This is a genomic window from Luteimonas saliphila, from assembly GCF_016774335.1.
Taxonomy (GTDB): Bacteria; Pseudomonadota; Gammaproteobacteria; order Xanthomonadales; family Xanthomonadaceae; genus Luteimonas; species Luteimonas saliphila.
The window spans coordinates 1-57,671 of sequence record NZ_JAETWA010000010.1 but is presented as its reverse complement, the minus strand read 5'-3'; the positions used below and the strand labels follow the sequence as shown (position 1 = coordinate 57,671).

Genomic DNA, 57,671 nt, shown 5'->3' with positions numbered 1-57,671 from the left:
CGTTCCCAGGCACCCGACGCCGAGACGCCGCAGCCCGCCAGGGCCGCCGCCAGCGGCAGCACCAGCCAGCGCGCATGATTGAAGGGAGGGTTCATGGCGTCAGTTCTCCTGTTGCGTTGCATCGGAAGTGGTGCGGTAGGTCGCCAACGTCACGCGCAGCAGCTGCACGGCATCGGAAAAATTGACTCCGTAATCGGTCTGGTCGCCATTCCAGTTGCGGTGGAATTCCCACTCCCCATCGACGTAGCGGCCTTCCTCGACACGGTCGTAGATCAGCGCCTGGCCATCGGTGGCCGGATGGATCGTCACCCGCGCGTGCATGCCGGTAACCAGGAACTCGTCCGGTCCGATCTCGGCGATCAGCGCGCCACCGATCGGCTCGGGATTGCCCGGCACCGCGCCCTGGAACCAGAAGTGCGGCAGGCCGTAGGCGATGGTGGCGTTCCAGCGGTCATTGAGCCTGACCTGCTGCTCAGGGACGCCGGGTTGCTCCGCGACGCCACGCAGCTTGCCCTCGGACGCGGCCTTCGCGAACTCGCGCATGCCCTGGTTGACCAGCGCGTAGCCGACCGCGAACGGAGCGATGGACTCAGGCGTGGTGCGCTTCGCGCCCAGCGGCCAATTGCCGTACGGCGTGTAGTCCATGCCGAACGGCACCCAGCCGATGCCGTTGTGGCCGAGCGCGGCGAACAGGTAGCGCGCGTAGGTCGGGGTGTTGCCGGTCTCGGCGACGAACAGCGCGTTGTCCGGCCGTGCGTAGCGCTCGAGCACCGTGGTGTAGTGCAAGTACTCCGGCATGTAGATGTCGGGCGCCAGCAGGTCGATGTTCGGTGCCGCGGCCTTGTACACGTCGAGCATGTTGTCGGTCGGTCCACCGCTGGCGTACTGTCCCGGCTGGCCCGGGTTGAATGGTCCACGCAGCGCGGCGTTGACGTACATCGGCAGCGGGTACTCGGCCTTGCCAGCCTGCGCGACCTGGTCGATGTAGCGGGCGATGTGCCAGGCGTGGAAGGTCTCGTCGGCATCGTCGCCGAACACCTCGCGCCAGGTGCCGGGCGACCTGTCCAGGTACTCGACCAGCGCCTCCGGCACCGGTGCTTCGAATACTTCCTGTGCCATCGGCGAGAAGTCGCGCACCCCGCCGTAGGTGCCCGGCTCGTTCTGCGGCTGCACCATGATCACCGTGCGCTGCGCATCGTGGTCGCGCAGGTACGCCATCAGTTTCGCGAAGGCCTTGCGGTCGGCCTCGAGCGTGGCCTTCGCGTGCGGCGACAGCGAGTTCAGCACCGTACCGTCCTGCAGCACCACGCGCGGGAAGCGGTCGTTGTCCAGCTTCACCCAGCGCGGCGCATAGGCGGGACCGTTGTTCTTCCAGGTCGCGAACCACAGCAGGATCAGCCGCTTGTCGTGTTCGCGCGCCTGCGCCAGCAGATGGTCGACGAAGGAAAAGTCGAACCTGCCCTCCTCCGGCTCGACCTGTTCCCAGGCCACCGAGATCGACAGCGTGTTCGCGCCCAGGTCGTCGAGCGCCGGCCACACCTGCTTGAGCGGCTCGGGATAGTTGCTCGAGTTGTGCGCCTGTCCGCCGAGGACCAGGAACGGGGCGCCGTCGACGATCAGGGCGTGCTTGCCGTCCTTGCTTTCGAAGCGCGGGATCGGGCGTTCACCGGTCGTGTTGTTGTTTCTCGCACCCGCGCTTGCAACGCCGTCCGCCGCATCGGCTGCGGCGGCCGCCTCGGGCACGGACGCATCGGCAGGGGCGGCGGGTTGACGCTGGCAACCGGCCAGCACGAGAGTGGCCGTGGCGAACAGCGCGAGCAGCGTGCTCCGCGCCTGACTGACGATCGAGGCGGGTCGCACTGCGGCCATCGGCAATACCTGCGTCATGGCGTTCTCCTGGGGCATGACCTGTGCGCTGTTGCTGTTGCTGTTGCTGTTGCTGTTGCTGTTGCTGTTGCGTTGGCTTTCCGAGCCGTAAAGCGAGCCGAGCATCGCAGGGCGGCGGGGCCGGAGAGCGGCCCATGTTTGAGCGCAGCGAGTTTGGGCCGCGTGCCCCGCCGACCGAGAAGCGCAGGGAACCGGACTGGCGCAGCCAGTCCGGCTCGCGTCCGGCGAAAACGGTTTTGGTGACTTTTGCCAAGACAAAAGTCACCCGCGCGACAGCGCGGAAGCTGTTGCAGTTGCTTTTCTTGCGAAACGAGCAAGCACTTCGAAGGCAAGAGCAAGAGCTTTCGCCCGCTGCGCGGGCGAGTTCCTTTTGACGGGCCAAAAGGAACCAAAAGCCCTTTCACCGGACGCGAGCCGGCACGGCTTCGCCGCGCCGGTCCCCTGCGCTCCTCGCCGGCGGCGGCACGGCGCCCAAACTCGCTGCGCTCAGACATGGGCGCCTCTTCGGCCGCCACCGGCTGCGGTGCTCGGCTCGCTTTACGGCTCGAAAGAGCAAACACACCGGCAAAAGCAGAGGCAGAAGCAGAGGCAGAAGCACCAGCTTCTGCCGCATCACGCAGCGGCGATTGCACCGACGATCTCTCCTCCATCAGCACCCTCACCAGTCATCACTCCGGAACGGCGACGCCGGCAGTCCACTGCCGTCGACCAGGTTGGCTTCCACCGGCGCATCGCTCCATGCGTAGCGCACTGCGGCCGGCGCAGCCACGGCATCGCTGCGCACGATCACCCGATCGCCGTCGATCGATGCGGTGGCCGGGTGGAACCTGTGGTCAGCGCCGGCGAGTCGGAAGCCCTGCAGCGCGCCACCGCCGCGTACGGCCAGTCCGTCGGCGTCGAAGGACAGGATCGCCACGCCATCGGCGAAGCGCGCGCCTTGCAACACAGGTCCCTGGTGAACCAGCGCCTCGCCGTAGGCCACGCGACGTGCCGCCAGCGCAAGGCGCTTGCCGACGTCCTGCTTGTTGCGGGGATGGATGTCGCCGACATCGCCAATGTCGATTGCCACCACCTGCGCGGTGGCCGGCAGCGACAGCGCCGCAGTCTGGGATTCGCGCAGCACCGCCCAGGGGCTGGTGTCGCCGTCGTCGCCGCCCGAATGCCAGCTGGCCAGCTGCACCCACAGGAACGGCAGCGCCGGAGCATCGAACTGCGCGCGCCACTGCCGGATCATCGCCCGGAACTGCTCGCGGTACGCCGACGCCTGTACCACGCTGCCGGCATTCGCCTCACCCTGGTACCAGATCACGCCGCGCACCGGCAGCGGTTGCAGCGGGTGGATCATCGCGTTGTACAGCAGGGTCGCGCGCTGGTTCTTGTCGTCGTCGAGCGCGAGGGCGGTGACCTGTGCGGGTCTGAACGCCCACGTTCCTGCCAGCGAACGGCGCGCGCCGCCCTCGGGCTGCACGAACAGTTCCTTCGCAGGACCGTGGATCCCGCCACCGCCACCCAGGTCGGTCACCCGCACCGTGATGGTGTTGGTGCCGGCGCGCAGCGCCGAGGCCGGCACCTCGTACACGCGCGCCAGGTTGTACTGCGATTCGGTAACGCCGACCTCGACGCCGTTGACCCAGGTGGTGTCGGTGTCGTCGATGCGTCCGACGCCCAGGGTGAGCCCCCGTCCGGCCTCGGCTGCACCCAGCTCGAACGTGGTGCGGTACCACGCCACGCCGTCCATGCCGTTGAAGCCACCGCCCTCCCACAGCCCGGGCACGGCGATCCCGGCCCAGTCCGCGGCGTCGAGGTCTGCCGCCTGCCAGCCGCGGTCGTCGGCCGGCAGCTGCCAGCGCGCGAGATTCGCGTGCGTCTGCGCCAGCGCGCGTTCGTCGTCGGCCTTCAGCGTCGCGGCCAGCGCGGCCTGCGCCTCGCCGTCGATGCCCTGCGTCGCCGCGTCCATCCACGCCTCGATGCTGCTGCCGCCCCAGGTGCTGTCGACGATGCCGATCGGCACGCCCTGCGACCGGCGCAGCTCACGCGCGAAGAAGTGCGCCACGGCCGAGAAGTTGCCGGCCACCGCCGGTGACGACGCGACCCAGTCGCCACCGGCCAGTTGCCATTGCGGTTCGCCCGCCCATGACTTGGGCACCTTGAAGTGGCGGATCAGCGGATCGATGGCGCGCGCGATCTCCGCTTCCGCATCGGCCGACTGCGCGATCGGCCACTCCATGTTCGACTGGCCGGAGGCCAGCCACACGTCTCCGACCAGCACGTCGCGCAGTTCGCGTGGCGCGACGCCATCGGCGATCCGCATCGTGAACGGGCCGCCTGCCACGCGCGCGGGCAGCGCGACGCGCCACGCGCCATCGGCATCGGCCGTGGCACGGGCCCGATCCCCCTCGAGCGCGACCTCAATGCGCGCACCCGCGTCGGCGCGGCCCCAGACGATGATCGGCCGATCGCGCTGCAGCACCATGCCGTCCGAGAACACACGAGGCAGCTCGACCGCATGGGCAGAAGCCGTCGTCAACCACAGGCCGAGCAGCAACAGCGCTGCACGCACGGAACGGATGGAATGCAATCTAGTCATTGGCGGATGCTTCCCTGTTGACTTGCGGAGACGCGGCCGCGGAGCCATAGAAGTCCGCCACCACCTGCCATGCGAGTTTGCGCTCGCCGTTCTCCGACAGCAGCCCCTTGCGGTTGTAGCCAGCCTGATAGGGGTGCATGCGTACCGGCGAGCGGAAATCGGCCAGCAGCCACGGCACCGTGCCCTGCACGAACGGGAGACGCTGGATCATCCGGAACTGCTTGCGATAGAACTCTGCCTGGTATTCCTCGTCCCAGTCGCCGGCCCGTTCGCCGGCACCGCGGTTCCCGTACTTGGCCTCGGCACCGAACTCCGAGATCAGCAGCGGCTTGCCCGGCCGGATCCATTCAACCTGTTCCGGCTCGACCGCCCACGGCGTGTACCAGCCGTAGTAGATGTTGGCACCGATCACGTCGATCGCCGGGAACAGCGGGTCTTGCATCTCCAGTCGTGCGCCACGGAAGCCCGGGCCATAGAAGGCCGCGGCAATCAACCGGGTCGGATCCTGCGCGCGCGCCTGCGCCGCCAGCGCGGTCAGCATCGCGTCGCGCGACGGGCCCGGCGCGGTTTCATTGGCGATGCCCCACATCGCCACCGCCGCGCGATTGCGGTCGCGACCGATCATCTCGGCCAGCATCCGCCGCATCCTGTCCCGCGTTCCGGGATCGTCGAAATCGATGCCCTGGTAGACCGGGATCTCGCTCCACAGCAGGATGCCCATGCGGTCGGCCTGGCGCACGAACGCCTCGCCGAACGGGTAGTGCCCGGTGCGCGCGAAGTTGGCGCCCAGCGCGCGCACCTGCTCCAGCAGGCGCCGATAGTCGTCGTCCGATGCCGCGCGCCGGCTGTCGATCTCCTCGTGCAGGTTGATACCGCGCAGATGGATCGGTTCGCCGTTGAGCAGGATCTTCTCGCCCCGCACCGCGATGCTGCGGAAACCGATGTCGTCTTCCACCGTATCGCCGGCGGCGGACACCCGGACCCGGTACAGCTTCGGCTGCTGCGGCGACCACAGCTGCAGCGGCGCGCGGAACACGATCGCGGCACGGCCATCGGCATCGGTGCGCGCGTCGACCGAGATGCCGATCTCGGGCAGTTCCACCTGCACCGGCAGTTCGGCCTGCGCGGGCGCGACCTGCACCCAGCCGCGCACTTCCTGCCGGTCGTCGGGCGACAGTTGCAGGTGGTAGTCGCGGACGTGGCGTGCCGGCAGTTCGATCAGATGGACGCTGCGGGTCAGGCCGCCGTAGTTGAACCAGTCGAACCCCATCGAGGGCACGGCGTCGCGGCGACGACGATTGTCGACATGGACCAGCAACCGGTTCCCGCCCTGCCTCAGCTTGTCGGTCAGTTCGAACTGGAACGGCGTGAACCCGCCCTCATGGCTGCCGACCGGCTCGCCATTGAGGAACACATCGGCACGATAGTTGGCGGCGCCGAAATGCACGAACAGCCGGCGCCCCTGCGCCTTCAGCCGTTCGACATCGAAGTCGAAGCGCTTGCGGTACCAGACCGATCCCTCCAGCCAATGCAACTGCGGATGCTGGGTGTTGAAGTCGCCCGGCACCTGCAGCGTGAAGGCATCGTCGAACCCGTACTCGTGGAACTCGTCGGGGCGTTCGGGCGTGCGGTCGCGCCAGGCCGCCTTCCAGTCGCCCATGCCGGCGCCATAGGCATCGATCATCGCCTGCCAGGTTCCGTCCAGCGAACGCGTCGAGCGCGCCGCGACGTTGGCGATCAACGACGGCATGTCGTCCTGCGCGATCGACAGCGACGGGGTTTCCGCGGAGGACGGTGCGTCCCCGGCCGGCAACGGGCGATACCCGTCCTGCGCCATCTCGCCATCACCGGACTGCTGCGTTCGTTCGGTCGCCTGCGACTGGGCGAGCGGCAACACGATGGCTGCCCACACCAGGACGGCGGCGACCATCGACTTCATCGCGGATCCCCGTACCAGATGCCGCGTCCCTCGGTGCCGAAGTAGACGCGGCCATGCAGGCGCGGATCACCGGTCACGTGGCGGATGACGCCACCGAATCGCTGGCCATCGTGGTCGATGCGTCGCCAGCGACGGCCACTATCGTCCGACCGGTACAGCCCGCGCTTGCCGCCGACCTCGCCGAACACGAACAGCACCGGCGGATCGCCTTCGTTCGCGGGCTTGCCGAGGCCGACCGACATCACGTTGTCGACGCCCGGCACCCGCTCCAGCTTGCCGAGCGACCAGTGCAGCAGGCCGCGCCACGACGCTGCGATCCAGGCTTCCGCGGTGCGTTGGGGATGCGGCCGGATCTCGGCGCGATACCAGTCGCCCACCTCACCGACGCTGGCCTCGACTTCCCTGAAGCCGACGCCGCCATTGCCACTGACATAGAGCTTGCCGGTGGTGGCATCGAACCCGTAATAGATGCCCTCGTCGATCCTGTCGGCCTCGACCACCGCATGCTTCGGCAGGCCCTGCACCGCCTGCCAGCGTCCGCCCATGTCCGCAGTCAGCCAATGGCGTTCACCGTTGCGCGGTTTCCAGATCGCACGCTTGCCATCGGCGGCCAGGGTGATGTGGCCTGCGCCGTCGCCGTCGGGCGGCTCGCTCGCGAACGCCGTCCAGTTGCGGCCGCCGTCGCTCGACCAAGCGCCCCGCACCGCCCCCTCGGGCCGGTTGTGGAAGTAGCCGGTGCGCACCATGACATGCTGCGCCCGCCCGGCGAAGGCGAGACTTTCGGTATTGGAGAAACGCTCGCCGGCAAAGCGTTGCTGCGCGACATCGAGATCGTCGTGCACGAAGCCGTCGACATCGCCCAGCCCGCTGACCAGGTGCGCGCCCTGCGGCGGGCTGACCAGGGCCAGCGGCACGGTTTCCTCGAACCCTTCCTGCTCGAAGCGCCATTGCAGGGTCTGCCCGCGGTCGAACCCGCGCGCGTTCTGCGAAGCCCAGACGCCGTAACCGGTGACGAACCAGACGCGGTCGGGATCGTACGGATCGATCTCGAGGTCGGCCATCCAGTGCGGCTTGGCATCCTGCGTCCAGGGTGCGTTGGAATGGTCGAACGACGAGCGCGGCAGCATCGCCGTCCAGGTGCGACCGCCATCGATGCTGCGGTAGATATCGTCGTGCGGCTGGTAGCGGCGGAAGGTGGACGCGACGATGACGTCCGCATCGTTCGCATCCACCGCGACCGCGCCCCAGCCGAATCCCGCGCCCGCATTGCCGCTCGACTGCGGCGCGGGCGTGATGTCGGTCCAGCTGCCGTCGGCGGGATCGAAACGCCACACCGCCCCGTCGGCCATGTGGTTCGGCCCCGGCTCGTCGCCGTAGCTCAGCAGCCAGCGCCCGCGCGCGTCGCGCACCATGTGGCTCGGACGCAGGCCGACGGGCTGTCCCGGCAGGGCGTGCCAGCTGTCGCCGGCGTCGTCGGACCGGTACACGCTCGGCTCTTTCGTCGATACGCCCGCGTAGAGCGTGCGCGATGGCGATCCCGGTTCGCCGCTGGCCGGATCGAACACAACGAAGGCGATGCCAATCGGCACCTCGTCGCGCCAGCCTTTCGCCCACGCCGACTTCGATGTCGCGATCGCCGGGAAGTCCGGCACTTCGGCCCAGCTGGCGCCGGCGTCTTCACTGCGCCACAGCCCGTCGGCGCGGGTTCCGAAGAACAGCACGCGGCCGTCGTGCGGATCCACCGCCAGGCGTTCGCCGTTGCCGCGACCCTGTTCGTTGCCGCCAAGCTTGAACGGCAGCGACGTGCGCTCGAAGGTCGCGCCGCGATCGCGCGAGCGCAGGATCGCGCCGGTGCTGCCGCGTTCGTGCAGGTAGGCGCCCACCGCAAGATAGAGGCGCTCGGGATCGGACGGATCCAGGGCGAGGCTTTCCACCCCGAAGCGTCCCGTGTCGTCCTCGCCCATCCAGTCGAGCAGCGGCGTCCAGCGTCCGCTGCCCGGCTCCCGGCGATACGCGCCGCCAATGTCGGTGCGGGCGTAGAGCAGTCCCGGTTGCACCGGATGGAACACCAGGCCGGTGACGAAACCGCCGCCACCGATGGCGACGTTGCGCCACTGGTAGGACGCAAGGGCGGACGAGGCGGCACCGATCCACAGGCACGCGAGGACCAGCAGCGCGACCACCCGCCCGCACCCGTCCACGCTTCGCCTGGATCTCCCGCTCCGCAGCCTCATCCCCCGCCATCCCCTCGCCCCACGTATCGGACAGGCAGGATAGGCGGCACAGGCATGCCCTACCAATGAAGAAAACGCCCACGCGTATAGCAGCAGGGAATGATGCGTTGCATCATCGACGCTCGTGCGCGTCCAGGGCACATGTTCACGCGACAGGAGGGTCGCGCTGCACGCCGCGCGACCCTCTGGTCCTGCCTTTCACCGCGGTCGGCTACCAGCTGGCGCGCAGCACCGCCGCGTATCGGCGATCGTTCTCGAACCACGCGCGGCTGTACAACGTGTCATCAATGAATCCGTCGCGGTTGTAGGCGCGCGGCCCCATCAGCAGCTTGGTGACGCTGTTGGTGATGTTGTTGACCTGCAGACCGATCTGGATGTTCTTGTTGAGGTTGTAGAAGAACGAACCGTCGAGCTGGCCATAGTCGTCGTTCCACACCGGCTGACGCATCGCGGGCATCACGTCGCTGCTGGTCAGCAGGTAACGCGAACGCCAGTTGTAGGCCAGGCGCATGGAGACGGGACCGGGCTCGTACACGAGCTGTACGTTGTAGCTGCGACGCGACAGCCCTTCGAGCGGGAGCTCGAGCGGGGCAGCCTGCGTATCCACGTCGAATGGATTCACGACCGCGTTGGTGCCACCCGAGCTGTCGACGAAGGTGTAGTTGGATTGCACGCCGAAGCCGGGCAGGAAGTCGAAGAACTGCGAATAACCGAGTTCGAAGCCGCGGATCTTGCCCTTGTCCAGGTTGCGGGTACGCGTCACGGTGTACTCGATGCCGTCCCAGGACTCGGTTCCCGTCAGCGACGCGAAGTAGTTCTTGACGTCCTTGTGGAAGAAGGTGACGTACGCGCTGTTGGCGGGCCCGAAGTACCACTCGAGTGCCGCGTCGAACTGCGTCGCCCGCATCGGCTTCAGGTCCGGACTGCCCGCGCTGCCGCTGTAGCTCAAGTCGTCGATGCCGCACAGCTCGGTCCGCAGGCCGTCGCGCAGGGCCCAGCGGCAGGAGTCCGCCGAGGCGGACAGCGTCAGCCAGGGCTGCATGACCCGGAACTCCGGGCGGGCGATGGCCTTCGAAGCCGCGAACCGCGCCTGCAGGCCGTGGTCGAAGCGCCAGCGCAGATTCAGGCTGGGCAGCACGTCGGTGTAGGTGGTGCGATTCGGATCGGTCCTGAAGGTCTGCCCCCGGAACGTATCGAGCACTTCCTGGGTCACGATGTCAGGCCCCCAATTCGACATGTTGGGCAGCTGGTAGCCGCCGTCGCTGCGGACGCTGGTCTTGACCACGCGCACGCCGACATTGCCGTCCAGCGGTTTGGCCATTTCGTCGTTGCCGAAGTACAGGATGCCGTAGGCGGCCTGCGTACGCTCGTCCTGCGAGTTCACGAACTCCGGCCCGTACTGCACCGGGCTCCAGGTATCGCCTGTGGACGGAATGGTCGACAGCGTGGCCAGTACGTTATCGCGCGTGACCAGACCGTCGCGCGCGGTCCAGAACTGGACCGGGACGTTGACGCGGCCGCCGAAGAAGTCCGACATCGAATAGAGCATCGAGTCGCCTGGATAGAACTGGTCCAGCCAGGCCACCGGCGGTCGGTTGGGATCCGGCGGGTTGGCGATCCGACGCCAGTCGTCGCTGATCGGGCCCCAGTTCCAGTTGGTGGACAGGCTCGAGTAGCTGCGGTCGGCCAGGCGCACGCCTGCGCGCCACATCCGCAGCCACGGGCTGTCGTCGAAGCTGTATTCCAGATCGATCCGGCCCGCGCGCTCCGTGCCCTCGTTGTCCGCCACGTGGTCCATCGCCGAGCGCCAGAAGTAGTTCTCCTGGGCCAGGGCGCTGGAAGGATCGCCGATGGTCAGCGACGGATACTTGCCGGTCAGGTCGAGCGTGACCTGTTCGAGCAGGGTGGAGGTGTGGACGGAAAAGTCGACATTGTCGCTGGTGGACTTCACGTACTGGAAGTCGCCGCGCACGACCAGCGCATCGCTCAGGAAGTGCCGGAATCCCACCGACCAGTCGGTGGTCTTGGAATGCTGCACGTTGTAGCGGTTGCCCGCAGCGAACTGGATGCCCGGTCCCTGGTACATGTTGGCCGGCCCATCATCCGGCGTCCCCCGCCAACCGCCCTGACGCAGGGTGCCGCGCAGGAACCGGCCGTGCTCGTCGTACTCGAACACCGTGCCCGGCATCGGCACCACGTTGTTGGTCCGGTCGGCCAGTCCATCCTCGTACCAGGGCGCGAACCTCGTCGGATCGCCCTGCCAGTTGATGTCGTTCTTCTCCATGCTGCCGCAGCACTCCATGAAGTGCTCGCGCCATTCCAGGTCGTACCGGGAGGTGATGAACTGTGTATAGAGCTCGGTATCCTCGTTCGGCCGCCACTGGAAGGCGAACGCGCCGCCCTGGCGCTTGCGGTCGAAGTCGGTGCGGCGCCAGTTCAGACCGCCGGGCACGAATACCTGGTCGAAGTCCGTGCCGGCGAGCAGGTCGTCGCGCTGGCTTTCGGCGGGCTGCCAGCTGCCACGCTCCCAGTCGTAGTACCAGTCGTCGGGCCCACCTTCGGGCTGCTCGGCAGGCATGCGCCCACGGCGCACGAACGGCTGGATCTGCACGCCGTCGGACCGCGTCGCGAGCTCGGAGTAGGACACATTGGCCAGGAACCCGATCTCGCCGATGCCCGTTTCCCAGCGATCGCTGAACAGGAAGGAGCCCGATGGCCTGCCGTCTTTGGCCTTGTCGCCGCGGTTGTAGTCGATGCTGCCGGCGATCTTGCGGCCAGGCTCGTCGAACGGCATGCGGGTGCGCAGGTTGACGGTGCCGCCCAGGCCGCCCTCGATGATTTCGGCGGACGGGTTCTTGTACACATCCACGCCCGCCATCAGCTCGGCCGGGACTTCCTCGAAGCTGATCCCGCGGCCGCCGTTGGCACTGAACACGTCGCGCCCGTTGAGCTCGCCGCGCACGAAGGTCAGGCCGCGGATCATCACGCCGCTGCCTTCGGCCGAGAAGTGGTCGGTATCGTCGCGCGCGGCGAAGCCGGTCACGGTCACGCCGCTGATGCGCTTCATGGTCTCGGTGACGCTGCGGTCGGGCAATGCGCCGATGTCCTCGGCGGTGACCGAATCGATGATCTGCGGGGCGTCCTGCTTGATGTCCTGAGCACGCATGACCGCACCACGGACGCCCTTCACCACCACGGCGTCGAGGTCGGTGGCGTCGGTTGCGGTGCGGGCCGGCGCATCCGCCCCGGTGGTCTGGGCATGCAGCGGCGTGGACAACAGGGCGGCCACGCCGAGGGCGATGGCGCTGCGGCGGAATGTGCGCAGGGTGTCGAAACCCGCCTGCCGGACGGCCGGCTGGCGGTAGTTGAACGTTCGCATGGTGTTCCCTCCCGAGGAATGCGCGTCGAACGGATCGAGTTGTATGTCGCGTCTTGCTGCACGGCCTTTCACCGGCGCGCAAGTATCCGCGCCTCGTCACCCGCGCTGGTCGCAGACCACCGCCCGCACGACGACGCCACCGTGCTGGCGCCCGCGCGGAAACCCGCATGCCGGATGAACCGGTCGTTTGTTGTCCCCTCGGCGACTACGCGCCCTGTCTCGATGTTAGCGCTCGCATTTCGGACCCGTCAATGCATCGCCGTATCGGCCGATGGCCGTAGGCGCGGATTCGATACATCCGAAAGCGTTTCATCCGAACCGGTCGACGCAGTCGATCCGGCGTCGCGGTGGTGACGCGGCCGGCGCGCCGCCAGTGCACATGCACGGGGCTGGCGGCGCGTCGCCGCGGCAGTCGCGGATGCGGCCCGGGAGGGGAAGCCACTGGTCCGCGAGCGGATGCGCGCGGCGCATCCGCTCGCACCCGGATTCCGGTCGGACGCCCGCATACGGCGTCCGGCCGACCCGTGCCCGTCAGAAGGTGAAGCGCAGCGTCGCGGCGTAACGACGGTCGTTGACGTACCAGGAGGTGATGCGCTTGCCTGCGCCGTTCTGGTCCATGATCGTGCGCTGCTCGGCGTTGTTGAGGTTGTTCATCTCCAGGCCGATCTGCACGTTGTCGGAGAACCTGTAGAAGATCGAACCGTCCAGCTGGCCGAAGCTGTCGCTGTACACCGGCAGCTTCCACGGAATGCCGCCGTCCTCGCCGTTGTAGCCGTTCGGCCCGACCGACAGCAGGTATTCGCTGCGCCAGTTGTAGGCGAAGCGCACCTGCCACGGCCCCTTCTCGTAGAACAGCGCGGCGTTGTACGAATTCTTCGACAGGCCGTCGGCCGGCAGATCGCCGAACAGGCTGCCGTCGGTGTCGATCGGGACTGCGTTCGACTGGGCCGGTATCCTGGTCGAGCTGTCGATGTAGGTGTAGTTGGCCGACATGCCGAAGCCGTCGAACGGTGCAGGCAGGAAATCGAAGAACTGGTTCCAGCCGACCTCCGCACCCTGGATCTTGGCGGTGCCGATGTTGACCATCCGTGAGATCAGGTAGTCGTATTCGTTGCCGTCGACCCCTGGATACGCCACCAGCTCCGTCTGCTGACGGAAATAGTCCTTCACGTCCTTGTAGAAGAAGTTCACCCAGGCCATGCCGCCGTGGTCCGGTGCGAAGTACCACTCCAGCGACAGGTCGAACTGGTTGGCCTTCATCGGCTCCAAGTACGGGTTGTCGTTCGAGCTGCCGGTCAGCTCCAGGTCCTCGATCGGCAGCAGGCTGCCGTCATCGGGAGGATCGATGCCGGGTCTCGTGGCCACGCTCAGCTGCTGGTAGGCCTGCATGTCGCTGAAGTTCGGCCTCGCGATGGCCTTGGACGCGGCGAAGCGTGCGATCAGGTTGGGCGCGAACTCCCAGCGCAGATTCAGGCTGGGCAGCACGTCGGTGTAGGAATTGCGCGCCGTGATCGGCTCCGATTCGCCGGCGCCCAGGTAGGGCGCGTAGAAGACGTCCGGGTAGATCAGGAACCCGTCGGCCTTGTTCTCGGTGCGGATCACGCGCACGCCGACGTTGCCGTCGAACAGGGCGTCGTCGATGCCGAAGTTCAGCATCGCGTACGCGGCCGTGGTCTTCTCGCCCTGCACGTTGCGCCACTGCGAGTCCTCGAGGTTGCGCGGCGTGATCTGTCCGTAGCAGCAGTCGTAGTACGGAATGGCAGCCCCGTGGATGTCGAGGTAGCTCTGCGGGAAACCCAGCGCCGTCGCCAGGACCGGGGCATAGAAGGAGCCGGGTGTGTTGGCATTGCCGCGGTAGAAGTTCTCGAACGTGGCCAGGTTCACCAGGCTGGAGTTGACCGTGCCGTTCAGATCCAGTCCCGGCAGCGGCTGGTCGCCGGGCAGAGCCCACCACTGCATCCAGGTCTGGAACACCGGCTGCCAGTCGTAGCCGGTATCGATGCTGGTGGCATCGCGGTCGGTCAGGCGCACGCCGAACTTGATCGATTCGAAGAACCCGGCGTCGAAGCTGTGCTTGAGGTCGGCGCGCCAGGCCACTTCCTCGGCCTCGTTGTCGTCGCGGTGGTCCATGGTGAAACCCCAGTAGTAGTTGCCGGGGTTCGCCGTGAACTGGTTGTCCACGCCGATGATCGGGCGGCCGGAGCCGAGGTCGACGTCGACGTAGGGCACGTTGAGGCCCAGGGCGACAGTGGAATCGAGCACTCGGGTGGTAGCCTTGATGAACTGCAGTTCGGTGGAGAACTCGGTGCGCTCGCTGAAGTTCCACTTCATGCCGAACGAATAGTCCGAGGTCTTGGATTCGCGATGGGACGCGCGGATGTCGGTGCCCATCGGGATGTCGCCGTCCGAGCGCAGCCGGCCGGAGACGAACACGTTGCCGTCCAGCTGGTAAGGCTGGCTGGCGTCGAGCCGCACCTGCAGCGGATCGTTCTGGACGAAGATGGCGTCCTCGTACCAGAGTTCGTCGTACTTGCTCTGGAACGCGGTGGCGAACAGCTCGAGGTTCTCGTTCGGCCGCCACTGCAACGCGACATACGCACCCTGGCGCTCGCGCTCGTATTCCAGCGTGCGCCAGTCGGCGCCGCGCGGCAGCCACAGCTGTTCGTTGGTGCCGTCGCCGTCGAGGTCGCTGTTGGCGGTATTGAAGAACGGCCGCACGAACATGCCGTCGGTGCGGGTGGCCAGTTCCGAATGCGCCACGTCGACCAGGATGCCGAAGTCGCCGGCACCGGTCTCCCAGCGGTTGCTGTAGAGGATCGAGCCGGACGGCTTGACCTTGTCGGCGAAATCGCCGCGGTTGGCGCTGAAGGACACGCCGAGGCGGCTCTCCTCGAAGTCCAGCGGCATGAAGGTGCGCAGGTCGACGGTGCCGCCCAGGCCACCCTCGATCATCTCGGCGGTCTGGTTCTTGTACACGTCGACGCCGGCCATCAGCTCGGACGGGACGTCCTGGAAGCTCAGCGCGCGGCCGCCGGAGGCGGAAAAGCTGTCGCGGCCGTTGAGTTCGGACCGCACCTGGGTCAGGCCGCGCACCTGCACGCCGCCGCCTTCGGCGGAGAAGTGCTCCGGATCGCCGACCGACAGGAAACGGTCGATGGTCACGCCCGGGATGCGCGAGAGCGTCTCGGTGACGCTGCGGTCGGGCAGCGCGCCGATGTCGAGTGCGGTCACCGAATCGACGAAGGTCGCGGCATCGCGCTTGATGTCCTGGGCCCGGTAGACGGACCCGCGAATGCCGGTGACCACGACCTTGTCGAGGTCGGTCGCCTCGTCCGGCTGCGCCGGGACGGCCGCCTCCTGCGCGTAGGCGGGGGCGGCCAGCATGGCCGCGACGCCGAGAGCGATGGCGGACCGGCGGAACGTACGGGTGGCATCGGATGCCGCGTTCCCGGTGGCCGGGTGGCGGTTGCAGAGCGTTGGCATGGTGTTCCCCTCCCAAGGGCACATGACAAGCGGAAAGGCCGAGTTGTCGTGACGCCGGACTTCGGCGGCGTGCTATGCGCAGCCGTCGATGACAGCGCAAGACACCGCCGTCCTCTGCGAGCATGGGGTGACCAGCCATGCACGACAAATGAATTTTTGGCCAGGAGCTAGTTCACTTCGGAATAGCTCAGGACGGGGCATGCACCCCCGTCCGGCCGGAAGGTCCGCGGTCTCGCGCCCTCAGACAGCACCCACGCGCGGCGTGGGTGGATAAAGCCGACGCGCGGTCGCGCGCAGCGCTTCCAACACCCGTTCCGCCCCGGGCGACAGCAGCTGGTCGCGGCGGCGCACGATGCCGAAGAACTCCATGCGTACGCCGAGGTCGATCGGCAGCACGCGCATCTGCCCGGTCTGCAGGTAGGGCCCCACCGATTCGGGAGGCAGCGCGGTCAGCAGGTCGCTGTGCCGCAGCAGGTGGATGATCACCGGCAGCGAGGCGGTCTCGACGATGTTCTGCGGCAGGGTCAGGCCCAGTTCGAGGAATACCGCGTCCAGGCGCGTCCGCAACACGCTGGCCACCGGGGGCATGATCCAGCCGAATTCGGCGAGGTCTGCATGGTGCACGGTTTCCCGACGCGCCAGCGGATGGCCTTCGCGGACGATCACCGCGTGCGGCTCGTCGGCCAGCGGCTCGAAGTCGAGGTCGGCGGCGCCCTCCGGGCCCATGATGCGGCCGACGACGATGTCGAGCTGGCCGTCGAGCAGGCGCGCCACCAGCGGCCGGCTGTAGTCCATCTCGACCCGGATCAGGATGTCCGGGAAGTCGCGCTTGACCGCCGCGATGGCCTGCGGCACCAGAGTGGTGCCGGGATTGACCACGGTGCCGATCGAGGCCTGGCCCATGCGGCCGCTGCGCAGCGCCGCGATCTCGTCGTGCGCGCGTCCGATCTCCGACAACGCCGACCGCGCCCGGCGGATCAACACCTGGCCGTACCAGGTCGGCTCCACCCCGCGCGCGTGGCGTTCGAACAGCGGCACCCCCAGCAGCGACTCCATCTCCGCCAGCAGCTTGGACGCGGCCGGTTGGGTCATGTTCGCCGCCTCGGCCGCGCGCAGCACCGATCGCTGCTCGTACAGATGCAGCAGCAGCGCCAGGTGGCGGGTCTTGAGGCGCGTCGCGCCGAACCATCCGGTCGCCGGTTGCACCATGCTGTCTCCCCCCCCCACCGTCACATATTCGTTGGGAGAATAGGGTACGACGAAAATTTCATTTGTCGTACATACCAGGGCCACGCGAGGCTATGTCCGCTTTCACGAAAGGCGGCGCCTTCGCGGCGCCTCCAAACAGGTGGCGATCCGCCGCAACGGGCGGACGCTCGCCGCAAGGCTCGGGACAGGGAGGGAAGACATCCATGGTGCGATCGCTGCAGCGCGACGCCGCATGTCGCGCCATCGCGCCAGCCGCAACGAGTGCGGTGGTGCGGGCGGATCGTGCCCGCTCGCGCACCCTGGCCGGCTGATCCGGAGCCCGGCATGGATGAGCCCCGGACCCCGTTCCGCCTGCCCCTGATCGCGATCCTGCGCGGCGTGATGCCGGTGGAAGTCGCCGAGCACTGCGAGGTCCTGGTGGAGGAAGGATTCGACGCGATCGAGATCCCGACCAATTCGCCCGACTGGACGCGCAGCGTTGCGATCGCCTCGGCCAATTTCGGCGACCGCGCCAGGGTCGGCGCGGGCACCGTGCTCGAAGCCGCGCACGTCGATGCGCTGCTGGCCGCCGGCGGCACGCTCGCGGTCACCCCCAACGTGCGCCCGGCGGTGATCCGCCGTGCGGTCGAGCGCGGGCTGCCCGTGGTCGCGGGCTTCGCCACGGCCAGCGAGGCCTTCGACGCACTCGAGGCCGGCGCACCGATGCTCAAGCTGTTTCCCGCCGCGGTCTACGGGCCGGCGATGGTGCGCGCACTGCGCAGCGTGCTGCCGCCGGTGCCGCTGTTCGCGGTGGGCGGCATCACGCCCGAAACCCTGCCCGTCTACCTGTCCGCCGGTTGCCAGGGCGTGGGCATCGGCGGCGAACTCTATCGACCGGGACAATCCGCGGAACACACGCGCACGCAGGCGCGGCGTTTCCGCGAAGCATGGATGGAACACAGCGCATGAAGATCACCCGGCTGACCACCTGGCAGGCGCCGCCGCGCTGGCTGTTCCTGCGGATCGAGACCGACGAGGGCATCTGCGGCTGGGGCGAGCCGGTAATCGAAGGCCGTGCGGCGACGGTCGAGGCGGCGGTGCACGAACTGGGCGACTACTTGGTCGGGCGCGACCCGGCGCGCATCAACGACCTGTGGCAGGTGCTCTACCGCGGCGGCTTCTACCGCGGTGGCGCGATCCTGATGAGCGCGATCGCCGGCATCGACCAGGCGCTGTGGGACATCAAGGGCAAGGCCCTGGGCGTGCCGGTGTACCAGTTGCTCGGCGGCCTGGTGCGCGACCGCATGAAGACCTATCGCTGGGTCGGCGGCGACCGGCCCGCGGACATCGTCGCGCAGATGCAGGGCTACCGCGCGCAGGGCTTCGACACCTTCAAGTTCAACGGCACCGAGGAACTCAAGCTGATCGACAGCCCGCGCGCCGTCGACGCGGCGGTGGCCAAGGTCGCCGCGGTGCGCGAGGCGGTGGGCGATGCGATCGACTTCGGCATCGACTTCCACGGCCGGGTCAGCGCACCGATGGCGCGCGCGCTGCTGCGCGAGCTGGCGCCGTACAAGCCGCTGTTCGTCGAGGAGCCGGTGCTGCCCGAGCAGTGGGAGTACTACCGGCCGTTGTCGGACGCCACCTCGATCCCGCTGGCCGCGGGCGAGCGCATGTACTCGCGCGCCGAGTTCAAGCCGGTGCTTGCCGCCGGTGGACTGGCGCTGCTGCAGCCGGACCTCTCGCACGCCGGCGGGATCACCGAATGCGTGAAGATCGCGGCGATGGCCGAAGCCCATGATGTCGGCCTGGCGCCGCACTGCCCGCTGGGCCCGGTGGCGCTGGCGGCCTGCCTGCAGGTCGACTTCGTCAGCTGGAATGCGATGCTGCAGGAGCAGAGCATCGGCATCCACTACAACCAGGACGCGGACCTGCTCGACTACGTGCTCAACAAGGACGACTTCCGCTGCGACGACACCGGCAGCATCGCCGCGCTGCCGCTGCCCGGCCTGGGGGTGGAGATCGACGTGGAGCGTCTCGAGCGCGCATCGCGCGAGCCGCCGCGCTGGCGCAATCCGCTGTGGCGCCACGACGACGGCAGCGTGGCGGAGTGGTGAGGTGATGGCCGCGGATCTCCCTGCCGAAGCGACCGCGACGCTGGCCGTCGACAGCCGCTGCCAGCTCGGCGAGGGCATCGTCTGGGACGAACGCGCGCAGCGCCTGTACTGGACCGACATCCTGCGCTCGAAGTTGTGGATGCACGCGCCGGCCGATGCCGCGACCCACGCCTGGGACCTGCCCGAACCGCTCGGCTGCCTCGCCCTGTGCGAGGACGGCGGCCTGCTGCTGGCGCTGGCCAAGTCGATCCGCATGGCGGACGCACCGCGCCCGGGCGACGCGCTGTCGCTGCGCATGCTCGCCGCCCTGGAGCCGGAACTCGGAGCCGCCACGCGCAGCAACGACGGCCGCTGCGACCGCGACGGCAACTTCGTCTTCGGCACCAAGGACGAGACCGGTGCGACGCCGCCGCTGGGACGCTACTACCAGTTCTCGCTCGCGCACGGCCTGCGCGCCTTGCCGTTGCCGGCGGCCGCGATCCCGAATTCGATCTGCTTTTCGCCCGATGGCCGCACGCTCTACTACTGCGATTCGATGCACCCGCGCATCCTGTGCTGCGACTACGATCCGGACGCGGCGGGCATCTCCGAGCCACGCGTGTTCGCCGAGGTCGAAGGCGGCAGGACGCCGGACGGCTCGACCATCGACGCCGCGGGCGGCCTGTGGAATGCGCAATGGGATGCGGGCCGCGTGGTGCGCTACGCGCCCGATGGCCGCGTCGACCGCGTCGTCGCCATTCCCGCCGGCCGACCCTCGTGCTGCGCCATCGGCGGCGCGGATTTCGACACGCTGTACGTGACCACCGCGCGCGAGGAACTGGACGAAGACCAGCTCGCGCGCGCGCCGGGCGCGGGCGGCGTGTTCGCCTTCGCGCTCGCGCCCGGCAGCGGTCGCGCCGAACCCCGGCTGCGCGGCGCATGATCGCGGTCGACTGGGGCAGCACCCACCTGCGCCTGTACCGGATGGACGCGGACGGCACGCTGCGCGAGCGGCGCCGCAGCGATCAGGGCACGCTCGCCAGCGGCGGTCGCTTCGGCGCGGTGCTCGCCGCGGAAATGGCCGGCTGGGACGATGCGCACATCCTGCTGTGCGGCATGGTCGGCGCCCGCGGTGGCTGGCACGAGATGCCCTATCTGGAATGCCCCGCCGGCCTGCCGGAGCTGGCGCGACACATGCAGCGCCTGCATCCGCCCGGGTTCGAGGGTCGCGAGCTGTGGTTCGTACCCGGTCTGCGCGATGCCGCGGAAGCCGTCCCGGACGTGATGCGCGGCGAGGAAACCCAGCTCGCGACCCTGCTCGAGGTCCTGCCCGGCGGCGTCCACCAGGTGTGCCTGCCCGGCACCCACAGCAAATGGGTGACGATCCGCGACGGCCGTGTGCAGCGCATCCGCACGGCGATGACCGGCGAGTTGTACGCGCTGCTGCGCAAGCACAGCATCCTCGGCGCGCTGATGCCCGACGACGACAGCCGGTTCGACGCCTATGCCTTCGATGCCGGACTGCGCCGCAGCGTCGACCCCGGCGGGCTGCTGCACCACCTGTTCGGCGTGCGTACGACCGGATTGTCGGGACAGTTCGAGGGCGCCGCACTGGCGTCGTACCTGTCGGGGCTGCTGGTCGGGCACGAGCTGCACGCGTGCGGGCTGACCGACGATGGTCCGCGCCCGGCACAGGTGCACCTGATCGGCAGCGCACGCCTGCTGGGCGTCTACGCCCGCGCGCTGACCACGCTCGACGTCGGCGTGCAGCGGCATCCCGAGGATCTCGCCGCGCGCGGCCTGCACTTGCTGTGGGCGCGGCGGATGCAAGCGGCCGGGCAACGCGCCCCGGCGCCGCCGGCCTGACCGGAACATGGCCATGAGATGTTGTCTCGCATTCCTCGCCGCCTGCCTGCTCGCCACCGGCGCCCACGCCGGCGAAGCGCTGTTCACCGAAGTGGCATACGCGGGCGACGACGGAGGCGCGGCACCGGGCGCGACGCAGTTCCGCAACCCGGTGATCGCCGGCTTCCATCCCGACCCGTCCGCGATCCGTGTCGGCGACGACTATTACCTGGTCACCTCGTCGTTCGGCTACTTCCCCGGCCTGCCGGTGTTCCACAGCACCGACCTGGTCTCGTGGCGGCAGATCGGCAACGCGATCGACCGGCCGCGGCAGATGCCCTACGGCGAGGGCGAGGAACTCACCCGTGGGCTGTTCGCGGCGACCATCAGCCACCACGACGGCAGGTTCTACATTGCCAATACCTGCTTCTACTGCCCGGGCCGCGGCATGGGCAACTTCGTCATCACCGCGCGCGACCCGGCCGGGCCGTGGTCGGATCCGCACTGGCTGGACATCGACGGCATCGACCCGTCGCTGTTCTTCGACCACGACAGTCGCGCCTGGCTGGTCAACAACGGCGTGCCGGAAGGCGAGATGCGCTACGACGGGCATCGCGCGATCTTCATCCAGCAGTTCGATGCGGACACGCTGTCGCTGACCGGTCCGCGGCTGCAACTGGTGGATGCCGGCGTCGATCCGGCCAGCAACCCCGAACACGTGGAAGGCCCGCACGTGTTCAGGCACGACGGCTGGTACTACCTCACCGCGGCCGAAGGCGGCACCGGCGAGCAGCACGCGCAGATGATCTGGCGCAGCCGTGCCGTCACCGGTCCGTACGAAGCCTGGAGCGGCAATCCCACGCTCACCCAGCGCGACCTCGATCCCGCGCGCCCCGATCCGGTCACCTCCACCGGCCACGCGCAGTTCGTGCGCGCGCAGGACGACAGCTGGTGGGCTGTGTTCCTGGCCACCCGTCCCTATCGCGGCAACCAGTACAACCTCGGCCGCGAGACCTTCCTGCTGCCGGTGCAATGGCGCGACGGTTGGCCGGTGATCCTGGCGCGCGGCGAACGCGTGCCGATGGCGCTCGAACGCCCCGCGCTGCCGTCGGGCCAGGCCACCGCGCCCACCACCGGCCCGATGGCGTGGACGGAGCGGTTCGCAGCCGAGGCGTTGCCGCCGCAATGGGTGATGCTCGATCCGCCGAAGAGCGCGTGGTTCGCCACCGGCAACGGCGGCCTGCGCATCACCCCCGCCGCGACTCCGCTCGCCGGACACGGCAGCGGCCGCGGGCAGCCGGCGTATCTCGCCCGTCGCCTGCTGCACCACAATGCGAGCATCGCCACCACGCTCGACGCCGCCGCACTCGATGCCGGTGAACTCGCGGGTCTCGCGCTGCTGCAGAACGAGCGTCACCACTTCGTCGCGGGCCTCGAGCGCGACGAGCGGGGCGCGGCACTGGTGCTGCCGCGTCGCGCCGGCAAGGACGACCCCGAAGCCGGTCGCGAGCTTGCGCGAATTGCGCTGCCCGAAGCGCCCGCGCAGGTCTCGCTGCGCTTCCGCCTCGCCGCGCCGCGGCTCGATGTCGACTACGCGCTCGCGCCGGGCGACTGGCAGCCGCTCGCCGCCGACCTCGATGCCAGCCTGCTGAGGGTCGATACCGCCGGCGGCTTCATCGGCAATACCTTCGGGCCGTATGCGGTCAAGCGGGATGGCGCGCCGTAGCGCAACCTGCCTTCCGCATCGTCGGCCTGCCCGGCCCTTCGGGCCACCCTCTCCCGCGCAGCGGGAGAAGGACCGCGCACGGGCGGCCGCTACATCCCCGCGTAGTTCGGACCGCCGCCACCCTGCGGCGCGACCCAGACGATGTTCTGGGTGGGATCCTTGATGTCGCAGGTCTTGCAGTGCACGCAATTGGCGAAGTTGATCTGCAGCCGCTCGCTGCCGGGTTCGCCGACGAATTCGTACACCGCCGCCGGGCAGTAGCGCGCTTCCGGCCCGGCGTACTCCTTCAGGTTCACTTCGACCGGGATCGACGCATCCTTCAGGGTCAGGTGGCTGGGCTGGTTCTCGTCATGGTGGGTGCTCGACAGGAACACCGAGCTCAGCCGGTCGAAGGTGAGCACACCGTCGGGTTTCGGATACGCGATCTTCGCGTGCCGGGCCGCGGGCTCCAGGCAGGCGTGGTCGGGCTTGTCGCGGTGCAGCGTCCACGGCGGGTTGCGGATGCCGAGTTTCGGCAGCAGCCACTGCTCGATGCCGGTCATCAGGGTCGCCAGGGTGCGGCCCTTCTTGAACCACTGCTTGAAGTTCTTCGACTGCAGCAGCTCCCGGTGCAGCCAGCTGCGCTCGAACGCTTCCGGATACGTCGACAGTTCGTCATGCGCGCGGTCCTCGCCGAGCGCGGCGAACGCGGCTTCGGCTGCGAGCATGCCGGTCTTGATCGCGGCGTGGCTGCCCTTGATCCGGCTCGCGTTGAGGGTGCCGGCCTCGCAGCCGACCAGGGCGCCGCCCGGGAACACCAGCTTCGGCAGCGACATCAGGCCGCCGGCGGTGAGCGCGCGCGCACCGTAGCCGATGCGTTTGCCGCCTTCGAGGTGCCTGCGGATCGCCGGGTGGGTCTTCCACCGCTGGAATTCCTCGAACGGACTCAGGTACGGATTGGCGTAGTCCAATCCGACCACGAAGCCGAGCGCGATCTTCCCGTCCTCGGCGTGGTACAGGAACGAGCCGCCATAGGTGTCGTCGGCGAGCGGCCAGCCGGCGGTGTGCACCACCAGCCCGGGCTGGTGCCGCTCCGGGTCGGCCTGCCAGAGTTCCTTGATGCCGATGCCGTAGCTCTGCGGGTCGCGTCCGGCGTCGAGCCCGAACTTCGCGATCAGGCGCCGGCCGAGGTGGCCGCGCGAGCCTTCGGCGAAGATCGTGTACTTCGCGTGCAGTTCCATGCCCAGCTGGAACTCGGGCGTCGGCTCGCCGTCGCGGCCGAGGCCGAGGTTGCCGGTGGCCACGCCGCGCACCGCGCCGTCGTCGGTGTACAGCACTTCGTCGGCGGCGAAGCCGGGGAAGATCTCCACGCCCAGCGCTTCGGCCTGCTGCGCCAGCCAGCGCGTCACCGCGCCCAGCGAGACGATGTAGTTGCCGTGGTTGTCGAAGCACTCGGGCAGGAAGAACCCCGGCGTGGCGCGGGCGCCGTCCTCGCCGAGAAACAGGAACTCGTCGCGGGCCACCGGCTGCTTCAGCGGCGCGCCACGCTCCGCCCAGTCGGGAAACAGTTCGGCCAGCGCGCGCGGATCCATGATCGCGCCCGAGAGGATGTGCGCGCCGGGCTCGGAGCCCTTCTCCAGCACGCAGACCGAGACCTCGCGCCCCGCTTCCGCGGCCAGTTGCCTGAGCCGGATCGCCGTCGCCAGCCCGCCGGGACCGGCGCCGACCACGACCACGTCGTATTCCATCGCTTCGCGCGGGCCGTGGATGGCCAGCAGTTCTTCGGGTGTCATCGGCTTTGCTCCTCGCGGGGCATGGCGGCATCGTGGATGTTGGCGGGCCGTAGCGCGTCCGGTGCACGCGCTGCGTGCGTCCCGTCGGTCAAGGGGCCGTACGCTACCGCATTGCCGTCGCAAACCCCAAGTTCCGCGATTGCCCGCGGGCGGCGGCGCACGGACAATGCCGCATGGACATCTTCAAGAGCTTCACCCTGGAAGCCGCGCACCGCCTGCCCAACGTGCCGCCGGGGCACAAGTGCGCGCGCCTGCACGGGCACTCGTTCGGGGTGGAACTGCATGTCAGCGGCGAGCCCGGCGCGGACAGCGGCTGGGTGATGGATTTCGCGGACATCAAGGCCGCGTTCAAGCCGCTGTACGACCAGCTCGACCATCGTTACCTCAACGAGGTGCCCGGGCTGGAGAACCCCACCAGCGAACGGCTGGCGGTCTGGATCTGGGAGCGGCTCAAGCCGGCGCTGCCCCAGCTCAGTGCCGTGGTGGTCCGGGAAACCTGCACCTCCGGGTGCCGGTACACCGGCTGAGTCGTCTAGGCCCGGCGCAACCGCCTGATTCCACTGGGAACCTGAACGCCGTTCAGCCGTTCGTCGGTCGGATGTTGCACTGCAACATATTCGGGCTTATCCTGCACCGCACAAACCCGGCAATCCCGTGCCGGCACTGATCGCAGGAGATCACCATGAACTACCAGTACAACGAGCAGTTCGCAGCCGCGACGCGTCAGTTCGCCGACACCGCCGCGCGCATCAACCAGCTTGCCCTCGAGAACGCCCAGAAGGTCTTCGGCCTGCAGCTGGCGACTCTCGAAGAGAACGCCGAAGCCACCTTCGCGTTCTTCGGCGAAGCGGCCGACGTGCGCGACTTCGACGGCATGAAGACCCTGCTGCCGAAGGGCGTGCAGATCGCCCGCGAGAACGTCGAGCGCGCCATCGGCGCCGGTCAGGAAGTCTTCGGCAGCACCGTGAAGACCAACGAAGCCATCGCCGAGATCGCCAAGTCGCAGCTCGAAGCCGCCACCGTCAAGGCGCAGGCCCAGGCCGAGAAGGTCGTGGCTTCGGCCGCGAAGGCGACCAAGCGCCGCTGAGCGACGCGCAGTCCCCCGAGCCGGCGCGTCCCTCCCCGCACCGCGCTCGAACAGGAAACCCGGCAGCTTCGGCTGCCGGGTTTTTTGTTTTGTCTCCCATGCGAGGGAGACACGGTCTGCGATGGAGTAGTCCGCGTCAGGACTCCGATGGACGCCGCGTCCTGGCGATCGGGAACCTCGAACACTCCTGCCGCCGCGTTACGTCAGCGATGCGTTGAACTGGATCCCTTGTCCCGGCACCAGGCGATCGCTTTCGATGCCGATCTCCAGCGCCTCGCGCTGGTGCGGACCGATGCAGGCCTGGAAGGTGTCTTCGTCGCCGGGCAGCAACCCCTTCAACGACGCGCCCGCCCGCTGGCCGTTGGCGGCCGGCCAGGCGTCGTGGTAGAGCGGCGCCACCCCTTCGTTGCGGATCGCCATGCGCACGCAGTCTCCATCGCTTTCCAGCGTCGTGACCCGGAACGCGTAGCCGGTCGCCATCGCCGCCTGCCTGATCCTCGCCCGGGGCTGGTACCGGGGCTGGTCGTTCCCGATCATGTAGCTGATGCGGTACTGGGCCGCGAAGGATTCGAAGCTGCGGCCGTGCGGACCGTCGGGCAGGTCGAGCACGTGGGCCTGGTCGTACTCGCTGTAGTAGCTGAACTCGCCGCCGGCGGGACCGTCGTGGTGGCGCGCGTCGCCGAAGAAGCCCCAGGCGGCGCGGTTGTACTCGGTGTCGCTCTCCGAGTGCCGTTCGTGCATGAAGGAGTCGTCGAACAGGCCGAAGCGCAGCGTGCGCAGCGACGGCACCGACGGGAACGGCGAGTAGACCCCGCTCGCGGCGTCGATCGACACCGACCACGGCGTCTGCACGAAACTTTCGCCCAGGTGTTCGAGCGCCTGCTGCTGGAAGGCCCTGGACGGGAACGTGTGCCCGAGCGTGAGCGGCCCGTCCCACAGGTGGTACTCGGCATAGGAGCCGAAGCCGACCTGCACGAAGGCCAGCCGCGGGTCGCGGTCGTATCTTTGGGCGAAGCGGGTGTAGAAGTCGAGCACGAACTGCCGCAGCCGCTGCGAGCGCCAGTCGGGAATGAAGGTGCGGCGACCCTCGACGGTGTGGAAGGCGGTGACGTGGTCCGGGCCGTCGGCGATGTCGGCCGGAATGGAGATCTCCGTGCGCCCGGGATAGGTGTCGTGGAAGCGCAGGATCATCTGGTGCCCGCGTGCGGCGGCGGCGGCCAGGCGCGTGTCGACGGGGGACCAGTCGAACGTGGTGGAGGTGGGGCTCACGTCGCTGTAGCGCAGGTAGGCGAACTCCAGCTGCACGTCCTCGCCCAGCGCAGCCAGGCCGGCGGCGTTGTCGTTCCACAGCACGATACCGGTCATCGGCTGCACCGCGTCGATCCGGGACTGCAGCGGCACCGGCTCGAAGGCGGAGGCCGCACGCCGGCGGCGGAAGCCGCGGCCACCGGTGACCCGCGAGGGGGCGGCTAGTGCCGGGGCGGGGGTGGAAGCGGCTTCGGCAGATGCAACGCGCGCGGCCGCCGCGGTGGGATCGAGCGGGACTTCGTTTGCGGACGCGACGCGCCGCACCGGACTCGACGCCATGTTGCGCATGGCGGCAAGTGACCCGGTCGGGATAGACGCGACCGCATTGTTCGCATCCAGCCTCTCCCCGCGCGCACGTTCCGCACTCCGCGACACCGCCTGCGACGCGCTGGCGCAGACGAGCACCAGGGCCAGCGGGACCGCACCCGCACAGATTCTCCATCCTCGCATCGCGTCGACTCCCTGTCCGGTGGAAGGGCCGGCCACGCGGGCCGGCCGTGTCGCGTCGTCAGAACCGGTAGCTCAACCCCAAGGTGATCGAGCGGCCGTAGCGGTAGTAGCCCTGCGAGAGCAGCGGGTTGCCGTTGATGCTGTAGGTGTTGGCCTCGTCGAGCAGGTTGCTGCCTTCCAGCGACACGGTGAAGTCGTCGTTGATGCTGTAGGACGCATGAGCGGTGAGCCAGGTGATGGGATCGGCCTGTTCGTTGTAGCCGCCGCCCAGCACGTTGATGGCGGTGACGAAGCCATCGGTGCGGTCGGCGGTCGCGCCCAGCGACCACGGCCCCTTCTCGTACATCACGCCGAGCGAGTACACCGACGGCGCGATGCCCTCCAGCGGACGCTCCTCGTCGTCGACCCAGCTTTTCGACCAGTTGCGGGTGTACTGCGCGCGGAAGCCGAATCCGTTGTCCCAGAAATGCTGCAGGCCGGCCTCGAACCCGTGCACTTTCGCGTAGTCGCCGTTGATCGGACGCATGACGTTGAACAGGGTCGGACCTTCGGTCACCGGATTTCCGTCGGTATCCACGATCGGTCCCACGCCGATGTCCTGGCCCGGTTCCCAGCTGGTGGTGATCTGGTTCTCGATGCGCTTGCGGAACACCGCGAAGTTGGCGATCGAGTTCTCGGCGAAGTACCACTCGAGCGATGCGTCCGCCTGCCTCGCACTGTAGGGTTCGAGTTCGGCGTTGCCGCCGTAGATCTGGGTGAACTCGCCCCAGGAGACGCTCTCGGTGGTGTTGGTCGGCGCCAGCTGGCTCACCGCCGGGCGCGCCATGGTCTTGGCCGCGCCCAGGCGCAGCTGCAGGTCGTCGGTGAAGCGCCAGGTGAAGTTGGCGGTCGGCAGCGCATAGGTGTACTCGGACTCCTGATAGACCGAGCTCGGTTCGTCGTAGACGGCCGAGTAGTTGAAGGCGCCGAACTCGACGATGCTCAGGATCCTCGCGTCCCAGGCCTGCGCGGTGGTGCGCGTCTTGACCAGGCGCAGGCCGGCGTTGCCGCTCCAGCGATCGCCCGACAGGTCCAGCTCGATGTAGCTGGCCAGGGTCTTTTCCGACACGCGGTAGCTCTGCAGCGGGTTCCACACCGGTGCCGCGGCGGAATAGTCGTAGGTGCCGCCGCCCGGGCGCGGGTTGCCGTCGTAGGCCGCGAGCGCGGCGATGTAGCCCGGCACGTCGAAGCCCAGGAACGAGCGCGGGAACACCGACGACACGCCGCTCATGAAGTTGGGCAGGTTGAACGTGTTCGAGATCACGCTGCCGCCGAGCGCACCGACGTTGATCGCGTTGTCGCCCGAATAGTAGTCCGCGCCGCCCGTGAGGGCGTTGTTGACCAGGTCGCGCGCCTTGCGCCGGTCGGTGCGGTTCACGCCGAACTTCAGCCGGTCGATGCCGAGTTCGCCGACGAACAGCTCGCCCGCGAGCGCGCCGCCGGTGATGCGGTCGTCGATGTTGTCTCCCGCCAGCGAGAAGTAGTGCGTGTTGAAATCGTCCGCGCCGAACTGGCCGCCGGCCAGTCCTGCGATCAGGTCGCGGCCGTCGTCGAAGGTCGCCTGTACGTTGGGTACGCCGCCGTCGAGCCAGATCCGCGCGACGTTGGGCTGGTTCATGCGCAGCACGACGTAGGAGTCCTGCCCGCCGGAGTAGCGGCTGGAGGTGGAGCGGTAGAGGTCGGCGGTGAGGGTGAAGTCGTCGTTGACCTTCCACTGCCCGTTGATGCCGTACAGGTCGGTGTCGACCACGCGGTACTCGGTCTGGTTCAGCAGCTCGGGGTTGAGCCGCATCTCCGGATCGGGGTTGTCCATGGTGAAGTCGGTGACGATGCCGTCGTTGATCGTCATGTTCGACCAGCGGCCGGGCGCGAACAGCGGGTAGTACGACTGCTGGTAGCCGACCTGCGGCGAATCGAGCCGCGTCTTCAGGCCGTCGACCGAGATCCTCACGCTGTCGCTGGGCCGCCACTCGAGCTTGGCCGACAGCGCCGTGCGCTTCTTCTCCTCGAGGATCGAGCCGACCCGGAACTGGCCGGGGCCGATCAGGCCGTACTCCTCCGGATCGAGTTCGCCATTACCGTTGGGGTCGATGTGCCCGCCCCAGGTGTTGCCCCACAGCCAGCTCTCGTCGGTCGGATCGGCATTGCGGCTCCAGCCGCCATCGTTGCCGGCGACGTCGGTGCGGTCCTTGCGGCGCGCATAGACCGCGCCCAGCAGGATCCCGAAGGTGTCGTCGGCGAAGGTATTGCTGTACGCGGCCGAGAGCTTGCCGCCGTCGTGTTCCGACATCAGGTTGCGGTCGCCTTCCAGGCGCAGGGCGCCATGCTGCCCGGTACGGTCGAACGGGCTGGCCGAACGCAGGTTGATCAGGCCGCCGATCGCGCCTTCGGTCAGCGAGGCCTGGGCGCCCTTGATCACGTCCGCGCCGCTGATCACGTCGGCCGGCAGCACGTCGTAGGCGAAATCGCGGCCGGCGCCGTCGGTGGCGAGGATGCGGCCGTTGAAGGTGGTCAGGGTGTATTCCGGCCCGAGGCCGCGCACGCTCACCTTCTGGCCTTCACCGCCGGCGGTGCGCGAAATCGACACGCCGGTGATGTGGCTGAGCGAATCGGCCACGTTGTCGTCGGGGAACTTGCCCAGTTCCAGCGCGCTGATCGAATCCTGCACGGTCGACGAATCGCGCTTGAGCTCGGTGGCACGTGCCAGACTGCCGCGGACGCCCGTGACCACCACGGTTTCCATCGACTCGATCGCCTCGTCGCTTCCGGGCGCCGGTTCCGCGGCGGCTGGCTCGACCGGGGCGGGGTCGGACTGCTGGGCGAGGAGTGGATACGGCGCCAGCATCGCCAGGGCGATGCTGAAGGCGAGCGTTTTCCGGTGCAGTCGGACGGTCGTCACGGAGGTCTCCTCGGGGCGGTTAGCGGACGGAAGGTGAACGAAACGAAACCGAGACTATCCTATGTTTCGTTTCGCATCAATAGCGAAATTTAACGAAATGTCGCATACTCCGGCCGCAGAGGAAAGGACCCCATGGCCGCCACCCGCGACACCAGCCAGAGACGCCTGCAGATCAGCGAACTCGTGCGCCAGCACGGCAGCGTGCAGGTGACCGCGCTGGCCCGCCGCTTCGGCGTCAGCATGCAGACGGTACGCAAGGACCTGCGCTACCTCGCCGAGCGCGGGGTCATGGCCCGCGCCTACGGCGGCGCGATCGACAGCCACGTGGTCGGGGGCGCCATGTCCGAGCCGCCCTACGAGGCCAAGCGCACCTCGCACCTCGACGAGAAGCGCCGCATCGGGCTGCGCGCGGCGACCCTGGTCAAGGCCGGCGACACCATCGCGATCGATTCGGGCACCACCGCCATCCAGCTGGCCGAAGCGCTGCCGAACATCGACGTCACCGTGGTCACCAACGACTTCAACGTGCTGGCCGCGCTGACCCCGAAGAACAACATCCGCATCGTGATGCTCGGCGGCGAGCTGCGGCGCAAGAACATGGCCTTCTACGGCGGCCTCACCGTCGAGGCGCTCGATGCGCTGCACGTGGACCGGCTGTTCCTCGGGGTCGACGGCTTCGACCTCGAGCGCGGCATCACCACGCACTACGAGCCCGAGGCGATGCTCAACCGCAAGATGGTCGAGGCCGCGCGGGTGGTGGTCGCGATCACCGACAGCTCGAAGTTCGGCACCGTGTGCCTGCACCGCATCATCCCGGTCACCGACCTCGACACGCTGATCACGGACACCGGCGCGCCGGAGGACATCCGCGCCGCCAGCCAGCAGTTCGGCTTCGAGCTGCTGCTGGCCTAGGCGGGCCGCCGGAGGACCCGCGCCCGACCCGCGAACGCGGGACGGGAATCGGTGGCGCTGGAATCCGGACCCGGTCGATGCCCGTCGCGCATGCCGCGGGGCGTCAATCGCCGTTCCCGCCCCGCACGTACACGCGCCTGGCGTTGCGGTAGTAGATCTTGTCGATCACCGCGCGCGGCAGCGACAGACCCGGCACGTCCGCGTCGATCATGTCCACGCGCTGCGTTTCCCCGGTCGCCAGGTAGCGCCAGTCGGAGGTCCATACGGCGTGCGCGGTGCGCCGGAACTCGTCCGGATCCGAATCCGGACCCTGGGTCAGATCGGTGCCGTAGAGGATCCGGTCCTGGTGACGGATGAAGAAGTCGCGCACCCGCTCGCGATCGCGCACGGACTGGTACTGCACCTGGCTCATGCGCGCCGCGAGATCGACCGTCGCGTGGGGGAATCGGTCGAGGAAGGCGCCCAGCCGGTCCACGTCGTACTCCAGGCTGGCCATGTGCGCGCCGACGAAACGCAGGCCCGGATGCGCGGCGAGGAAACGGTCGCGCACCGCCATCTGGTCCTCGTAGGAGGGCTGCTCCGGATGCAGGTACATGTGGTACTGCGGATGGTTGCGGAAGTACTCGCGGTCGTTGCTGGTGGTCATCTGCTCCAGCGGCAACCAGCAGTTGTGCGGCTCGCCCTGGTGGCCGATGAGCGCCACGTCCAGCGCGCGGATACGCTCGGCCACCGGCGCAAGCGCGGGATGGTCGAGCATGATCAGCGCGCCGTCGGCGTCCTTCTCGATCATGCCGACGTTCTTCCAGATCTTCACCGCGACCGCACCCTGCTCCACCGCTTCGCCGATGTCGGCGCCGACGGCAGCCGCCCAGCCGGGCGCGCCGAAGTCCTGCATCGACAAGGTCGTCGCCCAGTGGAAACGCAGCGGTTCCGCCTGCGCCAGTTCGAGCGCCGCCGCGCGCTGCCGGGCGATCGTCGGGAAATCGGGGTAGTCGACGTTGATCGACAACAGCTCGAAACCGTCCGCCCGCGCCTGCTCGAGGAAGGCGCGCTCGACGACGTTGGCATGGACGTGCGCATCGAACTTCGGCACGCGCGCGAAATCCGCCATCGAATAGGCCGCTTCGTCGGCGGCCGCCGCAGGCGCCGCGGCAGGTGCGGCGGGTTCGCCGCAGGCGACGAGCATGGCCAGCGACAGGGCAACGCAAAGCAGGGAGGAGAGGCGCATCGGGGTCGGCCTGTAATGTAACGAAACTTATATACAACATATCGCAACAAAATTGTTGCATCCACTGCCTCGCTCCCGCAGAATGCCCGCGCACTCCTTCGGACCGCCCGCCATGCCGCCTATTGGACGCCGAACCGTCCTGAAGCTCGCTTCGGGTACTGCCGCGCTTGCCGCGCTTCCCTGGGCGTCCGCCGCGCGTGCCGGGACCTCCCGCCCGGCACGCGCGGTGGCGCACGACGACGTGCTCGCGATCGCCTTCGACGCCAACCTGCATACGTCGATCGCCCGCGCCGGCGACCCGATGACGCCGTTCCAGGCCAGCGAAAGCCTGCTGCTGCCCGAGGGCGGCGCGATCGATGCGTGCGCATTCGTCGACGAGCGCACCGAACCGGTCGCCGACGCGCGCCACGGCGCCGGGCGCAGGCACGTCGTCCGCGGCCGTTCCGCCCAGGGCATCGAAAAGACCGTCGAGGTTGCGTTCTTCGAACGCTATCCGGGCATGGCGATCGTGGTCGCCAGCTACCGCAACACCGGCGATGCGCCGCTCGCGGTCGCCGGCTGGCGCAATGGCGCGCATGAACTAGCCGAGGCGCCGGGCGGGTTCTGGAGCTTCTCCGGCGCCACCCACGAAGACCGCCGCGACTGGGTGCAGCCGGTGGACGAGGGCTTCAACCAGCGCAACACCCTGGCGATGGACGCGTCGGACTACGGCGGCGGCACGCCGGTGGCCAACCTCTGGCGCCGCGACGGCGGTCTCGCCGTCGGCCATGTCGAGATCGTGCCGAAGCTGCTGGACATGCCGGTGCGCAGGACCGCCGGCGGCGCCAGCATCGCGATCGAAGGGGCGCATGCCACCACGCTCGGCCCCGGCGAATCGCTGACGACGCAGCGCACCCTGCTGTGCGTACACACCGGCGACTTCTTCGTGCCGCTCGAGCTCTACCGGCGCTTCATGCGCGACCAGGGCATCGCCTCGCGCGAAGTGCCCGAATCCGCCTTCGCGCCGATCTGGTGCGCCTGGGGCTACGAGCGCGACTTCACCACGCAGCAGGTGCTCGCCACCCTGCCCAAGGCGCGCGAACTCGGCTTCGAATGGGCCGTGCTCGACGACGGCTGGCAGACCAACGAGGGCGACTGGGCGATCGACCTGCGCAAGTTCCCGCGCGGCGACGCCGACATGCGCGCCTTCACCGACGCGGTGCGCGCACAGGGCATGCGCCCGCGCCTGTGGCTGGCGCCGCTGGCGGCCGACCCGGGCAGCGACGTGCTGCACCAGCATCCGGACATGCTGCTGCTCGACGAGTACGGCAGCTTCCAGAAGGTCAGCTGGTGGAATGCGCTGACCCAGTGTCCCGCCTACCGCAAGACCATCGACTACTACGTCGCCTTCGTGAAGAAGGCGATCGGCGAATGGGGCTTCGAGGGCCTCAAGCTCGACGGCCAGCACCTCAACGCCGTCGCGCCCTGCCACAACCCGGCGCACGCCCACGCGCATCCCAACGAGTCGTGCGAGAAGCTGCCCGATTTCTGGAACGCGATCCACGCCGCCGCGCGCGCGGCGAACCCGCAGGCCGTGGTGGAACTGTGTCCCTGCGGCACCGCGTTCGCGTTCCACAACCTGCCGGCCACCGACCAGTTCCCGTCGTCCGATCCGCTGTCGTCCTGGCAGGTCCGGCACAAGGGCAAGACCATCAAGGCGCTGATCGGCCGCGGCAGCAGCTACGCGGGCGACCATGTCGAACTCAGCACCGGCGGCCAGGATTTCGCCAGCAGCGTCGGCATCGGTGCGGTGATCTCGACCAAGTTCACCTGGCCGCGCGACACCGACCGCCCGAACCCCGGCCCGCTGCCGCCAGGCGGCTTCGTGCTGACGCCGGAGAAGGAAGCGCTGTGGCGCAGGTGGATCGACCTCTACAGGCAGCACATGCTGCCCAGGGGCGAATACCTGGGCGCGCTGTACGACATCGGCTTCGACAGGCCCGAGGCGCACGCGATCGCCAAGGACGGGGCGATGTACTACGCGTTCTATGCCGATGCCTGGAACGGCCCGCTGCAGCTGCGCGGCCTCGGCAAGGGCCGCTGGCGCGTGCGCGACCTGTTCCACGATCGCGAACTCGGGGTCGTCGATTCGCGCGCCAGCACGCTGGATGCCGCCTTCGAAGGCTTCCTGCTGCTGCAGGCGCTGCCCGAAGGCGGCAACGCATGAGCGCCGCGATGCGCAGCGGACGCCCGTGGCTCGCGTACGCGCTGGTGACGGTCCTGCTGTGGGGCGTCTGGGGCGCGCTGGCGGGACTGTCCTCGCAGCACGGCTTTCCGGACACGCTGGTGTACTGCGTGTGGGCGCTGACGATGATCCCGCCGGCCCTGTTCGTGCTGTGGCGCGCGGGCTGGTCGCTGGACCGCACGCCCGGCGCCATCGGCTACGGCATGGCGATCGGCCTGCTGGGCGCGGGCGGGCAGATGGTGCTGTTCAAGGCGCTCACCACCGGGCCCGCCTATTTCATCTTCCCGGTGATCTCGCTGTCGCCGGTGGTGACGATCGCATTGTCGTTCCTGCTGCTGCGCGAGCGTACCGGCCGGCTCGGCGCGCTCGGCATCGCGCTGGCGCTGGTGGCGCTGCCGATGCTCGACCTGTCGTTCGGCGGCGGCGCGCAGGGACTGGGCTGGTTCCCGCTGGCGCTGCTGATCATGCTGGCCTGGGGCGTGCAGGCCTACTTCATGAAACTGGCCAACAACACCGTCAGCGCGGAGAGCATCTTCTTCTACATGATGCTCGGGGCGCTGCTGCTGATCCCCGTGGCGTGGGGCATGACCGATTGGACGCAACCGCTTAACCTCGGCCTCGACGGGCCGTGGATGGCCGCCGCGATCCAGATCCTCAACGCGGTCGGCGCGCTGATGCTGGTCTACGCCTTCCGCTACGGCAAGGCCATCGTGGTCGCGCCGCTGACCAACGCCGGCGCGCCACTGGTCACCGCGGCGCTGTCGCTGCTGATCGCCGGCGTGGTGCCCGGCCCGCTGAAGATGGTCGGCCTCGCGCTGGCGCTGGTGGCTTCGCTGCTGCTGGTGCTGCAGCCCGAGCACGACGCCCCGGCGCCGCGGGCGCCCTGACACGGAGTCGGATGCAATGCGCGTCATGCTCGACCTGATCGAACGGCACAAGCGCGGCGATGCCGTGGGCATCACCTCAGTCTGTTCCGCCCACCCGATCGTCATCGAGGCCGCGCTGCGCCATGCGCTGCGGGTCGGGGCACCGGTGGTGCTGTTCGAGGCGACCTGCAACCAGGTCAACCAGGACGGCGGCTACACCGGCATGACGCCTGCGGACTTCGTGCGCTTCGTCCACGCGATCGCGGCCGACGTCGGCTTCGATCCGGCGCGCATCGCGCTCGGCGGCGACCATCTCGGCCCCAACCCGTGGACCGCGCTCGATGCCGCCGCGGCGATGGACAAGGCCGAAGCGATGGTCGATGCCTACGTCGCAGCGGGATTCCGCAAGATCCACCTCGACTGCTCGATGGCCTGCGCCGGCGACCCGGTGCCGCTGCCGGAACCGGTGGTCGTCGAACGCGCGGTGCGCCTGTGCATTGCGGCGGAAGCCGCGCATGCGCGCGTCGGCGGCGAACCGCCGGCCTACGTCATCGGGACCGAAGTGCCGGTACCGGGCGGGGCCACCGAGGCGATCGAAGGCCTGGAACCCACCACCCCGCAGGCGGCCCTGGCCACGATCGAAGCGCACCGCCGCGCCTTCGCCGCTGCGGGGCTGGCGTCGGCATGGACGCGGGTCATCGCCTCGGTCGTGCAGCCCGGCGTGGAATTCGACCACCACGAGGTCGTCGACTACTGTCCCGACGCGGCGCGTGCGCTCAGCGAGGCGATCGTCGGCGTGCCGGGCATGGTGTTCGAGGCGCATTCCACCGACTACCAGACCGCCGGTGCGCTGCACGCGCTGGTACGCGACCACTTCGCCATCCTCAAGGTCGGCCCCGGTCTGACGTTCGCGCTGCGCGAGGCGCTGTGGGCGCTCGATGCGATCGAACGCGAGACGATCGAATCCGACGCGCGCGCCAACCTGCGCGAACTCGCGCTTGCGCGCATGCACGAGCAGCCCGCGCACTGGCAGCGGTATTACCACGCGCACGGCACCCAGCTCGAGCTCGACCTGTCGTACAGCCTGAGCGACCGTATCCGCTACTACTGGCCCGATCCCGTGATCGAGCACGCCCGCCGGCGCCTGTTCGCCAACCTGCGCGACCGGCCGCCGCCGCTGCCCCTGCTCAGCCAGCATCTGCCCCACGCCCTGCGCGCCATGCGCGAGGGACGGGCGACCCGCGATCCGCACTCCCTCGTCATGGCGCACGTCGCCACCGTCCTCGATGATTACCACCGTGCATGCCATCCCCGCCATGACCACCGCTGAATACCTGGGCGTTCCCGAGGCGGAGCTCGCCGCGTCGGGCGCGCTGCACACCGCACGCGAGATCGAGCAGCAGCCGCGCATGCTCGCGCGCACGCACGCATTGCTCGCTCAGCTGCGCGAACGGATCGAGGCCTTCGTCGGACCGATCGCCCACGATCCGGCCGCGCGCATCATCCTCACCGGGGCCGGGACTTCCGCCTACATCGGCCAGTGCCTGGCGCCCCTGCTCGATCGGCAGCTGGCCGCGCGCGTGGATGCCGTGCCGACCACCGACATCGTCAGCTGCCCGCGCCTGTACCTCGATCCGCACCAGCCGCTGCTGCTGGTCTCGTTCGGACGCTCGGGCAACAGCCCGGAAAGCCTGGCCGCGGTCGAACTGGCCGAGACCCTGGTGCCCGGCGTGCGCCACCTGCTGGTCACCTGCAACCCCGACGGCGCGCTCGGCCGCATCGCCGCGCGGCAGGCGATGACCCTGCAGTTGCCGGAGGAGACGCACGACGCGAGCTTCGCGATGACCTCGAGTTTCAGCTGCATGATGTACGCCACGCTCGCCGCGCTGGCGGGGATCGATGCGCTGGACCAGCGCATCGCGGTGGTCGCCGATGCCACGGCCCGCGTCATCGCGGATGCCCGGCCGGCGTTGCAGGAACTCGCGCTGCGCGGCTTCGACCGCGTCGCCTACCTCGGCAGCGGACCGTTCCAGGGCCTGGCCCGGGAGGCATGCCTGAAACTAGGCGAGCTCAGCAACGGTGCGGTCGCCACCTGCTTCGATTCCCCGCTCGGGTTCCGGCACGGGCCGAAGACCTTCGTCACCGACCGCACTCTGGTGATGGTGTTCGTGTCCGGCGACGCGACCACGCGCCGCTACGACCAGGACCTGATCGACGAACTGCGCCAGGATGGCTGCGCCGCGCGCGTGATCGAGGTCACCGCGCATCCGCGCCCGCTGGCGGCGCGCGACACGCTGGCGGTGCCCGGCATGGCCGCGGCGCAGGACGTCGAGCTGCTCTGGCCCTACGTCGCGGTCGCGCAGCTGTACGCCTTCTTCGCGTCGCGTGCGCTCGGCCTGTCGCCCGACAATCCCAACGTGCAGGGAACGGTGAACCGCGTGGTGCAGGGCGTGCGCATCCACCCGTTGGCGGACTGATGGCGGCAACCTGCTACCTGGGCGTGGACGGCGGTGGCACCAAGACCCGTTTCGTCCTGGTCGACGGCAACGCACGCCTGCTCGCGGAGAGCCAACGCGCGACCACCTACCACCCGCAGGTCGGCCTCGAGGGCGTCCGCGCCACGCTCGCGGACGGCATCGACGAGCTGCTGGCGACCGCCGGCGCGCATCGCGACGCCATCGGCCACGCCTTCTTCGGACTGCCCGCCCATGGCGAGGACAGCCGCGTCACCCCCCTGCTCGACGCGCTGCCGCGCGCGATCCTCGGCCACGACCGCTACCACTGCGACAACGACATGGTCTGCGGCTGGGCCGGCTCGTTCGCCTGCGGCGACGGCGTCAACATCGTCGCCGGCACCGGCTCGATCGGGTACGGCCAACGCCAGGGCGTGGCCGCGCGCGCGGGCGGCTGGGGCGAAGCGTTCTCGGACGAAGGGTCGGCCTACTGGATCGCCGTGCAGGGGATGAACGCGTTCTCGCGCATGAGCGACGGCCGGCTGCCGAAGGGGCCGCTGCATGCCCTGCTGCGCGGACACCTGCACCTGCGGAACGACCTCGACCTGTGCGCCCGCGTCTACGGCGATGCGGCACTACCGCGCGGCGACATCGCGCAGCTCTCGCCGCTGGTGGCCGACGCCGCACGCCAGGGCGACGAGGCGGCGATGGACATCTTCCGCCGGGCTGGCGACGAACTGGCGCGGATCGCCGCCGCATTGCGCATCGCCCTGGCATTCGAGGACGGCGAGCGCGTCCCGGTGTCCTGGTCCGGCGGCGCCTTCAGCGCCGGGGAGCTGCTGCTGGCGCCATTTACCGGCGCCCTGCAGGCGCTCGATCCCGCGTTCGAGCCGCACCAGCCGCTGCATTCGCCGCACCTGGGCGCCGCGCTGTACGCAATGCGCCTCGCGCACGCACGCCCGGCATCGCCGACGTCCGCCGCATAGTCGCGGCGGGAAGCACGGCAGCGCCCGACGTCGTCGTGCCCGCGCCGGCAGGGACCCGGGACGCTGCCCCGGCCAGGCCCACCAGTGGACGACGATGGCGCGCATCCCCCGCCCTCAGCTCGGTGGCGGCGACGACGCCTGCGTCGCCGGTTCGTCCATCCTGTCGCCCAGCATCCTGCGTACGGCGACGAAGAACACCGGGATCAGCAACAGGCCCAGGAAGGTGGCGAACAGCATGCCGCCGATCACGCCGGTGCCGATCGCGTGGCGCGCATTGGCGCCCGCACCGGTGGAGATCGCCATCGGCACCACGCCCATGATGAAGGCGAAGGAGGTCATCAGGATCGGCCGGAAACGCAGGCGCGCCGCCTCGATCACCGACTCGCGCAGCGTCTTGCCCTGGGTGCGCTCGAGCACCGCGAACTCGACGATCAGGATCGCATTCTTCGCCGCCAGGCCGATCACCGTCACCAGGCCGATCTTGAAGAAGATGTCGTTCGACAGCCCGCGCATCATCGTGAACAGCACCGCGCCAAGCAGGCCCAGCGGCACCACCAACAGCACCGAGACCGGAATCGACCAGCTCTCGTACAGCGCCGCGAGGCACAGGAACACCACCAGCACCGACAGCACGAGCAGCAACGTCGCGGTATTGCCGGCGATGATTTCCTGGTACGACAGTCCTGTCCAGTCGTAGCCGATCCCGGTCGGCAGTTCGTCGGCGACGATGTCCTCCATCGCGGCCATCGCCTCGCCGGAGCTGCGGCCGGGCGCCGGCGAGCCGTTGATGTTCACCGCCGAGTAGCCGTTGTAGCGGGTCAGCGCTGGCGCGTTCATCTGCCACCGCGTGGACACCACGTTGCTGAGCGGGACCATCGCCGGGTTGCCGTCGACGGTTTCCAGGGCCGATGGCGTGTAGAAGCGCGAGAACGACTCCGGGCCGCTGCGGAACTGCGCGTCGGCGCGCATGATCACGCGCTTGACCCGACCTTCGGAGAAATAGTCGTTGACGTACACCGGCGCCAGCATCAGCTGGATCGCGCTGTACACGTCGCCGACCGACAGGCCCATCGCCTGCGCCTGCGCGCGGTCGACCTCGAGCTTGAGCTGCGGCGCGTCCTGCAGGGTGTTGGGGCGCACCGCGCTCAGCAGCTCGGGCTGCTGCGCGGCGCTCGCGACCAGCGTGTCGCGCGCCGCACCCAGGGCCTCGCGGCCGAGGCCCGCGCGATCCTGCAGGTACATGTCGAAGCCGCCGAACTGGCCCAGGCCGCGGATGGTCGGCAGGTTGACGACGAAGATCTGCGCTTCCTTGATGCCCTGCAGCGCGCCGTTGGCCCGCTGGATGAACTCGGGCACGGTGACGTCGCGGTCGTCCCAGTGGTCGAGCCGGATGAACGCCATGCCGACGTTCTCGCCCTGGCCGACGAAGCTGAAGCCGGCGATCTGCATCATGCCCTGGTAGCCGTCGATGGATTCCATCGCCGTGCGCACGTCCTCGAACACCGCCTGCGTGCGCTGCAGGCTGGAACCGGGCGGCAACTGCACGATGGCCATCGCGTAACCCTGGTCCTCTTCCGGCACGAAGCTGCCCGGCAGGCGGGTGAACAGCAGCGCGCAGACCACGGTGATCGCCGCGAACACCATCATCCAGCGCGGCGCATGCTTCACCGCGCTTGCGATATGTCCCACGTAGGTCCGGCTGATGCGATCGTAGTACCTGTTGAAGGTGCGGTAGACGACGTTCTGCTTCCTGACCGCGTCCGGATCGTGCTGCTTGAGGAAGCTCGCGCACAGCGCCGGGGTGAAGCCCAGCGCGAGGAAGGCCGAGAAACCCATCGCCATCGCGATGGTGATCGCGAACTGCTTGTAGATCTCGCCCGACGCCCCGCCCTGCAGCGCGCTGGGGATGAATACCGCCGCCAGCACCACGGTGATCGCCACCACCGCGCCGGTGATCTGTCCCATCGCCTTCTCGGTCGCCTCGCGCGCCGGAAGGTGCTCCTCGGCCATGATCCGTTCGACGTTCTCGATGACGATGATCGCGTCGTCGACCACGATGCCGATCGCCAGCACCATCGCGAACAGCGTCAGCTGGTTGACCGTGAAGCCGATCATGCCCAGGCCCAGGAACGTGCCCAGCAACGCGACCGGGATCACCAGCGTCGGGATGATCGTCGCGCGCAGGTTCTGCAGGAACAGTAGCATCACCAGGAACACCAGTACGACCGCCTCGACCAGGGTCACCACCACTTCCTGGATCGAGATCCGGACGAAGGTGGTGGTGTCGAACGGCGTGAACCACTCCACCCCGGTCGGGAACGTCGCCTGCAGCTCGTCCATGCGCGCGGTGACCGCCTCGGCCACCGCCAGCGCGTTCGCACCCGGCTGCAGCGTCACCGCCACCGCGCCCACCGGCTTGCCGTCGAACTTGGCGTCGAAGCCGTAGCCCTGCGCGCCGACCTCGACGCGCGCCACGTCGCCCAGCCGCACGACGGCACCTTCGGCATCGGAACGCAGGATGATGTTCCGGAACTGCTCGGGCGTGCTGAAGCGGCCTTCGGCGGCGACCGTGGCGGTGAAGCCCTGACCTTCCGGCGCGGGATCGGCGCCGATCGAACCTGCGGCGAACTGGGCGTTCTGCCCGCGCACCGCGGCGAGCGCCTGCGAGGCCGACATGCCGTAGCCCTGCAGCTTCTCGGGGTCGAGCCAGATGTTCATCGCGTACGACGAACCGAAGTGCTGGGTATTGCCCACGCCCGGCACCCGCGCCAGCGGCTCCAGGATGCGCGAGGCGATCATGTCGTTGAGCGCGTTGCGGTCCATCGAGGCATCGACCGAGCGCAGGCCGACCACCATCAGGAAGCCGCTGTTGGCCTTGGCCACCACCACGCCCTGCTGGATCACCTCGGTCGGCAGGCGCGCCGTCGCCAGCGACACCTTGTTCTGCACCTGCACCTGGGCGATGTCGGGATCGGTGCCGCTCTCGAAGGTCAGCGTGATCGACACGCCCCCCGAGGAGCTCGACGACGCGCTGAAGTACAGCAGGTTGTCGATGCCGGTCAGTTGCTGCTCGATCACCTGGGTGACCGCCTGCTCGGCGGTCTGCGCATCGGCACCAGGATAGGTGGCGCTGATGGTGACCTGCGGCGGCGCGACGTTGGGGTACGACTCCACGCCCATGTTGAGCAGGGAGATCACGCCGCTGAGCGAAATCAGGATCGCGACGACCCAGGCGAAGACCGGGTGGTGGATGAAGAACCTTGGCATGGCCGGTCAGCCTTCCGCGTCGGCGTCGGCGGGCGCGCCGTCGGGTACCGCAGCGGGCGCCGCGGATGGTTCCGCGGATGGCGCCGCAGGCTGCGGCCCCGGCTGGGCGGGCGCCTGCGGCGACGCCCGCGCCGCGCCCTCGCGTTGCCACGGCACGGCCGTCGCCGGCGCATCCACGCGGACCTTCTGCACCCCGGCCACGATCACCCGCTCGCCGGCGGAGATACCCTCCGTGACGATCCAGTCGCCGTCGCTGGCCGACGAAGTCCGCACGTCCCTGCGTGCGACCTTGCCGTCCGCCCCCACCACCAGCACGTACGCGCCGGCTGCGTCGCGCTGCACCGCCGCCTGCGGGATCGCGAACACGCCCTGCTGCATGCCCATGGTCGCCTCCAGGGTGACGTAGGTGCCGGGGAGCAGGCGCTTGTCGGGATTGGGAACGCTCGCGCGCATCGACACCGCGCCGGTCGCCGGATCGACCAGGTCGGCCGAGAAGTCCAGCACGCCCTTGTGCGCATGCTCGCTGCCGTCCGGCAGGCGCACCGCGACCTCGGACCGGTCGCGACCGCTGGCGGCGACAAGGGCGCGGATGCGCTCGAGTTCGCTGACGCTGATCGAGAAGTTCACGTACAGCGGGTCCACCTGGTCCACCGTGGTCAGCAGGGTCGCATCGCCCTGTCCGACCAGCGCGCCCTCGGTCACGCGCTGCCTGCCGGCGATGCCCGCGATCGGCGCGCGCACGGTGGCGTAGCCGAGGTTGATGCGCGCGGAATCGACCGCAGCCCGCCCCGCCTGCACCGCGGCGGCGGCACTGCGTTCGGCGGCGAGCGCGTTGTCGAGATCGGACTGCGACACGTAGTTCTGCGGCGCCAGCTGGCGCGCACGGTCGGCGCCGGCCTTCGCATTGGCGTAGTTCGCCTGCGCCTGCGCCAGCGAGGCCTGCGCCGTCCCCAGCGCCGCCTGCAGCGGCGCCGGATCGATCAGGAACAGCACGTCGCCCTCGCGGACATCGCTGCCCTCCGCGTACACCCGCTTCTGCAGCACGCCCGGCACCCGGGCGCGCACGTCGGCGCTGCGGAACGGCGCCAGGCGGCCGCCGATGTCGAGCGTCAGCGGAAGGTCGGCGGGCATCGCCTCGATCACGCCGACCTCCGGCGGGGGCGGACTGGGGGCGGCCTGCTCGCCACCACAGGCGGCGAGCAGGAAGAGCAACGGCAAGGGGGTGAGGCGGCGCATGGGCAATCCCGGTACGGGCCCACGCGAAGCGCGGGCAGGTCGTAATTTCTGTACCGGCGAGTATACTAGTTGGCCGAAGGAATGGACCCTGCCGTTCGTCAGTGGTCGCGCGCCCTGCAGGCGGCGACGCCGGTCCCCGGGGAAGGAACAACGGACGCTGGATCACGGAATGAATCTGGTTCACAATCCCGCTCCCCGGACGCAGCACCCTCCCCGAGCCATGGCCACCGTCGACCGCAAGCAGCGCGAGTTCGCACGCCGCGAGGACCTGTTCCTCGACTGCGCGCAGGCGCTGATCCAGCGCGACGGACTGCTCAACCTGCAGATGTCGAAGATCGCCGAGGAATGCGAATACGCGATCGGCACGCTGTACAAGCACTTCGCCAGCAAGGAAGACCTGCTGGTGGCGCTGTCGACGCGCAACTGCCTGGGCCGGGTGGAGCTGTTCGAGCGCGCGGCGCGCTGGAGCGGCGCGACCCGCGACCGCATCGTCGCGATCGCGCTGGCCGACCTGATCGTACTGCGCCAGCAACCCGAACATTTCCGCCTCGCCCAGTTCGTCTGGACCGACGTGGTCTGGGGCGCCGCCTCCGCCGACAGCCGCCAACGCGCACTGGAAGCCTGCGAACCGCTGGCCAGTGCGGTCGACGGCATCGCCGCCGAGGCGCGTCGCAACGGCGACCTGCCGACGGGCTTCGCCATGCCGGACGAATGCCTGACGATCGGCCCATGGATCCTGTGCCTGGGTATGCATACTCTCGCCCAGCAGCAGGGCCTGCTGGAGCCGGCCGGCATCGGCGATCCGTACCGGCTGCTGTTCAAGCACCTGCACTACCTGCTCAATGGCTACGGCTGGCGTCCGCTGTTCGACCCCGGCGACGACGACTCGCTCGACCGCATGACGCAGCGCCTGTGCCGCGATGTATTCGACGCGCCCTGCCCGTATCCCGTACGCCCGATCCGCTGAATCCCGTCCCCCGTCGCCCGTCCCCCGTCCCCCCGCAAGGCTCCGCCCATGTCCACCGCCCCCAAGACGCGCAAACCGCGATTCGCGCTGCGCCTGATCCTGATGCTGCTGGTCACCGCGCTGGTGTTCGGCGGCGTGTTCGCCGTCAAGGCCTTCATCGGCGCGCAGACCAACAACTTCTTCGACAACATGCCGCAGCCGGCGGCGGCGGTGAGTGCCGCCGAGGCGCGGGCCGAGCGCTGGTCGGACGATACCGAGGCGGTCGGCACCCTGGTGGCGGTGAACGGGACCGACGTCACCACCGAAGCCGGTGGCGTGGTGCGTGCGCTCGAATTCGAGGCCGGGCAGCCGGTCCGGGCCGGCGACGTGCTGGTGCGCCTGAACACCGACAACGAGCTGGCCACGCTGAAGTCGCTGGAGACCGCCGCGCGCCTGGCCGACGTCCAGGCCGAGCGCTGGCAGCAACTGGGCAAGGACCAGCTGGTGTCGTTGGACGAGGTGCAACAGCGCACCGCCACCGCCGCCAGCGCGCGTGCCCAGGCCGACGCGCAGCGCGCGCTGATCGCGCAGAAGACCATCCGCGCGCCGTTCAGCGGCGAACTCGGCATCCGCAAGGTCAACCTCGGCCAGTTCGTCTCGCCGGGCGATCCTATCGTCAGCCTGCAGCAGCTCGACCCGATCTACCTCGACTTCAACCTGCCCGAGCTGTACATGGACAAGCTCAAGCCGGGAACGACGATCCGCGCCACGGTCGACGCCCTGCCCGGCAAGGTGTTCGAGGGCCGGGTGACTGCGATCGAACCCGGGATCGACCCGGGCACGCGCAACTTCACCGCGCAGGCCACGCTGGACAACCCCGACGGCACGCTGCGTCCGGGCGCGTTCGCCCACGTCGACCTCGCGCTCGGCGGCGAGCGCGACGTCGTGGTGATCCCGCAGACCGCGGTCAGCTTCAACCCCTACGGCAACGCGGTGTTCGTGATCAGCGAAGTGCCGCGCAAGGAGGGCGAGACCGACATGCAGGGCAATGCGCTGACCGGCAACAAGCTAGTGGTCAACCAGCGCTTCATCAAGACCGGCACCGCCCGCGGCGACCTGATCGCCGTGACCGAGGGCCTCAAGCCCGGCGAACGGGTCGCGACCAGCGGCCTGCTCAAGCTGCGCAACGAAGCCGAGGTGACTGTCAACAACAAGATCCAGCCGAGCTCCGAGGCGCAGCCGCAGGCCGAGAACCGCTGACGCCGGCGCCGGGGCGACTTCGAATTCCGTCCGGTCCGGCGCAGCGCGCCGGCCGTTCGGAAAACCCGCGCGGCATTGCCGCGCAAACGGATTTCCCTCACCCCCGCACGCGGGGCAGGACACGGGAAGAGCGATGAAATTCACCGACATCTTCATCAACAAGCCGGTGCTGGCGATGGTCGTCAGCCTGTTCATCCTGATCTTCGGACTGCGTGCGTTCTCGGAACTGAACGTGCGTCAGTACCCGGAGCTGCGCAACGCGGTGATCAATGTCAGCACCGTGTACTACGGCGCCGATGCCGACCTGATCCAGGGCTTCATCACCACGCCCCTGGAGCGCGAGATCGCCAGCGCCGAGGGCATCGACTACCTGGCCTCGACCAGCTCGGCCGGCGTGAGCACCATCCAGGCCTACATCCGCCTCGACCACGACCCGAACGAGGCGCTCACCCAGATCGCCGCCAAGGTCAACAAGATGCGCGGCCAGCTGCCGCCGGAGTCGGAAGACCCGGTGATCGACCTGCAGCAGGGCCAGCAGATCGCGGCGATGTACGTGTCGTTCGCCAGCGAGACGCTCGACAACAACCAGATCACCGACTACCTCACCCGCGTGGTCCAGCCCAAGCTGGTCACCGTCGGTGGGGTACAGCGCGCGGACATCCTCGGCGCCGGCACGTTCGCGATGCGGGTGTGGCTGAAACCCGATCGCATGACCGCGCTGCAGGTGACCGCCAGCGACGTCGCCACCGCGCTGCAGTCCAACAACGTGCTCTCCGCAGTGGGCTCGACCAAGGGCCAGATGGTCGCGATCGACATGACCGCGCGCACCGACCTGCGCAACGCCGAGGAGTTCCGCAAGCTGGTCATCCGCGAGCAGGACGGGGCGATCGTGCGCCTGGGCGACGTCGCCGACGTGGTGCTGGGCTCGGAGAACTACGGCACCTCGGTCCGGATCAACGGCGAAGCGGCCACCTTCATGGGCATCTTCGTCTCGCCCGACGCCAACTCGCTGGACGTGATCCGGGATGTGCGCCAGCTGTGGGACGACGAGATCGTGCCGCAGCTTCCCGAAGGCATCATCGCCACCATCCCCTACGACAGCACCGAGGCGATCCAGGACGCGATCAACGAGGTGGTGACCACCATCATCGAGGCGGTCATCATCGTGATCGTGGTGATCTACCTGTTCCTGGGCAGCATCCGCAGCGTGCTGATTCCGGCGGTGACGGTGCCGTTGTCGCTGGTCGGCTCGTTGTTCCTGATGCTGCTGATGGGCTTCACCATCAACCTGTTGACGTTGCTGGCGATGGTGCTGGCGATCGGGATCGTGGTCGACGACGCGATCATCGTGCTGGAGAACATCCACCGCCACATCGAGGAAGGCATGTCGCCCTACGACGCGGCGATCAAGGGCGCGCGCGAGCTGGCATGGCCGGTGGTGGCGATGACCACGACCCTGGTGGCGGTGTACCTGCCGATCGGTTTCCAGGGCGGTCTCACCGGCATCCTGTTCACCGAGTTCGCGTTCACCCTGGCCGGCAGCGTGCTGCTGTCCGGCGTGATCGCGCTGACCCTCTCGCCGATGATGAGCGCGAAGATCCTCAAGCCGCACGGCGAGGGCAGCAAGGGCCGGCTGGAAGCCTGGCTGGACACCCGCTTCGACAAGCTGCGCCTGGGCTACCAGCGGCGGCTGCACGGCGCGCTGGAGACCAAGTTCGTGATCGCGCTGTTCGGCGCGATCGTGCTGGTCTCGTGCGCGTTCCTGTACATGACCGCGCCCAAGGAACCGGCGCCGCTCGAGGACGAGGGCTTCATCTTCTCGATCGCGCAGGCCGACCCCACGGCCACGCTCGACTACGTCGAGCGCTACACCGAGGAGGTCACCCAGATCGCCAAGGACGTGCCCGAGGTGCAGGACTACTTCCTGTTCAACGGCGGCTTCGGCGGCGCCGGCGGCGGCGCCAGCCCGATGGCGATGGCCGGCTTCGTACTCAAGCCCTGGAGCGAGCGCGAGCGCTCGACCAAGCAGGTGCTGGAGCAGGACCTGCAGCCGAAGATCAGCGAGGTCACCGGGCTGAACACCTTCGCCCTGGTTCCGCCCTCGCTGCCCAGCGCCGGCGGCGACGGCGGCGGCGAGTTCGTCATCGGCGGCGTCGGCGAGCTGAGCCAGCTCAGCGAGCTTGCCGACCAGATCCTGGCCAGGGCGATGGAGAGCAAGCGCTTCATCTTCCTCGACAAGGACCTGAAGATCGACAAGCCGCAGATCGAGGTGGTGATCGACCGCGACAAGGCGGCCTCGCTCGGCATCGACATGCGCACGCTCGCGGCCGACATGTCGGCGATGCTCTCGGGCGGCTACACCAACCGCTTCGCGATGCAGAACCGCTCCTACCTGGTGATCCCGCAGGTGCAGCGCAGCGACCGGCTCAACGCCGCGCAGCTGCAGAACTACTACACCCGCACCCGCGACGGCGAGCTGATCCCGCTGTCGACCCTGGTGACGCTGCGCGAGAGCACCCAGCCGCAGTCGCTCAAGCGCTTCCAGCAGCTCAACTCGGTGGCGATCACGTTCGCGCCGCGCCCTGGGGTCAGCAAGGGCGAGGCGCTGGCGATCCTGGACGAGGCCGCGCGCGACGTGCTGCCGCAGGGCTACAGCGTCGACTACGCCGGCGAGTCGCGCCAGTTCAAGCAGGAGGGGTCGGCGATGCTGATCACGCTCGGGCTGGCGCTGATCGTGATCTTCCTGGTGTTGTCGGCGCAGTTCGAGAGTTTCCGCGATGCCCTGATCATGCTGCTGACCGTGCCGATGGCGATCTGCGGCGCGCTGCTCACCCTCAACGTGCTGGCGATCGTCAGCGGGATCCTCGGCTTCTCGGGGATCGAGGCCTTCCCCGGGATGAGCATCAACATCTACACCCAGGTGGGCCTGATGACGCTGGTGGGGGTGATCTCCAAGCACGGCATCCTGATCGTGGAGTTCGCCAACAAGCTGCAGATCGAGCAGGGCCTGTCCAAGCGCGAGGCGATCGAGGAAGCGACCGCGATCCGGTTGCGGCCGGTGTTGATGACCACCGCGGCGCTGGTGTTCGCGATGATCCCGCTGCTGATGGCCAGCGGCCCGGGCGCGGCCTCGCGCTTCTCGATGGGCACGGTGATCGCCTCGGGCATGACCATCGGCACCGTGTTCACGCTGTTCGTGTTGCCGGCGTTCTACCTGTACCTCGCCCGCGACCATGCGCACGATCGCGACTACGAGACGGCGAGCGCAGCGGACGACGCGGATCGGCTGCCGCCGCCGGCGCCGCAGCACGGCTGACGCCGGGACGGAGCCCTGTCCCGTTCGCGGGAGAGGGCAGGGGTGAGGGTGGACGCGGACGAGATCCTTGCCGCGCCTTCGACGCGCCCCCGTCCGCCTTCGTTCCCTTCCCCCACTGCGTGGGCGAAGGCGATAGGACCTCCGCTTCGACGCCTCCCCTACCGCGTCGGGGAAGGGATACGGCATGCGCGCGACGCCTTCCCCGCTGCGGGGGGGCTGCTGGATCCGCCTCTGGCGCTCTCCCCCACTACGGAAGGGCACGCGGCGAGGTTCAGCGGCCGCCCGCGCTCCGCCACAGCGATGCCACCTCGAGCCCGTGCGCTGCGGCGCTGCCCCCATGCGGCGCATGCGCCAGCACGCCCAGGCACGGCGCCGGCAGGGCGTCGCGGAGCAGGTCGAGGTAGTCGTCCGCGCGGTCGAACGACGGATCGATGCGGTTGCCGATCCATCCGGCGAGACGGCAGCCATCGGCTTCGATGGCGCGTGCGGTCAGTCGCGCGTGGCTGAGGCAGCCCAGCCGCAGCCCGACCACGAGCACCACATCGGCGTCGATCGCGCGCACCAGTTCCGCCTGCTCGAATCCGTCCGCCAGCGGCGCGGCCCAGCCGCCCACGCCCTCGACCACCACCGCATCCGCGCTCGCCGCCAGCCGCGCGCAGGCGGACAACAGCGGTGGCAGCGCCACGGCGACGCCGGCATCGCGCGCCGCCAGCTGCGGCGCGGTCGCAGCGGGCAGCGCGTACGGGTTGACGTCGGCATAGGCCGGGGCCGGATCGCTGGCAGCGATCAATGCCAGCGCGTCCTCGTTGCGCCAGCCGCCGGCGGTGTGCACGCAGCCGCTGGCGACCGGCTTCATCCCGACCGCACGCAGGCCCCGCGCCCGCAGCGCATGCAGCAAGGCCGCCGAGGCGAACGTCTTGCCCACCCCGGTGTCGGTACCGGTGACGAAACAGGCCCGGTTCACGCGCCGCCACCACCCGGAAGCGTCGCCGCATGCAGCGACAACCGTCGCCGCTCGCGGTACGTGTGGTACCACGGCATCCAGAGCCCGAGCGTCGCATAGCACCACATCGGAAGTCCGGCGAACACGCGCATCGGACCCCGCAACTTCGGATCGGCGATGTACAGCGCCAGCGCGAACACCAGACTGGCCAGCGAGACCAGCGTCAGGATCGCGTGCGAACCGGCCTCGGTACGCAGCAGGTGGCGCTCGTTGGCGTCCAGCGCCAGCGCATCGGCCCTGTGCTGCGCGTGCGCGTTGAGCCGCCACAGCAACCAGGCCAGGAGCCCGAAGCCCAGGCCGTAGACGATGAACGTGGTCTGCAGGTCGCGCATCACATGGTCCGGGTCGATACCGAGTTCGTTCGGCAGCCAGCCCCCGGTCACCAGCGACAGGAAGCTCGAGCTCACCATCCGCAACGGATACACGTACACCATCACCACCAGCACGAACGCCAGGCTCAGCAGGGTCGACTTCGCGTCCTCCAGGCCGACGCGCCGGCTCCAGCGGTTGTGCGCGCCCCAGAACATCATCAGCACGGCGAAGCAGGCGGCGAAGGTCGGCACCTTCTTCAGCGCCTCGCGCAGCTCGGTGGCGGTCTGCGGCAGGTCGCTGGTGACGATCACCAGCAGGGTCAGCGAGAACGCGAACGCGGCGTCGACGAAGGTCTCCAGCCGCGTCACCTGTCCGCCGCGCAGGCGGAAGCCGGAGCCGTCGCGATCGAGCCGTCCCAGATCCTTCACCCGTCCTCCGGAGCGCGCGTGGACGCGCTGCTACACTGCCCGCATGTTCAGCGCCACAAGTCTAAGCGGCGACAAGCCCGAACAGTATGCCCAGCTCGCCGGACAGGCCCGCGCGCTCCTGCATGGCGAGCGCGACCGGATCGCCAACGCCGCCAATCTCGCCGCCCTGGTCTACCACGCACTGCCGCGGCTGAACTGGGTGGGGTTCTACTTCTACGATGGCGTCGAACTCGTGGTCGGCCCGTTCCAGGGCCTGCCCGCCTGCGTGCGCATCCCGCTCGACCGGGGGGTATGCGGCGCCGCCGCGAGCAGCCGCCGCACGCAACGGGTCGAGGACGTGCACGCCTTCCCGGGCCATATCGCCTGCGACGCGGCCTCGCGCTCGGAACTGGTGGTGCCGCTGGTCCGGAACGGTGCGCTGGTGGGGGTGTTCGACCTCGACAGCCCGGATCCGGCCCGTTTCGACGTTATGGATCAGGAGGGGCTGGAAACCATCGCCCGGATCTACGTCGAGTCGCTGCCATGAACGCTCCGCTGAAACTGCGCAACATCGGTCCCAAGTCCGCCGCCTGGCTGCGCCAGGTGGGCCTGCGCACGCAGGAGGACCTGGTGGCGGCCGGCCCGGTGGATGCGTTCATGCGGGTCAGACGCGCCGGTTTCAAACCCAGTCTCAACATGCTCTATGCGCTGGAAGGCGCGCTGCAGGACTGCCACTGGCAGGAGATCCCCGAGGCCCGCCGCGCCGAGCTGGTGGCCGCGGTCGAGGCGGCAACCGCCGGCCTGCCGCCGCCGCGCGGTCGGCCTGCGGCAGCGCCTGTGACCACCACCCACCACCAGGACGAGTCGCCCGCGCCCTCGTTCGGCTTCCTCGACGACCCCGGTGGCGGCGAGCACGATTGACCGCCGTTCGCAGGAGCGCCTTCAGGCGCGATGTGCTGGAGCGCCTCCAGAACCCGGACAGCGGCCGCGCCTGAAGGCGCTCCTGCGGGGCCGATACCCCGATCGCGTACAATGCGCGCTGCTTCGAGGTGGCCCGCGGACATGCGTCCAAGGGCTGAAACGGGAAGCCGGTGACGCCGACGTCGCGAGCAGCGACACGGCCATTCCGGCACTGCCCCCGCAACGGTAAGCGCGTCAGGCCGCCGCATCCGCCACTGTGCCCAAGGCATGGGAAGGCGCGACGGCCGAGGCATCGGATGCCTCGCGCGCGAGTCCGGAGACCGGCCACGAAGCTCACTGGTTGCGATGCGGAGGGCGTCGCGGCGGCGATGCCGGCGCGTGTGTCCGGTTCCGCGGCCCCTGCTCTCCCTGTCGTGACTCGACCGAAACCGGCGCGTACGCGGGTGTGCGCGCCATGGAGAGCCTTGCATGCACCGTTCCCTGCCCGCGGCGATCGCCGCCGCCCTGTTCCTGTCCGCCTCCACCCTGCCCGGCGCGGCGCGCGCCGATGCCGCCGCCACCGACCTCGACACGGTGCTGGTCACCGCCACCCGCAGCGAGCAGCGCCTGGCCGACAGCCTGGTGCCGGCGCAGGTCATCGACCGCACCGAAATCGAGCGCAGCCAGGCGCGCGACCTGATCGGACTGCTGCGCGGACGCGCCGGCATCGACGTCGGCAACACCGGCGGCCGCGGCAAGCTCAGCAGCCTGTTCCTGCGCGGCACCGAATCGGACCACGTGCTGGTGCTGGTGGACGGGGTCAAGATGAACTCCGCCACCGCCGGCATGGCGGCGATCCAGGACCTGCCGCTGGCGCAGATCGAACGCATCGAGATCATCCGCGGGCCGCGTTCGAGCCTGTATGGCTCCGAAGCGATCGGCGGCGTGATCCAGGTGTTCACCCGCGGCAGCCAGGCCACGGGCTTCTCGCCCTACGCGAGCGTCGGCGGCGGCAGCCACGACGCGCGCGAGGCCAGCGCCGGCTTCGACCACCGCGGCGAGCGCGGCTGGATCGGCGCCCACGGCGCCTATGACAGCACCGACGGCTTCAACGCCTGCCGCGGCTCCGGCGCGCTGTTCCAGGGCTGCTTCGCCGACGAGCCCGACGACGACGGCTACCGCAGCACCTCCGTCAGCCTGCGCGGCGGCTACCGCTTCGGCGAGGCGCTGGTGCTGGACGGCCAGTTCTTGCAGGCCGACGCCGAGAACGAGTTCGACGGCTCGTGGACCAACCGCTCGCGCATCCGGCAGCGGGTCACAGGTGCCCGCCTGCGGCACGCGCCCGGGGACGGGCGGCTCGCGCTGAGCCTCGCGCTGGCGCGCAATGTCGACCGCTCCGACGACTTCCTCGACACCCTGCCGCGCAGCGACTTCCAGACCCGTCGCGACAGCGCCACCGTGCAGGCCGACGTGCAGCTGGCCTCCGACCAGCTGCTCAGCCTCGGCGTCGACCACGGCAACGACCGCGTGGACAGCGCCACCGCATATGCGGTCGACGAGCGCGACAACACCGGCGTGTTCCTCGCCTACAGTGGGCAGGCGGGTGCCCAGCGCTTGCAGGCCAGCGTACGCCACGACGACAACGAACAGTTCGGCAGCCACGTCACCGGCGCGCTGGGCTGGGGTACAGCGTTCGACAACGGCCTGCGCCTGACCGCTTCGCTCGGCACCGGCTACAAGGCGCCGACCTTCAACGACCTGTACTACCCCGGCTCCGAAAGCCCCGACCTGCGGCCGGAGGAATCGACCAGCCTCAACCTCGGCCTGTCCCGCATCGCGCAGGGCCACCACTGGTCGTTCGACGTCTACGAGAGCCGGATCGACGACCTGATCGTGTTCGTCTACCCGCCGCCGGACTATCGCGGCGTGGGCAGCAACGTCGACCAGGCGCGCATCCGCGGCGCCGAGTTCGCCTTCGGCACCACCCTGGCGGGGATCGACGTCGCGCTGGAGCTCAGCCACACCGATCCGCGCGACCGCAGCGGCGGCGCCAACGACGGCAACCTGCTGGCGCGCCGCGCGCGCAGCACCGGCCGGATCGACCTGGACCGCGGCTTCGGCCCGCTGCGCGCCGGTATCACGGTGCAGGGTGCGAGCAGCCGCTACGACGACCCCGCCAACACCGTGCGCCTGGGGGGCTACGCCACCACCGACCTGCGCCTGGAATACGCGCTGCACCGCGACTGGACCCTGCTCGCGCGCGCCAGCAACGTGTTCGACCGCCAGTACGAGACGGTGGCCTGGTACTACCAGCCGGGGCGCGAATACCACGTCGCGCTGCGCTGGCGTCCGGGGCGCTGACGCGCGCAGGAGCGTCGTGGGGCCGGCCGCCAGCCTGGGGCTGCGCGGCCGCATGCGCGCAGGCGGCTGGCTGGCGTCTGACGGGTTGGACGGCCGGCGCGCGCGTGGGCAACCGGCGTCGCCGTCCCGTCGGTGCACTGAAGCCCATCGGGAAGCGCTCGGCCAGGTACGGCACGCCCGCTGCGACGCGGGCCACGTTGCCCGGGGAGAGCGCTTCCTACGACACAGGCGGGGTGCACGCGCGACAGCGCCGGGCGCAGACCCGCCTGCCCGACCGTGTCAGTGCAGGGCGCGCGGGTGCGCGATCGGCACCGGCAAGGAGACCTGCCCCCGCACCGCCTGCAGCGTCGCCACCAGCTCGTGATAGGTGCCGGCCAGGCGCGCGAACAGCTCGGCATAGGCGTCGTGCCCGGCATCGGCCACGCCCTGGTAGGCACCGCGCCCGAGGTCCACGAAGTACTCCACGCCGACCCGGCGCCGGCGCGCTAGCGCCGGGAACAGCCCCGCCACCAGCAGGCAGCGGTCGCCCACGTCGCGCAGCGCGTCGCTACGCACGCTGCCGACCTGCGTCTGCGCATCGAGCCATTCCAGCGCCTGGATACGCGCCAGCAGGTGCGCGTCGCGCTGGTGGCGCAGCAGCACGAACACCAGGTAGCTTTCCTGCGATTCATCGAGCTCGGCGCCGCGCCTGTCCAGCGCCTCGCGAATCAGCACCTGCCACAACGCGGCCGCCGCCCCCTGTCGGATCCCGCTCATGTCTGTCTCCCCGTTGGTCCGACCCAGCCTAGCGCCGTGCGCACCTGCCGTGTTGGCAGCACACAGGCATGAGTGCTGACAGCGCGTCCGGGGATCGACGGGCGCGCGGCGAGGAGTGAACCGGGGGCCGCCTGCCGCGGCAGCTACACCCCGCCGCAGGACACCACGGGCGATGCCGTATCCGCAACCGGCATCCGCAGTGCGTAGCCCGGGTAAGCGAAGCGCACCCGGGGTGTGGGACGTGGCGGTCGCGACACCCCGCGATCAAAGCGACATCGTCCCCGAGGCGGTCTGCGGCCTTGCCGTCCTGCAGCGGCTAAACGGCGCCGGTCGGCACCGCGTGCGCGCCTGCGCCAGGAGCCGGCAGTGCGTAGCCCGGGTAAGCGAAGCGCACCCGGGGTGTGGGGCGTGGCGTGCGCGACACCCCACGATCGCACCGACATCGTCCCGGAGGCGGTCTGCGGCCTCGCCGTCCTGCAGCGGCTAGACGGCGCGGGTCGACACCGCGTGCGCAGCCGCACCAGGAGTCCGCATCTGCAGCAGCGTGCGCAGGTCGCCGATGACCGCCACCGCGCCCGCGCCGTGCAGGTCGAACTCGCGGTGGTAGCCGTAGTCCACCAGCACCAGCGGCATGGAGGCGGCATGCGCGGCGGCCGCGTCGGTGTGCGAATCGCCCACCATCAGGCAGGCCTCGACCGGCACGTCGAGCGCGCGCGCCAGGTGCAGCAGCGGCAGGGCCGAAGGCTTGGATTCGGGCAGCGTGTCGCCGCCGACGATCCCGTCGAACAGCATGCGCCACTCGAGCGCCTCGAGCAGCGGATCGATGAAGCGCTGCGGCTTGTTGGTGCACAGCGCCACCGCCACCCCGCGCTCGCGCAGCCCGCGCAGCGCGGCGTCCGCGCCGGGATAGGCGCGCGCCTGCCGCGGCAGCGAGGCCGCGTAGTGCCGCATCAGCAACGCGAAGACGCAATCGAAGGCCTTGCCATCCGGCAGGTCGGCGCCCGCGTGGCGCAGCGCGCGGTGCAGCAGGAAGCGCGCGCCTTCGCCGATCCAGCTACGCACCAGCGGCTCGTCCGCCGCCGGGTGGCCAAGCTCGGCCAGGGTCTGGTTCACCGCCCAGGCGATGCCATGGGCGCTGTCGACCAGGGTGCCGTCCAGGTCGAACAACATCGCGCGGGGGGCTGCGGACATCGGGCCGGCTCGTGGAACGGGCCTGCAGTCTAGCGGCCGGCGGCGCATGCACGACGCCCCCAGGCGCGCACGCATTTCGCCCCGCCCCGGAGCGACGGAGGAATGGTCCGGCGCGTTCCACGCCGGTGCACGACCTGGAGCCCCTTCGGGGCCGTCGGACCGGCGCGTGGAGACGACGCGGACGTGATCCGGCCGGCCCGCGACGCGGGCTGGCCGTCGGTGTCCGTCCGCCTGACCGGTTCCCGCTGCGCTGCCTGGCGGCGCGGCCCACGCGCGATCTCGATGCAGGTCCGAAGGGTCCCCGGCGTCGTCACGGGCACGTACGGGCCCAGCCACCGCGCAGCTCAGGACGCGGCGGCCTCCACCGGAAACAGCCCCGGCTGCGGCGCGGCGTCCTCCGCGTCGCGGAAGTTGGACAGGCCCACGCCGACCAGCCGGTAACGCGTGTCGGCCGGCAGGTCCACGCGGTCGAGCAGGGCGAGCGCGATCGCGGTGAACGGTTCGCAGCCACCGGGCGGCGCTTCGGGCGTCAGGCTGCGGGTCAGGATGCGGAACTGCGCGGTCTTGAGCTTCAGCACCACGGTGTGGCCGATGCGTTCGGTCTTGCGGGTCGCGTTCCACGCCTTCTCCGCGATCCGGCGCACGTGCGGCACCAGCTCGGCCAGCGGCAGGTCGCGCTCGAAGGTGTCCTCCGCGGAGATCGACTGCACCGGCTGGTTGGGTTCGACCGGCCGCTCGTCGATGCCGCGCGCGCGCCGGTACAGCGATGCCCCGAAGCTGCCGAAGCGCAGCTGCAGTTCCTCGCGCGTGAGCGCACGCAGGTCGGCCACGGTCTGCACGCCGAGTTCGGCCAGCTTGCCCTGCATCACCTTGCCCACGCCCGGGATGCGGCCGACCGGCAGCGGCAGCAGGAAGGCCTCCACCTGCGCCGGCTTGACCACGAACTGGCCGTCGGGCTTGTTCCAGTCGGAGGCGATCTTGGCGATGAACTTGTTCGGCGCCACGCCCGCCGACGCCGTCAGCTGCGTTTCCTCCCGGATCCGGGCGCGGATGGCCTGCGCGGTCGCGGTGGCGCTGGAGGATTCGATCCGCGGCGCGGTGACGTCGAGGTAGGCCTCGTCCAGCGACAGCGGCTCGACCAGGGGGGTGTGCTCGAGGAAGATCGCGCGCACCTGCCGCGAGACCGCCTTGTAGCGCACGAAGTCCGGTGGCACGAACACGGCGTCGGGACACAGCCGTTCGGCGCGCATGGCCGGCATCGCGGACCGCACGCCGTACCTGCGCGCCTCGTAAGACGCCGCGCAGACCACCGAGCGCGCGCCGCGCCAGGCAACGACCACGGGCCGGCCGCGCAACGACGGATCGTCGCGCTGCTCCACCGACGCGTAGAACGCGTCCATGTCGATGTGGATGATCTTGCGCATGGGGTGCGCGGATTCTAGGCCGCCACACCGATGGCGTCGCGCGGCGGGTGATACGCGATCCTGAAGGACGGCGGGGCCCCCACGACGGCCAATAAAAAGGATCTTCTCCAATGTAAGGGAACTGACCAGGTTGTCGGAGATTGGACCCGGGCTTGCGGCCGGGGGTCGTTCCGGGCCGGGGATTGCTACCCGGCTCGGTCAGCCCGCTGCGCGGTCCGGCTCGGCGCAGCGCGCCGGGCGCTCACGCGGACGCGCGGCTGTGCCGCGCAAGACGTCCGCGCTCGCCCATGGCTGACTCGCCGCCGCAGCGCATCCATGCGCTGCTTTTCGCAACCCCCGACCCGGAACGCCCATCGGCCAGTCATCTGCCTGGCTTCGAAGGAGCTGGCCACCCGGCCATCGCGGGCAGGCAACGATGAGCCGCGTCCTGGTGCCCGGGGATCGCGGCAAGCAAAACATGGATGTTTTGCGCGCGAGTCAGGGCACGATGCCCTGACCGAGCGGAAAGCGATTCCCGGGCGCCGGGGCGCGGCGTCCATCCGAAGTCCTGACTGGGACTTCCCCATCGCAGACCATTTCTCCCTCACATGGGAGAAGAGCCAGTAAAAAGGTTCTTCTCCCATGTGAGGGAGCCTGGCCCGGTTGTCAGGGGGTGGTCCCGGGCTTGCGGCTCGGGGCGTTCCGGGCCGGGGATTGCCACTCGG

General features: G+C 69.3%; 39 protein-coding genes and 1 riboswitch (1 of these 40 running past the window's edge). Of the genes, 20 read left to right on the top strand and 19 right to left on the bottom strand.

Annotated features, from left to right (window positions below; all coding sequences use genetic code 11):
• Together JMO03_RS01235 and JMO03_RS01230 are read right to left on the bottom strand one after the other, a co-directional pair.
• Nucleotides 1–95, bottom strand: partial view of a TIM-barrel domain-containing protein gene (locus tag JMO03_RS01235; protein WP_202839431.1) — the 5' portion only. 2,764 nt of this gene lie to the left of the window's left edge; 95 of the gene's 2,859 nt are visible here — the first part of the coding sequence; the start codon lies at nucleotides 93–95; the stop codon falls past the left edge of the window.
• A gap of 4 nt (nucleotides 96–99) precedes the next feature.
• Nucleotides 100–1,887 (bottom strand): DUF5597 domain-containing protein, encoded by a 1,788-nt coding sequence (locus JMO03_RS01230; RefSeq protein WP_202839429.1) that lies wholly within the window; start codon nucleotides 1,885–1,887, stop codon nucleotides 100–102.
• A gap of 134 nt (nucleotides 1,888–2,021) precedes the next feature.
• On the opposite strand from JMO03_RS01230, the gene JMO03_RS01220 reads away from it, so the two are divergent.
• Nucleotides 2,022–2,261 (top strand): hypothetical protein, encoded by a 240-nt coding sequence (locus JMO03_RS01220; protein ID WP_202839583.1) that lies wholly within the window; start codon nucleotides 2,022–2,024, stop codon nucleotides 2,259–2,261.
• 284 nt (nucleotides 2,262–2,545) lie between these two features.
• Here JMO03_RS01220 and JMO03_RS01215 read toward each other — a convergent pair whose 3' ends face one another.
• The 6 genes from JMO03_RS01215 to JMO03_RS01190 all read right to left on the bottom strand — a co-directional run bounded on the left by JMO03_RS01215 (nucleotide 2,546) and on the right by JMO03_RS01190 (nucleotide 16,718).
• Nucleotides 2,546–4,474, bottom strand: a complete 1,929-nt coding sequence (locus JMO03_RS01215) for a sialate O-acetylesterase (RefSeq protein ID WP_202839427.1) — start codon at nucleotides 4,472–4,474, stop codon at nucleotides 2,546–2,548.
• The gene (locus JMO03_RS01210) at nucleotides 4,467–6,413 is read right to left on the bottom strand and encodes a glycoside hydrolase family 2 protein (RefSeq protein ID WP_238345785.1); all 1,947 of its coding nucleotides are present in this window, start codon (nucleotides 6,411–6,413) and stop codon (nucleotides 4,467–4,469) included. The genes JMO03_RS01215 and JMO03_RS01210 overlap by 8 nt, the downstream gene beginning before the upstream one ends.
• The gene (locus JMO03_RS01205; protein ID WP_337926332.1) at nucleotides 6,410–8,614 is read right to left on the bottom strand and encodes a WD40/YVTN/BNR-like repeat-containing protein; all 2,205 of its coding nucleotides are present in this window, start codon (nucleotides 8,612–8,614) and stop codon (nucleotides 6,410–6,412) included. The genes JMO03_RS01210 and JMO03_RS01205 overlap by 4 nt, the downstream gene beginning before the upstream one ends.
• 244 nt (nucleotides 8,615–8,858) lie before the next feature.
• Nucleotides 8,859–12,026, bottom strand: coding sequence for a TonB-dependent receptor (locus JMO03_RS01200; protein WP_202839423.1), 3,168 nt, complete (start codon nucleotides 12,024–12,026; stop codon nucleotides 8,859–8,861).
• A 531-nt stretch (nucleotides 12,027–12,557) separates the two neighbouring features.
• Entirely contained in the window at nucleotides 12,558–15,509 is a 2,952-nt protein-coding gene (locus tag JMO03_RS01195; RefSeq protein WP_238345784.1) for a TonB-dependent receptor, read from the bottom strand.
• A gap of 240 nt (nucleotides 15,510–15,749) precedes the next feature.
• Complete coding sequence (locus tag JMO03_RS01190) at nucleotides 15,750–16,718, bottom strand: LysR substrate-binding domain-containing protein (RefSeq protein WP_202839421.1); 969 nt, start codon at nucleotides 16,716–16,718, stop codon at nucleotides 15,750–15,752.
• Nucleotides 16,719–17,042: 324 nt separating this feature from the next.
• Here JMO03_RS01190 and JMO03_RS01185 point away from each other — a divergent pair, with 324 nt between their 5' ends.
• From JMO03_RS01185 to JMO03_RS01165, 5 genes are read left to right on the top strand one after another with little or no spacing between them, the layout of a single operon-like run.
• Nucleotides 17,043–17,666, top strand: a complete 624-nt coding sequence (locus JMO03_RS01185; protein ID WP_202839418.1) for a 2-dehydro-3-deoxy-6-phosphogalactonate aldolase — start codon at nucleotides 17,043–17,045, stop codon at nucleotides 17,664–17,666.
• The gene (dgoD, locus tag JMO03_RS01180) at nucleotides 17,663–18,814 is read left to right on the top strand and encodes a galactonate dehydratase (protein ID WP_202839416.1); all 1,152 of its coding nucleotides are present in this window, start codon (nucleotides 17,663–17,665) and stop codon (nucleotides 18,812–18,814) included. The genes JMO03_RS01185 and dgoD overlap by 4 nt, the downstream gene beginning before the upstream one ends.
• Before the next feature lie 4 nt (nucleotides 18,815–18,818).
• Nucleotides 18,819–19,736 carry an SMP-30/gluconolactonase/LRE family protein gene (locus JMO03_RS01175; protein WP_202839414.1) on the top strand — a complete coding sequence of 306 codons (918 nt, stop codon included), beginning with the start codon at nucleotides 18,819–18,821 and terminating at the stop codon, nucleotides 19,734–19,736.
• Nucleotides 19,733–20,659 (top strand): 2-dehydro-3-deoxygalactonokinase, encoded by a 927-nt coding sequence (locus tag JMO03_RS01170; protein WP_202839412.1) that lies wholly within the window; start codon nucleotides 19,733–19,735, stop codon nucleotides 20,657–20,659. Before JMO03_RS01175 ends, JMO03_RS01170 begins: the two co-directional genes overlap by 4 nt.
• Before the next feature lie 13 nt (nucleotides 20,660–20,672).
• Nucleotides 20,673–22,364: a glycoside hydrolase family 43 protein gene (locus tag JMO03_RS01165; RefSeq protein ID WP_238345783.1), complete on the top strand. Its 1,692-nt coding sequence runs from the start codon at nucleotides 20,673–20,675 to the stop codon at nucleotides 22,362–22,364.
• 89 nt (nucleotides 22,365–22,453) lie between these two features.
• Here JMO03_RS01165 and JMO03_RS01160 read toward each other — a convergent pair whose 3' ends face one another.
• Nucleotides 22,454–24,136 (bottom strand): electron transfer flavoprotein-ubiquinone oxidoreductase, encoded by a 1,683-nt coding sequence (locus tag JMO03_RS01160; protein ID WP_202839407.1) that lies wholly within the window; start codon nucleotides 24,134–24,136, stop codon nucleotides 22,454–22,456.
• Nucleotides 24,137–24,309: 173 nt separating this feature from the next.
• Between JMO03_RS01160 and queD the strand changes: the two genes are divergently transcribed.
• The gene (queD, locus tag JMO03_RS01155; protein WP_202839406.1) at nucleotides 24,310–24,663 is read left to right on the top strand and encodes a 6-carboxytetrahydropterin synthase QueD; all 354 of its coding nucleotides are present in this window, start codon (nucleotides 24,310–24,312) and stop codon (nucleotides 24,661–24,663) included.
• Between the two features lie 155 nt (nucleotides 24,664–24,818).
• A complete protein-coding gene (locus JMO03_RS01150) occupies nucleotides 24,819–25,223 on the top strand; it encodes a phasin family protein (protein WP_202839405.1) in 405 nt (134 codons plus the stop codon).
• Between the two features lie 198 nt (nucleotides 25,224–25,421).
• Here JMO03_RS01150 and JMO03_RS01145 read toward each other — a convergent pair whose 3' ends face one another.
• Together JMO03_RS01145 and JMO03_RS01140 are read right to left on the bottom strand one after the other, a co-directional pair.
• Nucleotides 25,422–26,810, bottom strand: coding sequence for a hypothetical protein (locus tag JMO03_RS01145; RefSeq protein WP_202839404.1), 1,389 nt, complete (start codon nucleotides 26,808–26,810; stop codon nucleotides 25,422–25,424).
• 229 nt (nucleotides 26,811–27,039) lie between these two features.
• A complete protein-coding gene (locus JMO03_RS01140; protein WP_337926331.1) occupies nucleotides 27,040–29,919 on the bottom strand; it encodes a TonB-dependent receptor in 2,880 nt (959 codons plus the stop codon).
• Between the two features lie 132 nt (nucleotides 29,920–30,051).
• On the opposite strand from JMO03_RS01140, the gene JMO03_RS01135 reads away from it, so the two are divergent.
• Complete coding sequence (locus tag JMO03_RS01135) at nucleotides 30,052–30,831, top strand: DeoR/GlpR family DNA-binding transcription regulator (RefSeq protein ID WP_202839403.1); 780 nt, start codon at nucleotides 30,052–30,054, stop codon at nucleotides 30,829–30,831.
• A gap of 103 nt (nucleotides 30,832–30,934) precedes the next feature.
• Here JMO03_RS01135 and JMO03_RS01130 read toward each other — a convergent pair whose 3' ends face one another.
• A complete protein-coding gene (locus JMO03_RS01130; RefSeq protein ID WP_202839402.1) occupies nucleotides 30,935–32,059 on the bottom strand; it encodes an amidohydrolase family protein in 1,125 nt (374 codons plus the stop codon).
• A 226-nt stretch (nucleotides 32,060–32,285) separates the two neighbouring features.
• Here JMO03_RS01130 and JMO03_RS01125 point away from each other — a divergent pair, with 226 nt between their 5' ends.
• The 5 genes from JMO03_RS01125 to JMO03_RS01105 are packed head-to-tail and all read left to right on the top strand — an operon-like array spanning nucleotide 32,286 to nucleotide 38,588.
• Entirely contained in the window at nucleotides 32,286–34,265 is a 1,980-nt protein-coding gene (locus JMO03_RS01125; RefSeq protein ID WP_337926330.1) for a glycoside hydrolase family 36 protein, read from the top strand.
• On the top strand, nucleotides 34,262–35,170 hold the full coding sequence (locus JMO03_RS01120; protein ID WP_202839398.1) for a DMT family transporter: 909 nt from the start codon (nucleotides 34,262–34,264) through the stop codon (nucleotides 35,168–35,170). Before JMO03_RS01125 ends, JMO03_RS01120 begins: the two co-directional genes overlap by 4 nt.
• A gap of 16 nt (nucleotides 35,171–35,186) precedes the next feature.
• On the top strand, nucleotides 35,187–36,479 hold the full coding sequence (locus tag JMO03_RS01115) for a D-tagatose-bisphosphate aldolase, class II, non-catalytic subunit (RefSeq protein WP_202839396.1): 1,293 nt from the start codon (nucleotides 35,187–35,189) through the stop codon (nucleotides 36,477–36,479).
• Nucleotides 36,466–37,626 (top strand): SIS domain-containing protein, encoded by a 1,161-nt coding sequence (locus tag JMO03_RS01110; RefSeq protein WP_202839394.1) that lies wholly within the window; start codon nucleotides 36,466–36,468, stop codon nucleotides 37,624–37,626. The genes JMO03_RS01115 and JMO03_RS01110 overlap by 14 nt, the downstream gene beginning before the upstream one ends.
• Nucleotides 37,626–38,588 carry a BadF/BadG/BcrA/BcrD ATPase family protein gene (locus tag JMO03_RS01105; protein WP_202839392.1) on the top strand — a complete coding sequence of 321 codons (963 nt, stop codon included), beginning with the start codon at nucleotides 37,626–37,628 and terminating at the stop codon, nucleotides 38,586–38,588. Before JMO03_RS01110 ends, JMO03_RS01105 begins: the two co-directional genes overlap by 1 nt.
• A gap of 114 nt (nucleotides 38,589–38,702) precedes the next feature.
• Here JMO03_RS01105 and JMO03_RS01100 read toward each other — a convergent pair whose 3' ends face one another.
• Nucleotides 38,703–41,855, bottom strand: coding sequence for a multidrug efflux RND transporter permease subunit (locus tag JMO03_RS01100; protein WP_202839390.1), 3,153 nt, complete (start codon nucleotides 41,853–41,855; stop codon nucleotides 38,703–38,705).
• Between the two features lie 6 nt (nucleotides 41,856–41,861).
• Nucleotides 41,862–43,091 (bottom strand): efflux RND transporter periplasmic adaptor subunit, encoded by a 1,230-nt coding sequence (locus JMO03_RS01095; protein WP_202839388.1) that lies wholly within the window; start codon nucleotides 43,089–43,091, stop codon nucleotides 41,862–41,864.
• A gap of 220 nt (nucleotides 43,092–43,311) precedes the next feature.
• Between JMO03_RS01095 and JMO03_RS01090 the strand changes: the two genes are divergently transcribed.
• The 3 genes from JMO03_RS01090 (at nucleotide 43,312) to JMO03_RS01080 (ending at nucleotide 48,613) form a co-directional block, all read left to right on the top strand.
• Nucleotides 43,312–44,058, top strand: a complete 747-nt coding sequence (locus JMO03_RS01090; RefSeq protein ID WP_202839386.1) for a TetR/AcrR family transcriptional regulator — start codon at nucleotides 43,312–43,314, stop codon at nucleotides 44,056–44,058.
• Between the two features lie 48 nt (nucleotides 44,059–44,106).
• Nucleotides 44,107–45,297, top strand: coding sequence for an efflux RND transporter periplasmic adaptor subunit (locus JMO03_RS01085; RefSeq protein WP_202839384.1), 1,191 nt, complete (start codon nucleotides 44,107–44,109; stop codon nucleotides 45,295–45,297).
• 133 nt (nucleotides 45,298–45,430) lie between these two features.
• A complete protein-coding gene (locus JMO03_RS01080; protein ID WP_202839381.1) occupies nucleotides 45,431–48,613 on the top strand; it encodes an efflux RND transporter permease subunit in 3,183 nt (1,060 codons plus the stop codon).
• Nucleotides 48,614–48,884: 271 nt separating this feature from the next.
• On the opposite strand, the gene bioD is transcribed toward JMO03_RS01080, so the two are convergent.
• Nucleotides 48,885–49,577: a dethiobiotin synthase gene (bioD, locus tag JMO03_RS01075; protein ID WP_202839379.1), complete on the bottom strand. Its 693-nt coding sequence runs from the start codon at nucleotides 49,575–49,577 to the stop codon at nucleotides 48,885–48,887.
• Complete coding sequence (locus tag JMO03_RS01070) at nucleotides 49,574–50,356, bottom strand: TMEM175 family protein (RefSeq protein ID WP_202839377.1); 783 nt, start codon at nucleotides 50,354–50,356, stop codon at nucleotides 49,574–49,576. Before JMO03_RS01070 ends, bioD begins: the two co-directional genes overlap by 4 nt.
• Before the next feature lie 43 nt (nucleotides 50,357–50,399).
• Here JMO03_RS01070 and JMO03_RS01065 point away from each other — a divergent pair, with 43 nt between their 5' ends.
• The 3 genes from JMO03_RS01065 (at nucleotide 50,400) to JMO03_RS01055 (ending at nucleotide 53,596) form a co-directional block, all read left to right on the top strand.
• Nucleotides 50,400–50,882 (top strand): GAF domain-containing protein, encoded by a 483-nt coding sequence (locus JMO03_RS01065; RefSeq protein ID WP_202839375.1) that lies wholly within the window; start codon nucleotides 50,400–50,402, stop codon nucleotides 50,880–50,882.
• The gene (locus tag JMO03_RS01060) at nucleotides 50,879–51,256 is read left to right on the top strand and encodes a TfoX/Sxy family protein (RefSeq protein WP_202839373.1); all 378 of its coding nucleotides are present in this window, start codon (nucleotides 50,879–50,881) and stop codon (nucleotides 51,254–51,256) included. The genes JMO03_RS01065 and JMO03_RS01060 overlap by 4 nt, the downstream gene beginning before the upstream one ends.
• Nucleotides 51,257–51,365: 109 nt before the next feature.
• Nucleotides 51,366–51,599, top strand: a riboswitch (cobalamin riboswitch).
• A gap of 125 nt (nucleotides 51,600–51,724) precedes the next feature.
• Nucleotides 51,725–53,596, top strand: coding sequence for a TonB-dependent receptor domain-containing protein (locus JMO03_RS01055; RefSeq protein WP_202839371.1), 1,872 nt, complete (start codon nucleotides 51,725–51,727; stop codon nucleotides 53,594–53,596).
• A 279-nt stretch (nucleotides 53,597–53,875) separates the two neighbouring features.
• Here JMO03_RS01055 and JMO03_RS01050 read toward each other — a convergent pair whose 3' ends face one another.
• The 3 genes from JMO03_RS01050 to dinB all read right to left on the bottom strand — a co-directional run bounded on the left by JMO03_RS01050 (nucleotide 53,876) and on the right by dinB (nucleotide 56,967).
• Entirely contained in the window at nucleotides 53,876–54,352 is a 477-nt protein-coding gene (locus JMO03_RS01050) for a hypothetical protein (RefSeq protein WP_202839359.1), read from the bottom strand.
• 483 nt (nucleotides 54,353–54,835) lie between these two features.
• Complete coding sequence (gene gph, locus JMO03_RS01045; protein WP_202839357.1) at nucleotides 54,836–55,543, bottom strand: phosphoglycolate phosphatase; 708 nt, start codon at nucleotides 55,541–55,543, stop codon at nucleotides 54,836–54,838.
• A gap of 344 nt (nucleotides 55,544–55,887) precedes the next feature.
• Nucleotides 55,888–56,967, bottom strand: coding sequence for a DNA polymerase IV (gene dinB / locus JMO03_RS01040; RefSeq protein ID WP_202839351.1), 1,080 nt, complete (start codon nucleotides 56,965–56,967; stop codon nucleotides 55,888–55,890).
• Nucleotides 56,968–57,671 lie beyond the last annotated feature (704 nt).

What these genes read in the sequence shown, in the direction of transcription:
- JMO03_RS01170 (WP_202839412.1), top strand. Translation starts at nt 19,733, where the DNA reads ATGATCGCGGTCGACTGGGGCAGCACCCACCTGCGCCTGTACCGGATG.
- JMO03_RS01085 (WP_202839384.1), top strand. Translation starts at nt 44,107, where the DNA reads ATGTCCACCGCCCCCAAGACGCGCAAACCGCGATTCGCGCTGCGCCTG.
- JMO03_RS01115 (WP_202839396.1), top strand. Translation starts at nt 35,187, where the DNA reads ATGCGCGTCATGCTCGACCTGATCGAACGGCACAAGCGCGGCGATGCC.
- JMO03_RS01055 (WP_202839371.1), top strand. Translation starts at nt 51,725, where the DNA reads ATGCACCGTTCCCTGCCCGCGGCGATCGCCGCCGCCCTGTTCCTGTCC.
- JMO03_RS01220 (WP_202839583.1), top strand. Translation starts at nt 2,022, where the DNA reads ATGTTTGAGCGCAGCGAGTTTGGGCCGCGTGCCCCGCCGACCGAGAAG.
- JMO03_RS01120 (WP_202839398.1), top strand. Translation starts at nt 34,262, where the DNA reads ATGAGCGCCGCGATGCGCAGCGGACGCCCGTGGCTCGCGTACGCGCTG.
- JMO03_RS01145 (WP_202839404.1), bottom strand. Translation starts at nt 26,810, where the DNA reads ATGGCGTCGAGTCCGGTGCGGCGCGTCGCGTCCGCAAACGAAGTCCCG.
- JMO03_RS01160 (WP_202839407.1), bottom strand. Translation starts at nt 24,136, where the DNA reads ATGACACCCGAAGAACTGCTGGCCATCCACGGCCCGCGCGAAGCGATG.
- JMO03_RS01215 (WP_202839427.1), bottom strand. Translation starts at nt 4,474, where the DNA reads ATGACTAGATTGCATTCCATCCGTTCCGTGCGTGCAGCGCTGTTGCTG.
- JMO03_RS01105 (WP_202839392.1), top strand. Translation starts at nt 37,626, where the DNA reads ATGGCGGCAACCTGCTACCTGGGCGTGGACGGCGGTGGCACCAAGACC.
- JMO03_RS01230 (WP_202839429.1), bottom strand. Translation starts at nt 1,887, where the DNA reads ATGACGCAGGTATTGCCGATGGCCGCAGTGCGACCCGCCTCGATCGTC.
- JMO03_RS01150 (WP_202839405.1), top strand. Translation starts at nt 24,819, where the DNA reads ATGAACTACCAGTACAACGAGCAGTTCGCAGCCGCGACGCGTCAGTTC.
- JMO03_RS01185 (WP_202839418.1), top strand. Translation starts at nt 17,043, where the DNA reads ATGGATGAGCCCCGGACCCCGTTCCGCCTGCCCCTGATCGCGATCCTG.
- JMO03_RS01210 (WP_238345785.1), bottom strand. Translation starts at nt 6,413, where the DNA reads ATGAAGTCGATGGTCGCCGCCGTCCTGGTGTGGGCAGCCATCGTGTTG.
- JMO03_RS01095 (WP_202839388.1), bottom strand. Translation starts at nt 43,091, where the DNA reads ATGCGCCGCCTCACCCCCTTGCCGTTGCTCTTCCTGCTCGCCGCCTGT.
- dgoD (WP_202839416.1), top strand. Translation starts at nt 17,663, where the DNA reads ATGAAGATCACCCGGCTGACCACCTGGCAGGCGCCGCCGCGCTGGCTG.
- JMO03_RS01195 (WP_238345784.1), bottom strand. Translation starts at nt 15,509, where the DNA reads ATGCCAACGCTCTGCAACCGCCACCCGGCCACCGGGAACGCGGCATCC.
- JMO03_RS01100 (WP_202839390.1), bottom strand. Translation starts at nt 41,855, where the DNA reads ATGCCAAGGTTCTTCATCCACCACCCGGTCTTCGCCTGGGTCGTCGCG.
- dinB (WP_202839351.1), bottom strand. Translation starts at nt 56,967, where the DNA reads ATGCGCAAGATCATCCACATCGACATGGACGCGTTCTACGCGTCGGTG.
- gph (WP_202839357.1), bottom strand. Translation starts at nt 55,543, where the DNA reads ATGTCCGCAGCCCCCCGCGCGATGTTGTTCGACCTGGACGGCACCCTG.
- JMO03_RS01175 (WP_202839414.1), top strand. Translation starts at nt 18,819, where the DNA reads ATGGCCGCGGATCTCCCTGCCGAAGCGACCGCGACGCTGGCCGTCGAC.
- JMO03_RS01110 (WP_202839394.1), top strand. Translation starts at nt 36,466, where the DNA reads ATGACCACCGCTGAATACCTGGGCGTTCCCGAGGCGGAGCTCGCCGCG.
- JMO03_RS01060 (WP_202839373.1), top strand. Translation starts at nt 50,879, where the DNA reads ATGAACGCTCCGCTGAAACTGCGCAACATCGGTCCCAAGTCCGCCGCC.
- JMO03_RS01090 (WP_202839386.1), top strand. Translation starts at nt 43,312, where the DNA reads ATGGCCACCGTCGACCGCAAGCAGCGCGAGTTCGCACGCCGCGAGGAC.
- JMO03_RS01165 (WP_238345783.1), top strand. Translation starts at nt 20,673, where the DNA reads ATGAGATGTTGTCTCGCATTCCTCGCCGCCTGCCTGCTCGCCACCGGC.
- JMO03_RS01080 (WP_202839381.1), top strand. Translation starts at nt 45,431, where the DNA reads ATGAAATTCACCGACATCTTCATCAACAAGCCGGTGCTGGCGATGGTC.
- JMO03_RS01200 (WP_202839423.1), bottom strand. Translation starts at nt 12,026, where the DNA reads ATGCGAACGTTCAACTACCGCCAGCCGGCCGTCCGGCAGGCGGGTTTC.
- JMO03_RS01050 (WP_202839359.1), bottom strand. Translation starts at nt 54,352, where the DNA reads ATGAGCGGGATCCGACAGGGGGCGGCGGCCGCGTTGTGGCAGGTGCTG.
- JMO03_RS01130 (WP_202839402.1), bottom strand. Translation starts at nt 32,059, where the DNA reads ATGCGCCTCTCCTCCCTGCTTTGCGTTGCCCTGTCGCTGGCCATGCTC.
- queD (WP_202839406.1), top strand. Translation starts at nt 24,310, where the DNA reads ATGGACATCTTCAAGAGCTTCACCCTGGAAGCCGCGCACCGCCTGCCC.
- JMO03_RS01190 (WP_202839421.1), bottom strand. Translation starts at nt 16,718, where the DNA reads ATGGTGCAACCGGCGACCGGATGGTTCGGCGCGACGCGCCTCAAGACC.
- JMO03_RS01065 (WP_202839375.1), top strand. Translation starts at nt 50,400, where the DNA reads ATGTTCAGCGCCACAAGTCTAAGCGGCGACAAGCCCGAACAGTATGCC.
- JMO03_RS01135 (WP_202839403.1), top strand. Translation starts at nt 30,052, where the DNA reads ATGGCCGCCACCCGCGACACCAGCCAGAGACGCCTGCAGATCAGCGAA.